Annotated in this window: 35 protein-coding genes (1 of these 35 running past the window's edge); 24 read left to right on the top strand and 11 right to left on the bottom strand. The window is 69.2% G+C overall.

Annotated features, from left to right (window positions below; translation table 11 throughout):
* The 7 genes from FVP77_RS16485 to tsaE all read left to right on the top strand — a co-directional run.
* On the top strand, positions 1-2,428 hold the end of the coding sequence (locus tag FVP77_RS16485; RefSeq protein WP_147895595.1) for a choice-of-anchor G family protein. 2,819 nt of this gene lie to the left of the window's left edge; only the last 2,428 of its 5,247 coding nucleotides appear in the window; the start codon falls outside the window, past its left edge; its stop codon occupies positions 2,426-2,428.
* Between the two features lie 106 nt (positions 2,429-2,534).
* On the top strand, positions 2,535-3,341 hold the full coding sequence (locus tag FVP77_RS16490; RefSeq protein ID WP_147895596.1) for a DUF5819 family protein: 807 nt from the start codon (positions 2,535-2,537) through the stop codon (positions 3,339-3,341).
* Positions 3,338-4,495 carry an HTTM domain-containing protein gene (locus tag FVP77_RS16495; protein WP_147895597.1) on the top strand — a complete coding sequence of 386 codons (1,158 nt, stop codon included), beginning with the start codon at positions 3,338-3,340 and terminating at the stop codon, positions 4,493-4,495. Before FVP77_RS16490 ends, FVP77_RS16495 begins: the two co-directional genes overlap by 4 nt.
* A 157-nt stretch (positions 4,496-4,652) precedes the next feature.
* A complete protein-coding gene (gene glmS / locus FVP77_RS16500; RefSeq protein WP_147895598.1) occupies positions 4,653-6,503 on the top strand; it encodes a glutamine--fructose-6-phosphate transaminase (isomerizing) in 1,851 nt (616 codons plus the stop codon).
* Between the two features lie 32 nt (positions 6,504-6,535).
* Complete coding sequence (locus tag FVP77_RS16505; RefSeq protein WP_147895599.1) at positions 6,536-6,901, top strand: holo-ACP synthase; 366 nt, start codon at positions 6,536-6,538, stop codon at positions 6,899-6,901.
* Positions 6,898-8,022 carry an alanine racemase gene (gene alr / locus FVP77_RS16510; protein ID WP_147895600.1) on the top strand — a complete coding sequence of 375 codons (1,125 nt, stop codon included), beginning with the start codon at positions 6,898-6,900 and terminating at the stop codon, positions 8,020-8,022. Before FVP77_RS16505 ends, alr begins: the two co-directional genes overlap by 4 nt.
* Positions 8,019-8,522 carry a tRNA (adenosine(37)-N6)-threonylcarbamoyltransferase complex ATPase subunit type 1 TsaE gene (gene tsaE / locus FVP77_RS16515; RefSeq protein WP_246134145.1) on the top strand — a complete coding sequence of 168 codons (504 nt, stop codon included), beginning with the start codon at positions 8,019-8,021 and terminating at the stop codon, positions 8,520-8,522. The genes alr and tsaE overlap by 4 nt, the downstream gene beginning before the upstream one ends.
* Here tsaE and FVP77_RS16520 read toward each other — a convergent pair.
* Positions 8,500-9,438 carry an alpha/beta fold hydrolase gene (locus FVP77_RS16520; protein ID WP_246134146.1) on the bottom strand — a complete coding sequence of 313 codons (939 nt, stop codon included), beginning with the start codon at positions 9,436-9,438 and terminating at the stop codon, positions 8,500-8,502. The two genes, tsaE and FVP77_RS16520, sit on opposite strands and share 23 nt — an antisense overlap.
* 63 nt (positions 9,439-9,501) lie before the next feature.
* Between FVP77_RS16520 and tsaB the strand changes: the two genes are divergently transcribed.
* Genes tsaB through FVP77_RS16540 form a run of 4 tightly spaced genes read left to right on the top strand, consistent with a single transcriptional unit; the run spans position 9,502 to position 12,171 of the window.
* Positions 9,502-10,149, top strand: coding sequence for a tRNA (adenosine(37)-N6)-threonylcarbamoyltransferase complex dimerization subunit type 1 TsaB (gene tsaB / locus FVP77_RS16525; protein WP_147895601.1), 648 nt, complete (start codon positions 9,502-9,504; stop codon positions 10,147-10,149).
* Complete coding sequence (gene rimI / locus FVP77_RS16530; protein ID WP_147895602.1) at positions 10,146-10,643, top strand: ribosomal protein S18-alanine N-acetyltransferase; 498 nt, start codon at positions 10,146-10,148, stop codon at positions 10,641-10,643. The genes tsaB and rimI overlap by 4 nt, the downstream gene beginning before the upstream one ends.
* Positions 10,634-11,689 (top strand): tRNA (adenosine(37)-N6)-threonylcarbamoyltransferase complex transferase subunit TsaD, encoded by a 1,056-nt coding sequence (gene tsaD / locus FVP77_RS16535; RefSeq protein ID WP_147895730.1) that lies wholly within the window; start codon positions 10,634-10,636, stop codon positions 11,687-11,689. The genes rimI and tsaD overlap by 10 nt, the downstream gene beginning before the upstream one ends.
* Entirely contained in the window at positions 11,686-12,171 is a 486-nt protein-coding gene (locus FVP77_RS16540) for a hypothetical protein (RefSeq protein ID WP_147895603.1), read from the top strand. Before tsaD ends, FVP77_RS16540 begins: the two co-directional genes overlap by 4 nt.
* Before the next feature lie 26 nt (positions 12,172-12,197).
* On the opposite strand, the gene FVP77_RS16545 is transcribed toward FVP77_RS16540, so the two are convergent.
* Positions 12,198-13,382, bottom strand: a complete 1,185-nt coding sequence (locus FVP77_RS16545; RefSeq protein WP_147895604.1) for a class I SAM-dependent methyltransferase — start codon at positions 13,380-13,382, stop codon at positions 12,198-12,200.
* 192 nt (positions 13,383-13,574) lie between these two features.
* Here FVP77_RS16545 and FVP77_RS16550 point away from each other — a divergent pair, with 192 nt between their 5' ends.
* The 4 genes from FVP77_RS16550 to FVP77_RS16565 all read left to right on the top strand — a co-directional run bounded on the left by FVP77_RS16550 (position 13,575) and on the right by FVP77_RS16565 (position 19,027).
* Positions 13,575-14,471 (top strand): hypothetical protein, encoded by an 897-nt coding sequence (locus tag FVP77_RS16550; RefSeq protein ID WP_147895605.1) that lies wholly within the window; start codon positions 13,575-13,577, stop codon positions 14,469-14,471.
* A gap of 82 nt (positions 14,472-14,553) precedes the next feature.
* Positions 14,554-15,450, top strand: coding sequence for a hypothetical protein (locus FVP77_RS16555; protein ID WP_147895606.1), 897 nt, complete (start codon positions 14,554-14,556; stop codon positions 15,448-15,450).
* 152 nt (positions 15,451-15,602) lie between these two features.
* The gene (locus FVP77_RS16560; RefSeq protein ID WP_147895607.1) at positions 15,603-17,504 is read left to right on the top strand and encodes a dynamin family protein; all 1,902 of its coding nucleotides are present in this window, start codon (positions 15,603-15,605) and stop codon (positions 17,502-17,504) included.
* Positions 17,501-19,027, top strand: a complete 1,527-nt coding sequence (locus FVP77_RS16565; protein ID WP_147895608.1) for a dynamin family protein — start codon at positions 17,501-17,503, stop codon at positions 19,025-19,027. The genes FVP77_RS16560 and FVP77_RS16565 overlap by 4 nt, the downstream gene beginning before the upstream one ends.
* On the opposite strand, the gene FVP77_RS16570 is transcribed toward FVP77_RS16565, so the two are convergent.
* The 4 genes from FVP77_RS16570 to FVP77_RS16585 form a co-directional block, all read right to left on the bottom strand.
* Complete coding sequence (locus FVP77_RS16570) at positions 18,953-19,648, bottom strand: hypothetical protein (RefSeq protein ID WP_147895609.1); 696 nt, start codon at positions 19,646-19,648, stop codon at positions 18,953-18,955. The two genes, FVP77_RS16565 and FVP77_RS16570, sit on opposite strands and share 75 nt — an antisense overlap.
* A 3-nt stretch (positions 19,649-19,651) precedes the next feature.
* Entirely contained in the window at positions 19,652-20,395 is a 744-nt protein-coding gene (locus FVP77_RS16575; protein ID WP_147895610.1) for an IniB N-terminal domain-containing protein, read from the bottom strand.
* 154 nt (positions 20,396-20,549) lie between these two features.
* Positions 20,550-23,066, bottom strand: a complete 2,517-nt coding sequence (locus FVP77_RS16580; protein ID WP_147895611.1) for a helix-turn-helix transcriptional regulator — start codon at positions 23,064-23,066, stop codon at positions 20,550-20,552.
* 23 nt (positions 23,067-23,089) lie between these two features.
* Positions 23,090-24,925, bottom strand: coding sequence for an Hsp70 family protein (locus FVP77_RS16585; protein WP_187267002.1), 1,836 nt, complete (start codon positions 24,923-24,925; stop codon positions 23,090-23,092).
* A gap of 399 nt (positions 24,926-25,324) precedes the next feature.
* On the opposite strand from FVP77_RS16585, the gene groES reads away from it, so the two are divergent.
* From groES to FVP77_RS16600, 3 genes are all read left to right on the top strand, one after another.
* Positions 25,325-25,621 carry a co-chaperone GroES gene (gene groES / locus FVP77_RS16590; protein WP_116648660.1) on the top strand — a complete coding sequence of 99 codons (297 nt, stop codon included), beginning with the start codon at positions 25,325-25,327 and terminating at the stop codon, positions 25,619-25,621.
* A gap of 213 nt (positions 25,622-25,834) precedes the next feature.
* Positions 25,835-26,773, top strand: a complete 939-nt coding sequence (gene rarD, locus FVP77_RS16595) for an EamA family transporter RarD (RefSeq protein ID WP_147895731.1) — start codon at positions 25,835-25,837, stop codon at positions 26,771-26,773.
* Positions 26,774-27,020: 247 nt separating this feature from the next.
* A complete protein-coding gene (locus FVP77_RS16600) occupies positions 27,021-28,298 on the top strand; it encodes an ABC transporter substrate-binding protein (RefSeq protein ID WP_147895613.1) in 1,278 nt (425 codons plus the stop codon).
* A 235-nt stretch (positions 28,299-28,533) separates the two neighbouring features.
* On the opposite strand, the gene FVP77_RS16605 is transcribed toward FVP77_RS16600, so the two are convergent.
* The 4 genes from FVP77_RS16605 to FVP77_RS16620 form a co-directional block, all read right to left on the bottom strand.
* Positions 28,534-29,271, bottom strand: a complete 738-nt coding sequence (locus tag FVP77_RS16605; protein WP_147895614.1) for an ABC transporter ATP-binding protein — start codon at positions 29,269-29,271, stop codon at positions 28,534-28,536.
* Positions 29,268-30,203, bottom strand: coding sequence for an ABC transporter ATP-binding protein (locus tag FVP77_RS16610; RefSeq protein WP_246134159.1), 936 nt, complete (start codon positions 30,201-30,203; stop codon positions 29,268-29,270). Before FVP77_RS16610 ends, FVP77_RS16605 begins: the two co-directional genes overlap by 4 nt.
* 73 nt (positions 30,204-30,276) lie before the next feature.
* Positions 30,277-31,257, bottom strand: coding sequence for a branched-chain amino acid ABC transporter permease (locus FVP77_RS16615; protein ID WP_147895616.1), 981 nt, complete (start codon positions 31,255-31,257; stop codon positions 30,277-30,279).
* Positions 31,258-31,266: 9 nt separating this feature from the next.
* Positions 31,267-32,523 (bottom strand): branched-chain amino acid ABC transporter permease, encoded by a 1,257-nt coding sequence (locus FVP77_RS16620; RefSeq protein WP_147895617.1) that lies wholly within the window; start codon positions 32,521-32,523, stop codon positions 31,267-31,269.
* A 333-nt stretch (positions 32,524-32,856) separates the two neighbouring features.
* Between FVP77_RS16620 and guaB the strand changes: the two genes are divergently transcribed.
* The 4 genes from guaB (at position 32,857) to FVP77_RS16640 (ending at position 37,129) form a co-directional block, all read left to right on the top strand.
* Positions 32,857-34,359 carry an IMP dehydrogenase gene (guaB, locus tag FVP77_RS16625; protein WP_147895618.1) on the top strand — a complete coding sequence of 501 codons (1,503 nt, stop codon included), beginning with the start codon at positions 32,857-32,859 and terminating at the stop codon, positions 34,357-34,359.
* Between the two features lie 18 nt (positions 34,360-34,377).
* On the top strand, positions 34,378-35,019 hold the full coding sequence (locus FVP77_RS16630) for a TMEM175 family protein (protein WP_147895619.1): 642 nt from the start codon (positions 34,378-34,380) through the stop codon (positions 35,017-35,019).
* Between the two features lie 122 nt (positions 35,020-35,141).
* Positions 35,142-36,257 (top strand): GuaB3 family IMP dehydrogenase-related protein, encoded by a 1,116-nt coding sequence (locus tag FVP77_RS16635; protein WP_116648668.1) that lies wholly within the window; start codon positions 35,142-35,144, stop codon positions 36,255-36,257.
* A gap of 98 nt (positions 36,258-36,355) precedes the next feature.
* Positions 36,356-37,129, top strand: a complete 774-nt coding sequence (locus FVP77_RS16640) for an SURF1 family protein (RefSeq protein WP_147895732.1) — start codon at positions 36,356-36,358, stop codon at positions 37,127-37,129.
* A gap of 10 nt (positions 37,130-37,139) precedes the next feature.
* On the opposite strand, the gene FVP77_RS16645 is transcribed toward FVP77_RS16640, so the two are convergent.
* The gene (locus FVP77_RS16645) at positions 37,140-37,412 is read right to left on the bottom strand and encodes a hypothetical protein (protein ID WP_147895620.1); all 273 of its coding nucleotides are present in this window, start codon (positions 37,410-37,412) and stop codon (positions 37,140-37,142) included.
* A gap of 435 nt (positions 37,413-37,847) precedes the next feature.
* Here FVP77_RS16645 and FVP77_RS16650 point away from each other — a divergent pair, with 435 nt between their 5' ends.
* Together FVP77_RS16650 and FVP77_RS16655 are read left to right on the top strand one after the other, a co-directional pair.
* The gene (locus FVP77_RS16650) at positions 37,848-39,926 is read left to right on the top strand and encodes a purple acid phosphatase family protein (RefSeq protein ID WP_147895621.1); all 2,079 of its coding nucleotides are present in this window, start codon (positions 37,848-37,850) and stop codon (positions 39,924-39,926) included.
* A 2-nt stretch (positions 39,927-39,928) separates the two neighbouring features.
* The coding region (locus FVP77_RS16655) for a metallophosphoesterase (protein WP_147895622.1) at positions 39,929-42,756 on the top strand (2,828 nt) is incomplete at its 3' end.

The following is a 42,756-nucleotide window of genomic DNA, read 5'->3' on the forward strand; positions in this document are numbered from 1 at the left end:
CGACAGCGTGGACTTCTCGATCGAGGCCGCCGATGACGTGGTCATCGAGGAGCCCGCGGACGGCGACGTGATCCTCGTCGACGGGCCGGCCGATACCGCGGTCGTCGAGGTCTCTGGTATCGGTCAGCCGGGAGCTGTCATCACTCTTACGGGCGATGACTTCCCGACGCAGACCGCGACCGTGACCGAGCAGGGCACGTGGACGTCGACGCTCCCGGCCCTGGGGCTCGGGGAGTACACGGTCACCGCGACGCAGGACATCGACGGGTCGACCGACACGGTGACCTTCACGATCGATGACCGTGCCGACGTGACGATCACCGACCCGGACGACGGCGACGTCATCCTGGTGCCGGATGAGGGAGACACCACCACGATCACCGTGACAGGAACGGGCAACCCCGGCTCCACCGTCACGGTCACGATCCCGGGCCTGGACCCGGTGCCGACCGAGGTCGAGGACGACGGCACCTGGACGGTGGACGTTCCGAACGTCCCCGAAGGGGAGCACGTCATCACGGCCACGCAGGACGACGGATCGTCGACCTCGGTGACCGTCTCGGTCGAAGCCGCGGACGACGTCACCATCACGTCGCCCGATCCCGGCGAGGAGTTCACCGTCGACGGTGTCGACGACACGACGGACGTCGTCGTCACCGGAACCGGCCAGCCCGGCGCGACGGTCACCGTCGTGCTCGAGGGCACCGATCTCGAAGAGGACGCGCTCGTGCTCGAGAACGGCACCTGGACGGTCACGTTCGAGGACGTCGAGGTCGGCGACTACACCGCCGTCGCGACCCAGGACGTGGACGGCTCGGAGGCCGAGGTCGACTTCTCGGTCGTCGCCGAGATCACGCCGGTCGCGATCGTCTCACCGGATGACGGCGAGGAGATCACCGTCGAGGCCACGGGCGACACCACCACGGTGACCGTGTCCGGAACCGGCGAGCCCGGCGCCGAGGTGGAGGTCGAGCTCGACGGAGTTGTAGGAGTCGAGACGGCCACCGTCCTCGAGGACGGCACCTGGGAGGTCACCTTCCAGGACGTCGAGGTCGGCGACTACACCGCCACCGCGACCCAGGACGCCGACGGGTCGACCGACTCGGTCGACTTCTCGGTGGCCGTCGAGGGAGCGGTCGACGCGATCGACGCTGACGGTGTGGATGCCGATGGTGTGGATGCTGACGGTGTGGATGCCGATGGTGTGGATGCTGACGGTGTGGATGCCGATGGTGTGGATGCTGACGGTGTGGATGCCGATGGTGTGGATGCTGACGGTGTGGATGCTGACGGTGTGGATGCTGACGGTGTGGATGCTGACGGTGTGGATGCCGATGGTGTGGATGCTGACGGTGTGGATGCCGATGCGGACACGGATGCTGATGCTGACGGTGTGGATGCTGACGTCGACACGGATGCTGACGGTGTGGACGCCGATGCGGACACGGATGCTGATGCTGACGGTGTGGATGCTGACGCCGACACGGATGCTGACGCTGATACGGATGCTGACGCTGACACGGATGCTGACGCTGACACGGATGCTGACGCTGACACGGATGCTGACGCTGACACGGATGCTGACGCTGACGGCATGGACGCTGACGCTGACACGGATGTCGACGGCACGGATGCCGATGCCGACGCCGACGCCGACGCCGACGCCGACGGCATGGACGCAGATGCTGACGGCATCGACGCGGACGCCGCTGACGCTGACACGGATGCTGCCGACGCTGACACGGATGCTGCGGACGCTGACACGGATGCTGCCGACGCTGACACGGACGCCGACGCCGACGCCGACGCTGATACGGATGCCGATGCTGACGCTGACACGGATGCTGCCGACGCCGACACGGATGCTGCCGACGCCGACACGGATGCTGCCGACGCTGACACGGATGCTGCGGACGCCGACACGGATGCTGACGCCGACGGTGCTGATGCTGATGCTGATGCTGACGGGAGCGACGCGGACGCAACGGACGGTGGGCAGACCACCGCTCCCGAAGCGGCCGTGACCCAGACGCGGATCGTGCGGGGTACCGGAGTGACTCAGGTCGTCGTCGGAACCGGGTTCGAGCCGGGTGAGACCGTTTCGGCCACCGTCCTGTCGACACCGTTCGAGCTGGCGCCCGTGGTCGCCGACGCCGCCGGAAACGTGCGGTTCACCTTCCCGGTCGGGCCCACCTTCGAACTCGGTGCACACCGCGTCGAGGTCCGGGGCTCGGTATCTGGAGAGCTGCCGACCGACCGCGAGCGCACCGCGTTCACGGTGGTGGCTGCCCCGGCCGGGCCCGGGACGCTCCCGGCGACGGGTGGAGATCTGAACGGTCTGGCACTCGGAGGGCTCGGTATGGCGATGCTGATCGCCGGTGCTGCGGCACTGACGATCCGCCGTCGGAACACCGCTGAAGAGAGGTAGGGCGGTGGGTAAGCCTCGGGCGGGCTTCCCCACCGTCACAACCAACGCCGCCGGTGACGGAACCACTCCGTCGCCGGCGGCGGCCCCTCCTCGCGGAGGGCCGGTCATGGCGGTCGCGACGGCCCTGACGCTGGTGATCGTCGCCGGCTACGTGTTCATCAGTGCCGCGTTCACTTTTCCGCCGAGCGCGGCGCAGGCCACCGTGCGCCAGACCTTCGCTCCATACTTCTCGCAGCAGTGGAACGTGTTCGCCCCGAACATCATGCGGTCGAACCGCGAGCTCCAGGTGCAGGTGCAGTGGCGCGAGGACGGCGAGCTCGTCCACAGCGACTGGATCGACGTGACGAACATCGAATTCGCGGCGGCCCGCGGCATCCCGCTTCCCTCTCGCATCTCGAAGAGCTCGTTCAACGCGGCCCAGGCCTACATGTCGCGCTACAACTCCCTGTCGAGCCCCCAGAAGACCCGGGTGCGCGACACCTTCATCGAAGCGTTGGGGGGCGGAGAGTTCGCGCCGATACAGGACTCCACACTGCTCGACGAGATCGACGCCGCGGGATCCGATGGCGGTGACGAGGAGTTCGAACCGGTCACCGATTCCGATGTCGTCGACGAGAGCGCCGCGACCGAGGCGAGCGGCAACCGCTCGGCCGTCGTGCGGTTCCTGCGGTACGACTACATGCTGGTGCGCTTCGCGGCCGCGTTCGGCTCCGCATACTTCGACCAGGACGTAGAGCGCGTCCGCTGGCGTGTCGAGACACAGCGCACCAACGACTTCCTGCACCGGTTCGACGATGAACCGCAGTCGGAGGCTTCGGTCGTCACCTTCGGATGGCGCCAGCCCGGTCGTGAGGTCGACCCCGAAGTGCTCGCCATCTTCGACGACGTCGTGGAGAGGTACACCGGACGATGACCGACACGCGCACTCCGGAACAGCCGCCTCGTACACCACGTCTGGGTCGTATCCCGAGTCCGGCGCGGCTGTGGACCGGTCTTTCCGGATGGCTCACCGAGCGCAAGCACTCCACGATCAGCTTCTCCGTGATGCGCGTGCTGCTCTCGGCGGCGATGCTCGCGGTTCTCGTGCCCAGCCTCCCCGACCGTCACTACCTGTGGGGCGCGGGGTCGTGGTGGGTCGAGCCCGAGGCGAGCCGGCGCGGATGGTGGGAGCCGCTGCGTCTTCTCTTCTCCAAAGACAGCATCCTTCTGTTCGACATCGCCTACGGGGCCTTGCTGGTGCTGGTGCTCGTCTTCCTCGCCGGCTGGAAGACGCGCTGGGTCACCCCGGTGCTGCTCCTGTTCTGGGTGGGGCTGTCCACCAACAGCACGCTGCTCACGAACGGTGGCGACACGCTCATGCGGATCGTGCTGCTGTTCGCGGTCTTCGCCGACCTCAGCTCCCACTTCTCGGTGGACGCGTGGCTGCGACGTCGACGAGGAGGGGTCTCCGGGCCTCGCCCGCGGTGGCTGCGGAGCGTGCCGGCATGGGTGTCGAACTGGGCGCACAACACCGTGCTGATCCTGTGCGTCTACCAGATCCTGCTGGTGTATCTCGTCTCGTCGGTGCTGAAGCTGGCCGGTGAGGAATGGCTGCAGGGAACGGCCATCTACTACGCGCTCAGCATCGACCAGTTCCGTGTGCTCCCGGGCCTCAGCGACCTGGTCTGGCAGTTCACGCCCGGCGTGATGGTGGCGACCTGGACGGCACTGTGGGTGCAGCTGCTCTTCCCCGTGCTGATCCTCTGGCGACCGACCCGTTACGTCGCTGTCGTACTGATCACGGGTATGCACCTCGGCATCGCGGTCCTGCTCGGGCTCTGGCCCTTCTCGCTGACGATGATCGCGCTCGATCTCCTGCTCGTGCGCGATCGGTCGTGGACACGCGCGTGGGGAGGCGCGAGAAGGGTCGGTCGGGCCGCGAGACGCGTGATCGACGACGCGTGGGCGGTCGACGGCGGAGCCGGCCGGGGGAGCGGTGGCACCCCGCGGGGGCGTACTCGCCCGGTCCGAGGGCCTCGACGTCCGACCCGCGAGCCCCAGCCCACGCCCGACAGCCGGGCGCTCTGACCTGTCGCGGGCCGGTTCGGGGCGCGTTCCTCGCCTCGGGGCGGGGTATTGCGCGCCTCAACCGGAGGAACGCGCCCCGATCCCGCGCCGCCGTGTCGGCGGGGCGGGCGCGCGTTCGAAGCCGACGGACAGGTCGCCGCGCCTAGGATGAATCCCTATGTGCGGAATCATCGGATACGTCGGCCCCCGGCAGAGTCAGAGCATCCTTCTCGCGGGCCTCGCCCGACTCGAATACCGCGGATACGACTCGGCCGGTGTCGCCGTGATCGACGCCGATGGCGGCCTCGGCATGCGCAAGCGCGCGGGCAAGCTCGCGGTGCTGCGCGACGATCTCGTCGAGCACCCGCTGAGCGACGGCACCACCGGCATCGGGCACACCCGGTGGGCGACCCACGGCGGACCGACCGACTCCAACGCGCACCCGCACCTGGCCGACGACGACAAGCTCGCCGTCATCCACAACGGCATCATCGAGAACTTCTCCGAGCTGAAGGCTGAACTGGTCAGCGACGGCTACACGTTCCTCAGCCAGACCGACACCGAGGTCGCAGCCGTGCTCATCGGTCGCGAGTACCGCAGGACCGGCGACCTCGTCGCCGCGTTCCGTGCCGTCGTCTCCCGTCTGGAGGGCGCCTACACGCTCCTCGCGATGCACCAGGACCACCCGGGACTCGTCGTCGGCGCGCGCCGCAACTCGCCGCTGGTGATCGGTCTGGGCGACGGCGAGAACTTCCTCGGCTCCGATGTCGCCGCCTTCGTCGAGCACACGCGCCACGCGCTGGCCATCGGACAGGACGAGATCGTGGCGATCACCCCGTCGGGCGTCGAGGTCACCGACTTCGCCGGCGCACCGGTCGAGGTCGAACCGTTCGAGGTGACCTGGGACGCCTCGGCGGCGGAGAAGGGCGGATGGTCGTCGTTCATGGCCAAGGAGGTCTCGGAAGAGCCCGACGCCGTCTCCAACACGCTCCGCGGCCGCCTCCACGACGGTGCTGTCGTCATCCCCGAGCTCGAAGGACTCGACGACCTGTTCCGCGACGTATCGCGGGTCATCGTCATCGCCTGCGGAACCGCCGCCTACGCCGGCCAGGTCGGCAAGTACGCCCTCGAGCAGTGGACCCGCGTGCCGGTCGACGTCGAACTCGCCCACGAGTTCCGCTACCGCGATCCGGTGCTCGGCCCCGACACTCTCGTCGTCTCCATCAGCCAGTCGGGCGAGACCATGGACACCCTGATGGCGGTGAAGTACGCGCGTGAGCGCGGTGCGAAGACCCTGTCGATCTGCAACACGCAGGGCGCGACGATCCCGCGCGAGTCCGACGCGGTCGTCTACACCCACGCCGGCCCGGAGGTCGCCGTCGCCTCGACCAAGGCATTCGTCGCGCAGATCACCGCGCTCTACCTCTTCGGCCTCCACGTCGCGCGCCTGCGCGGGTCGCTCTCGCCCGTCGAGATCGCCGACCACGTGGTCGAGCTCGAGGCGGTGCCGGGCAAGATCGCGCAGATCCTCGAGCGCGAGCAGCCCCGCATCGAGCAGTTCGCGCACTGGATGGCCGACACGCGCTCCGTGCTCTTCCTCGGTCGGCACGTCGGTTTCCCGATCGCGATGGAGGGCGCGCTCAAGCTGAAGGAGCTCGCGTACATCCACGCCGAGGGGTTCGCCGCCGGTGAGCTGAAGCACGGCCCCATCGCACTCATCGAAGCCGGACAGCCGGTGTTCGTGATCGTCCCCTCGCCGCGCGGCTCGGGCGAGCTGCACCGCAAGGTGATCTCGAGCATCGAGGAGATCAGCGCCCGCGGCGCCCGGGTCATCGCGATCGCCGAGGAAGGCGACGCGGCCGTGCTCCCGCAGGCCGACGAGGTGCTCCGCATCCCGCTCGCGGGGCCCCTGTTCGAGCCGCTGCTCGCCGTCGTGCCGCTGCACATCTTCGCGATGGGGCTCGCGACGGCGAAGGGTCTCGACGTCGACCAGCCGCGCAACCTCGCGAAGTCCGTCACGGTCGAATAGGCACCGCCCGCAGGGCGCAGAAGGAGCACTCGGTGATCGTCGGCATCGGCGTCGACCTGGTCGACATCGCACGGTTCGAGCGGTCGATCGTGCGTACCCCTCGGCTGCTCACGCGGTTGTTCTCGCCGGACGAGCGGATGCTGAAGCCGCGGTCGCTCGCTGCACGCTACGCCGCGAAGGAAGCCCTCATCAAGGCTCTCGGCGGCTCCGACGGCGTGCACTGGAGCGAGATCGAGATCGCGTCCGAAGCATCCGGGAGGCCTCTGTTCCGTCTGTCCGGATCGACGGCGGCCGTGCTCACCGAGCGCGGCATCACCGCCGTGCACCTCTCGATGAGCCACGACGCGGGAATCGCGACGGCCTACGTGGTCGCCGAAGCAGAGAAGGGTGCGGCATGAACCGACTCCCCACCGGACGCCTGCGCGAAGCGCGCATCGACGTCGAGGCGATCGCTGACAACGTACGACACCTCCGACGGCTCACCGACTCCGAGGTCATCGCCGTGGTCAAGGCCGACGGGTACGGGCACGGAGCTTTCCGCTCGGCCGTCGCCGCGCTGCAGGGCGGGGCCACCCGCATCGGTGTCGCCGACGTCGCGGAAGCGCTCGCGCTGCGCCGCGCGGGGATCCGCGCACCGATCCTGGCCTGGTTGCACGCGCCGGGGGAGACGTTCGACGACGCGGTCGCCGCCGACATCGAGCTCGGCATCTCCGGACTCGATCAGCTGCTGCAGGTCGCTGCCGCCGCATCCACGTCGCGCCCCGTCTCGGTGCATCTCAAGATCGAGACCGGCCTGTCGCGCAACGGGATCGCCCCCGCCGATTACCGAGTGGTCTTCGCGGAGGCCGCGCGCCTCGAGCGCATCGGCAAGCTCACGGTCGTCGGACTCTTCTCGCACCTGTCGAACACCTCTCCCGAAGACGACCGCGCCGCGCTCGCCGCGTTCCAGGAGGGCGTCGTGCTGGCGGCGTCGGCGGGGCTCCACCCGCCGCTGCGCCACATCGCCGCGACCCACGCCGCCATCGCCCTGCCGGAGTCGCGGATGGGATGCGTGCGTATCGGCATCGGCATCTACGGACTCTCGCCGTTCGCCGATCGCTCGTCGGCCGACCTCGGTCTTCGGCCGGCGATGACGCTGCGCTCGGTGGTGGCCGCGGTGCGCCGGGTGCCAGCGGGTACGGGCGTGTCGTACGGGTACGACTACCGCACCGAGCGCGACACCACCCTCGCTCTCGTGCCGTTGGGCTACGCCGACGGCGTGCCGCGGCAGGCCTCGGGATCGGGGCCCGTCCGCATCGGCGGCGCCGAGTACCGCGTCGCCGGACGTATCGCGATGGATCAGTTCGTCGTCGACGTCGGCGACGCCCCCGTCGCGGTCGGCGACGAGGTCGTCCTGTTCGGCGACCCGACCCTCGGATTCCCCGCCGCATCGGACTGGGCGGATGCCGCCGGCACGATCGACTACGAGATCGTCACCCGCATCGGCCCGCGCGTGCCGCGCGTGCAGGTGTCGTCGTGACCGTCCCCGCCGAGCTGCTCGGCACGCGCGAGGTCACGACCGCGGCCGACATGGACGGGCTCGGCCGCGCGATCGGTGCCGCCCTCGAGCCGGGCGACGTCGTCGTGCTGAACGGTCCGCTGGGGGCCGGGAAGACCACGCTGACGCGGGGGATCGGTGCCGGTCTCGGGATCCGCGGGCCGGTGCAGAGCCCCACCTTCGTGCTCGCCCGGACGCATCCGTCCCTGGTCGGCGGCCCACCCCTCGTGCACGTCGATGCCTACCGGCTCGGGTCGGCGGTGGAGCTCGACGACCTCGACATCGACGTCGACCGTTCCGTCGTCGTGGTGGAGTGGGGCGGCGGCATGGCCGAGCACCTCGCCGACGCGTGGTGGGAGATCGATCTGGTCCGTCAGACGGGCGGACGCGGCATCGATACGGCCTGCGGCGACCTCTCGCGCGCGAGCGCCGACCTCGACGCCGACGCGCCGCGGACGGTCACGATCTCGCGGCGGCCCTGAGGGCGGGCGCCGCTGTGGGGGCGATCACGTCCGCGAGGGCCGTCAGCACTTCGTCGGCACGCTCGACGCCCGCGTAGTGGCCGGCGTCAGGCAGGCGCACCGCCGAGAAGTCCCTGATCCTGCGGGCGAACCACGCGTCGTCGGACGGAGGGGAGAACACGTCGCGCTCTCCGGCGACAGACCGCACGGCACAGCGGATGCGTCGCCAGCGGCGATCGTCGTAGGTGCGCGCCGCTCGGGCTGCGCGCAAGAACGCGACCGGCCGGATCTCGTCGGCAAGGGCGTCCGACACCGAACGATCGACCTCGTTCGGATGGCGGAACAGCGGGGCCGCGAAGGCGCGGAGGAGTCCGACGTTCCGCAGGAAGCGAAGGAGCGGATCCGACGCGCGGCCGAGTCCGTGCAGGACGCGCATGGCGAGCAGCATGCCCGCGAACCCGGGAAGCCGGAGCCCGCCATGGAAGGGGCGGCGGAGGACGTCGAGCACCCCGCCGCCGCTCGCGGAGACGAGGCCGACCGCGAGCGTCTCCTCCGGATGCCTGGCGGCGATGTCGAGGGCGACGAAGCCGCCGAGGGAATGCCCGACCAGTCGCCACCGGTCGTATCCCAGAGCGCGGACGACATCGACGATGGCCGCGGACAGATGCTCGAGCGACGGGGCGCGCACGCCGCTGTCGCCCCAGCCCGGGAGATCGATCAGCACGACGTCGGTCAGCGGGTGCGTGGAGCGGTCGGCTGCCGCGAGCAGCGGCGTCCAGGTCGTCCACCGTGCCGCAGCGCCATGGAGCATCACCACGGCCGGACCGCCGGCGCGCCGTCCTGCATACGAGGTGACCGCACCGACGGCCGTCGGCACGACGACCCGGCTCAGCCCCAGGGGGGCCTCGTTCACTTCGAGGGCGGTCGGCGCGGTCACGTGCTCTATTCGTGGCCGCAGCCCCTTCGGATGGCCGGCGGCGGAGGCGATTATCCTGGACGAGTGTTCCTCGGCATCGATACCTCCCTCGGCACGTCCGCCGCCGTCGTCGAGGACGACGGGGTCATCGTCGCCGAAGCCTCGAGCGAGAACCCGCTCGGGCACGCCGAGGTGATCGGCGACCTGCTCGCGCGGGTCGTGGCGGAGGCGTCCGCGCCCCTGACGCATGTCGCGGCGGGCATGGGACCCGGCCCGTTCACGGGTCTCCGGGTCGGCATCGCGGCCGCTCGCGCCTTCGCCCTCGGGCGGGGACTGCCGGTCGTCCCCGTGGCGAGCCACGACGCCGTCGCCCTCGGCATCCTCCTGCGCAGAGCGCTCGTCGACGGCCTCGACGCCGAGTCCGCGCGCTTCGCCGTCGTCACCGATGCGCGCAGACGCGAATTCGCCTACTCGGTGTACGACGGGCTCGACGACGACGGCCTGCCGGTGCGATCGGTCGGCCCCACGCTCGTCCCGCGCGACGACCTCGATCGCGTCCTCGCGGAACTCGACGTCGCGCGAGTGGACGCCGCATCCGTTCCGGCGGCCATGGTCGCGCTGGTGGGTGCGCGCTCGCTCGCCGCCGGCCGGGAGGTGGCCGGTGCCGAGCCGCTCTACCTCCGCGCGCCCGACGTGACCGTCGGCGGCGCGCGAAAGCGGGTGGGCTCATGAACCTCCGCCCCGCCACCGTCGACGATCTCGACGCGATCATGGAGCTCGAACGCGCGTCCTTCCAGGGCGACGCCTGGTCGACGGCGGTCATGCGCGCCGAGCTCGCGTCGGAGCACAACTGGTACGTGGTCGCCGAGGCGCCCGGTCGTCTCGACGGCTACGCCGGACTGCGCGCACCCGCGGGGGGAACGGACGCCGACGTGCAGACCATCGCACTCGCGGAGTCCGCCCGTGGGCGCGGGCAGGGGAGGGCGCTTCTGCGCGAACTGCTGCGCGAGGCCGACCGCCGCCGCATCCGCGAGGTGTTCCTCGACGTCCGCGACGACAATGTCACGGCGCAGAACCTCTACCGCTCGGAGGGATTCGTGGAGATCGGCCGCCGACCCAACTACTACCCCGACGGCAATGTCGACGCCGTGGTCATGCGGCTCGACGTCGCGGGGTGGCGCGCCGCGACGAACCCGTCGCCCACCGACGCGGGGGCGTGCACGTGAGCGGGCCGCTGGTCCTGGGCATCGAGACCAGCTGCGACGAGACGGGCATCGGGATCGTCCGGGGCCGCGAGCTGCTGTCGAACACCATCGCTTCGAGCATGGACGAGCAGGCCCGCTACGGGGGCGTCGTGCCCGAAATCGCGGCCCGTGCGCACCTCGAGGCGCTGCAGCCGTCGATCGAAGCGGCGCTCGCCGAAGCATCCGTGTCCCTCGCCGAGCTCGACGCGGTCGCCGTCACGAGCGGCCCGGGTCTCGCCGGCGCGCTCATGGTGGGAGTGGGCGCGGCGAAGGCGCTCGCCGTGTCGCTCGGCAAGCCGCTCTACGCGGTCAACCACCTCGTGGGACACATCGCGGCCGACATCCTCACCGAAGACGCCGATCGTCTCGAATACCCCACGGTCGCGATCCTCGTCAGCGGTGGACACACCTCCCTCCTGCTGGTGCGCGACCTCACGAGCGACGTCGAACTGCTCGGCGAGACCGTCGACGATGCGGCGGGCGAGGCATTCGACAAGGTCGCCCGCGTGCTGGGGCTGCCCTACCCCGGCGGCCCCGAGATCGACCGGGCCGCGGCGCAGGGCGACCCGCTGGCGATCCGGTTCCCCCGGGGACTGTCGCGGGCGTCGGATATGGCCGAGCACCGCTACGACTTCTCCTTCTCCGGACTGAAGACCGCCGTCGCGCGCTGGGTGGAGCAGCGCGAGGACGCCGGTGAGCCCGTGCCCGTGGCCGACGTCGCTGCGTCGTTCCGGGAGGCCGTCGTCGACGTGCTGGTGACCAAAGCCCTCGACGCCTGCGCCCGTCACGGCGTGCCTCGCCTGCTGCTCGGCGGCGGCGTCATCGCCAACCGGCGGTTGCGTGACGTCGCCCTCGAGCGGGCCGAGGCGGCGGGCGTCACCGTCCGCATCCCGCCGTTGAGCCTGTGCACCGACAACGGCGCCATGATCGCCGCGCTCGCAGCGGAGCTCATCTCCGCAGGCCGGCAACCCTCTACCCTCGCGTTCGGTGCCGACTCGACCCTCCCCGTGACGGAGATCCAGGTATGAGCGATCACGAGCGTCTCGACGACGGCGTCCCCGTTCTGCCCGGGCCGCCGCCTCCGGTGCCCGATCTCGACGCGATATCGGCGTCTGTCGAACGGCGTCGCCGCGCTACAGTCCCCCCGCCGGAAGAGGTCGACCCCCGCGTCGAGAACGACGCGGTCTCACGGGCGCTCGTCGTCGATGACGCGGCCGTCGCCGACGCGGTGCCCGTCGCTGCCACGCAGGAGGCGCCGCTGCGCGCGCCGCGTCCTGTCGTGGGCGCGTGGGCCCTCGGGCTCGCCATTGTGTCGCTGGCGGCGTCGTTCGTCGGGGGATGGATGCTGCCGCTCGGGCTCGTTGCGATCGTGACGGCGATCGTCGCATCGCGTCGGCCGGTCGAGCGCCGGGGCGTCGTCGTCTGGGCGATCGTGCTCGGCGCGCTCTCGGTGCTCTACAGCGCCGGCTGGCTGCTCTGGGCCGCCTCGCGCGCGGGCCTCCTCGGCTGACCCGCGCCCGTCGATGGGGGAGCGGGTCAGGACACCCGGTCGGCGAGCAGCGCGAGACGGCGCGAGCCGATGCGCGTGAGCAGGAGGGTCGCGGAGTCGTCACCCCGCAGTCCGAGCTTCCCCCGTAGCGTCGCGGGATCGACGTCGACCCCGCGCTTCTTGATCTCGAGGGTGCCGATGCCGCGTGCGCGCAGCACTCTGGCCAGCGCGCGGGTGTCGGACGGCACTTCTTCTCGCACGCGGAACGACGAGACGAACGGGCTCGTCAGCGCCGCATCCGAGGTGAGGTACGCCATGCCGGGCGCGAGCATGCCGGCCTCGAGCGCGCGCGCGACATCGCCGATCAGCCGCGCGCGGATCACGGCCCCGTCGGGTTCGTGCACGAACGCACCCAGGTCGCGAACGGCTACGTCTTCGGCGTCGGCGGGGCTCGTGATCTCCCACGACTGCTCGCCCCTCGTGACGAGCGCGGCTCGTCGAACGCCCTGGCGGGCCAGCGCCCCCGACCACAGCACGAGCTCGACGGTCGAGCCGTCGGCGCTGACCCACTGCGCCTCGAGGTCGTCGGGGATCGCGTCGCGGTCGAAGGCAGGACCGAGCTTCATCCCACCCGGCAGACGCCGCAGCTGTGCGAAGGCCCAGTCGAGCGGCGGGGAGTAGTCGGAGGCCGCCACGCGACGGGTCTCCGTGTGCCCGGCCGTGCGGCGAGCGGGGTCGAGCCACACGGCGTCGACACCCGTCAGGTCGGTGGTCTCGGCCGTTCCATGCCGCACCTCGACGGCGTCGCCGAAGGGAGCCAGGTTGTACGCCGCGATCGCCGAGGTCACCTCGTCCGCGTCCACCGCCCGCACCCGCAGCCCCAGCGCTGCGAACCCCATCGCGTCGCCGCCGATCCCGCAGCCCAGGTCGGCGACCTGCGAGATGCCCGCGTCGCGGAACCGCGCCGCGTGCCGTCCGGCGATCGACAGGCGGGTGGCTTGTTCGAGGCCCGCCCTGGTGAACAGCATCCGCTCGGCGAACTCGCCGAACTTCGCCGACGCCCGGGTGCGCAGCCGAGCTTGGCCCACGACCGCCGAGACGAGGGCGGGGGAGTGGCCCGCGGCGCGAAGCCTCGACACCGTCTGCGCGACATCGCCGGGAGCGGCCGCCGTCTCGTCGAGAAGGCGGAGTCCGTCGGGGCTCAACAGGGCGGTCAGCTCGGCGATGTCCATCGGATCCACCCTAGGTCGGCGCCGCGGTGCCCACCCGCAAACCCCCTACCCGGGGATCCCCCGATCCCCGAAACCCCCTCGGGGCCCCCGGGAGGTCCCGGAGGCATCCCCGATGTGCGTGCGCGGGGCTGCTCCTACTTTGAGATGACACAGACCACTGTCGGGCTCCGGCCCTGAGCAAAGGGAATAGAAATGCCAGATGAGATCAACGTCGGCGCCATCACCGACTCGGGCAACTCGGAAGAGACCACCAACTCGCTGTCGGCGACCATCGCCGGTTCCTTCAACGAGGACAACTCGGTCAACGACTCCGGCAACCTGGGTGTCGACGTGAACGACTCGTTCAACGAGACCACCAACACCGAGGTCACCAACGAAGACTGGGACATCGACAACTCGGGCAACACCGAGACCGTCACCGAAGACAACTCGGTCAACGACTCGTTCAACGACGAGTCCGACAACTCGGTCAACGACTCCTTCAACGACGAGTCGGTCAACGACTCGAACAACACCCTCACCTACACCTCGTGGGACGACCACTCCATCAACGCCGGCAACCGCGAGTACAACACGGGCTTCGGCGACCTGCACTTCGGCGGCGCAGCCGGTGCGGCAGCAGCCGGTGGCGGAGAGACCCACATCTGGAGCCAGAGCACGATCGTCGACCAGTCGGTCAACAGCAACATCGTCTCCGGCGGCAGCGTGACCGGCCTCAGCGCCAACACCGCCAACGTCGCTTCGGGCGAAGGCGCGATCGCGGCCGGCGGCGACATCTCGCTGTCGACCACGATCGACACGTCGACGAACATCGACGCGGGCGGCGACGTCAACATCGGCAACGAGACGACGGTCAGCAACGTCATCGGCTCGGGCAACTCGTACCTCGACGAGTCGGTCACCACCGACGAGTCGGTCGTCATCGACGTGGACGGCTCGTTCAACGACTACTCCGACAACTACGACCTGTCGGACTCGTTCAACGACTTCACCGACATCGACAGCGACCTCACGGTCAACGCCGACGTCGACCTCGTCGCCGACAGCGACGGCTCCGCGATCATCGACGGATCCGACTTCACCTTCTGATCGATCGACCCGGTCGCCGCGACCACGCGGCGACCGGGTCATCCACCCCCCCACTTCGGAACACTCCTAGAAAGACACGGATATGCCTGACTTCTTCGCTGAAGACATCGACAACTCGTTCAACCAGTCCGAGACCAACAACACCGTCGGAATCGACCTCGACACCGTCGGCAACGTCGACAACTCCACGAACGACAGCGACAACGTCGACGTCGCGCTCGACAACGTCGGCAACGTCGACGAGACCAACACCGAGACCAACACCACCATCGGTGTGACCGACTCGTTCAACGAGTTCCTCGAAGAGACCGACAACTCGATCAACAACTCGGGCAACGACCTCTCCGACAACTCGATCAACGACTCGGGCAACGACAGCTCGATGAACAACTCGGGCAACTCGTACAGCTTCGACATCACCGACGACCACTCGATCAACGCCGGCAACCGCGAGTACAACACCGGCTTCGGCGACCTGCACCTCGGCGGCGGCGCCGGCGGCGGCGGCGACCTGTGGATCAACAACTCCGCGACGATCGTCGACCAGTCGGTCAACGGCAACATCGCCGCAGAGGGCGACGTCGCTTACGGCTCCGCCAGCACCGCGAACGTGGCGTCGGGCGAGGGCTCGTGGGCTGCCGGCGGCGACATCACGGTCGACCAGTTCCGCGACGACTCGACGAACATCTCCGCCGACGGCGATGTCAACATCGGTAACACCACGACGATCTCGAACGAGCTGTTCTCGAACAACTCGTACACCGACTCGTCCGAGTACACGGATGCTTCGCAGGACTGGGACATCACCGACTCGTTCAACGACGACTCGACCAACGTCGCCGTCGACAACTCGTTCAACGACGAGCTGACCGAGACGAACACCAGCACGTGGGACATCGACGCCGACGTGATCTGGGGCAGTGACGACTCCGTCATCGCCGACGACGTGAGCGTGGACGTCGACTTCGACGCTCTGTGAGCACTCCCGTGACGGTCTCCGCGACCTGATCCAACCGATGACCCCGGTGGCTGCCCCTGCCACCGGGGTCATTGCTCCGTTCACGGCCCTGTGAACAGCAAAACAGGCGACAATGGCATCACCCCGATGTGATGCGACGAAGGAGATCTCGGATGAGCCAGACCGTTCCTGCGACGACCGATCAGAGCACCACCGCGGGGGATGACACCTCTCCCACCGCGGTCGAGCTGGCCAATAAGGATCTCGTGGTCCTCGTCGAGCGCACGAAGGGCTTCACGTCGGTCGCGGGGCGCGAAGACCTGGCCGAACGCCTCGACCAGACCCGCGCCCGTCTCCTCGACCCCCAGGTGCGCGTCGTCATCGTGGGTCAGTTCAAGCAGGGCAAGAGCAAGCTCGTCAACGCGCTCGTCAACGCGCCGGCCTGCCCCGTCGACGACGACGTCGCCACCAGCGTGCCGACGTTCGTCTCCTACGCGGACGAGGCGTCGGCCGTCGTCCTCACCCGCGACGACAGCGGGGTCGAGCCCCGCGTGGAACGCACGACCATTCCCCTCGCCGATCTCGCCGAGTACGTCTCGGAGCGCGGCAACCCGAACAACGCCCGCGACATCCTCGCCGCCGAGGTGATGCTTCCTCGGGAGATCCTCCGCGGCGGTCTCAAGCTCATCGACTCGCCCGGGGTCGGCGGGATCGAATCGACCCGTTCGGTGAGCACCCTGGCCGCTCTGTCGACCGCGCACGCCGTGCTGCTGGTGTCCGACGCGTCGCAGGAGTACACCGAGCCCGAGGTGCAGTTCCTCAAGCACGCGCTGCGGGTCTCCCCGAACGTCGCCGCCGTGCTCTCCAAGACCGACGTCTACCCCGAGTGGCGACAGATCGAGCGCATCGACCGGTCGCACCTCGGCGCGGTCGGCGAGATCCCGATCTTCGCCGTCTCGAGCGACCTGCGCCTGACCGCGGCCGACGAGCAGGACCGAGAGCTCAACGAGGAGTCCGGCTTCCCGGCTCTCGTGTCGCACCTCCGTCGCGATGTTCTCGGCAAGGCCGAGGCGCTGCACCAGCGTGCCGCGATGCACGACCTCATGTCGGTCACCGACCAGCTCTCGCTCAGCGTCAAGACCGAGCTGAACGCCCTGCTGCACCCCGAAGACACCCCGCAGATGATCGCCCGTCTCGACGAGGCCAAAGCGCGGGCCGACGAGTTCCGCGGGCGCTCCTCACGGTGGCAGGTCGCATTGGGCGACGGGATCGCCGACCTCATCTCCGACACCGAGCACGACCTCCGCGACCGACTCCGCAAGGTGCAGCGCGAGGCCGAGGCGGCCATCGACGAGGGCGACCCCGGTCCGATCTGGGACCAGATCACCGAGTGGCTGGATCAGCGGGTCTCCGCCGCGGTGTCCGAGACGTTCGTCTGGACCAACGAGCGGTCGCAGTGGCTCGCGGAGCGGGTCGCCGAGGAGTTCATCACCGAGGAGGCGGGCATCCCCCTCATCCGCGTCGGCGAGACGGACGGCCTGCTCGACCCCGTCGAGGAGATGCAGGGCATCGCCTCGGGGCGCATGGGCGCTGCCGAGAAGATCTACATCGGTGTCCGCGGCTCCTACGGCGGCGTGCTGATGGCGGGTCTCGCGACCAGCCTGGTCGGACTCTCGCTCCTCAACCCGATCTCGTTGCTGGTGGGTGTCGTCGTCGGCCGCCGTGCGTATAAAGAGGACATGTCGAACCGCCTCAACCGCCGGCAGGCCGAGGCGAAGAACCTCGTGCGCCGTCACATCGAGGACGTCGTGTTCCAGGTGGGCAAGCAGCTCCGAGACCGTCTGAGGTCGGTGCAGCGCGCCGCACGCGACCACTTCGGCGGCATCGCCGACGAGCTGCACCGTTCGCTCTCCGACTCCGTGCTCGTCGCCAAGCAGGCGGCGGTGACCTACCAGAGCGATCGTGACTCGCGCGTGAAGCAGCTGGAGTTGCATCTCAACCGCATCGACGCGCTTCGCAAGGAGATCCCGGCGCTCGTCGTCGGCGAGAGCTCTCCGAAGAAGTCCATCCGATGAGTCGGGCGGGCCTCGCCGACGCGGCGACCCTCGTTCAGGAGGCTCTCGAGCTCTACGCCGACGACCGTGTCGCGGTCGCGGCACTCGAGAGGCACGCACGCCGGCTGCGCGAGCCGCTGCGGCTCGCCGTGGCCGGCATGGTCAAGGCGGGCAAGTCGACCGTGTTGAACGCTCTCATCGGCGAGCAGATCGCTCCGACCGACGCCGGCGAGTGCACGAAGATCGTCACGTGGTACCGGTATTCGGTCTCTGCGCGCATCACCGCCCACCTCAAGAGCGGTGGAGAGACGCGCCTGCCGGTCAAGCGCACGGACGGTGCGCTGGTGATCGAGCTGGGCGCGTTGACGGCCGACCAGGTGGAGTGGATCGAGGTGGCGTGGCCCTCCGAGAGCCTGCGGTCCCTCGTCATCATCGACACCCCGGGTATCGCCTCCCTCTCGCAGGATGTCTCCGCTCGATCGCACGCCTTCCTCGCCCCCGACGACGCTCCCTCCGACGCCGACGCCATCCTCTACCTGCTCCGGCACATCCACGCGTCCGACATCGGTTTCCTCGAGGCCTTCCGCGACAACGCGGCCGGTTCGTCGCAGACCGTGAACGCCGTCGCCCTGCTCTCTCGGGCCGACGAGATCGGCTCCGGTCGCATCGACTCGCTGCTCTCGGCCGCTCGCGTGGCGGACAGGTACCGACGCGACGGCGAGCTGAGGGCCCTCGCCCTCGGCTGCATCCCTGTGGCCGGTCTCCTCGCCGAGGGCGCGCGAGCGCTCCGCGAGAGCGAGTTCGCCGCGTTCCGTGAACTCGCGGGCCTCGACAGGGCGACGCGAGACCGGATGCTGGTATCGGTCGATCGATTCACCCGACCCTCCACGGCGACGACCCTGTCGGTGGAGGAGCGCAAGCGCCTCCTCGCTCGCTTCGGCATCTTCGGCGTGCGTCTGGGGTCCGCGCTGGTCCGCGCGGGAGCATCCAGTTCGACCGACCTCGCCCAGCGCCTCGTGCAGCAGAGCGGGTTGCTCGAGGTGCAGCAGTTCATCGTCGAGCAGTTCCGGGCCCGAGCGTCCGTGCTCAAGACACGCGCCGTGCTGGCGGGTCTGGAAGACCTGCTGCGCGACAAGCCCCGCGACGGCTCCGACGACGTGCGTGCCGGCCTGGAGCGCCTCGTGGCGACGAATCACGAGCTGCGCGAACTGGTGCTGCTGTCGGAGTTCCGAACGACGATCCCGCGGCTGGCGTCCGCGGACGCCGCCGAGGCCGAGCGCATCATCGGCGGGTCGGGCACGGCGGTCGCCGCGCGCCTCGGGCTGACCGATTCGGCGCGCACCGACGAGGTGCGCGAGGCGCTGGCCTCGTCGCTCGCCAAGTGGCGGACGCTCAGCGAGTCGCCGCTGAGCGACCGCGCGACCGTCGAGATCTGCCGGGTGGTGATCCGCAGCCTCGAGGGGATCGCCTCACAGGTCGGAGCTGCTGCTCCCGGAGCCGATCGGTCCACGGCGGACGTCGTGGCCGCGGGCAGTCCAGCGTAGGGCCGGCGGGAAGAGCCCGATCAGCAGGCCCAGGAGGGCCAATCCGAGCTGGATGAGCATGATCCGCTCCAGCGGGATGCCGCGATCGCCGACCGCCAGCAGCTCGCGCGCGATGAGCACGACGCCCGCTTGCGTCAGAAGGACGCCGAACTGCCACCAGCGCACGTTCGGGCGGCGGTTGGAGAACGACACCTGCAGCATGATCTGGATGAACAGCAGCAGTACCTGCATGCCGAAGATGACCCAGAAGATGATGTCGGCTGCGGCGGTATAGGTCTCATCGGCCCGCGTCGCGTCGACGGCCTTCACGATGTCGATGATCGCGGGCAGCTGCGCCTCGCGGATAACGAACATGTAGACGACCACCACGGCACCGACGGCCATGCTGAGGATCCAGGCGACCTGACTCAGGCCGACGGTGAAGGGGAGGGGCAGCTTCACGATGACGGGTGCGCCGGGTTTGTCGGCCACCGACGGCCGCGCGGGCGGCTTGCGCTCCTCGAAGTCGTCGTCGTCATCGGGCTCGTTGCCGCGGCTCGCGGGGGTATACGCCCGGGAACGGGCGAGGGCCCGGCCCGCAGAATCATCGGATCTGCGGGCCAGGCCGTCGGACTGTGCCATCGACTAGAAGGTGTCGTCTGCCGACGAGTCGTCCACGATGACGGTGTCGGTCGAGTCGAACACCGCGTCGCTGTTGACGGTCGTGTCGACGTCGGTCGTCTCGGTGGACGTGTCGTTGAGCGAGTCGTTCACATCGACGTTGGTCGAGCTGTCGTTCGCCGAACCATCGAGCGAGACGTCGGTGGAGTTGTCGGTCGTGGTCGACGCATCGGTGTCCTCGTTGTACGAGTCGTCGATGTCGGTGACGTCGGTGTCGTTGCCGACATTCGCGTCGCCGCCGGCGTTGATGTTCGTCGAGTTGTCCTGCGTCTTGTCGATGGCGATGTCGTCACCGGCAGCCATCGAGCCGTCGCCCGAGGCGACGTTGGCCTCGTTGTCGAAGACCTGGTTGACGTCGCCCTCGGCCCAGATGTTCTGGTTGACCGACTGGTCGATGATCGTGTCGCGGTCATCGATCGACGTGAACTGGTTCGTGATGTTCTTGATCTCACGCACCACCGGGTTGTCGGGGGTGTGGTGGTCGGGGGTCGGCGCCGGAGTGGGCTTCGGCGAGGGGATGACGTCGTGACGCTCCACCAGCACGGGGGCGACCGAGCACACATCTGCATGGCTGACGGAACTGAGCCCACGCGAGGCCAGCATCCCATCGGGATCCTCCTCGAACTCTGCGGCGGCCTCGGGGTCGCGCAGAAGGCTCAGGATGAATTCGATCAGCGCGTCGGCGACACTGGCCAGGGTTACGCTCATGCTCGGCTCCTTATGAAGATCTTTGTATTCGAACAGTACGACCGGCGCGCGATTCGCGCGTCGGGGTTACCCCCGAAGAGGTGAGAACCCCAGTAGGGGTTCCGGGGGGAAGCTAGGGGAACGGTGCTCTCGGCCCGCCCGGTAGCGACGCCGTTCATGCGGAGACCCGTGCCCGCGCGGAGGAATCCTCCGCGGTCAGGGCGGCGCGCAGCTTGGCGATCAGGTCGGAACGAGTGGTCGCCCCCAGGCGCCGGCGGATGCGGGCGATGTGGTGCTCGGCCGTTCGCGGCGAGATGAAGATCGATTCGCCGATCTCCACGTAGGTCTTGCCCTGCAGCACGAGCTCGGCGACCTCGCGCTCGCGGGGGCTCAGCGAGGCGCCGGGAGTCGCGGGGGGAGTGGACACGGTCTGCTCCTCCGACTCTGCCGGTGCCGAGGCCGCGCGCGGATCCTCGCGGGGATGCAGCTGTCGCGCGCACGCCAGCAGGCGCGAGATCGCGCGCTTGTCGTCCGTACGGCCGGCGGCGTGTCCGGCGAGCCGTGCGCCGTCCCACGCGAGTCCGACCGATGCGAGGCCGAGCGCCGCGGCCTCGACCACGTCAGGGTCGACCTTGCCGGCGAGCACAGCCGTCCAGACTCTGCCGGCCTGCGCCATCTGCGCGGCGAGCGGGTTCGTGCCGGCCGCCTCGACGAGCGCCCGAGCGTGGGGGCGAAGATCATCGGGCTGCCCGCGGAGGATGCCGCGTTGGATGCCGGTCCAGTGCAGGGGAACGCCCCATACGCTGCCCTTGCTCAAACGGGCGACGTTCTCGAGCGCACGCTCGAAGTGGGGGTCCATGCGGGCCTCGTCTCCCACGCGGACCGCCGCCAGCACGAATTCGCCGAGGGGGAGGATGCTGAGAACGTCGAACTGCGATCGCATGACGTTCGACCGTGCGCGTCGCCACTGCGCGGTCAATTCGCCGAGATCGCCGTACCGACGTGCGATGGCCACGGAGAGGGCGCTCGCGAGCGTCGCGTCGCGGGGTGAGAGCGGCCGGGGGGTCGCCAACGCCTGCGCCAGTGCGGCCTCGGCATCGGCGCGGTGCTCGCACTGCAGCGACACCCACGAGCTCCACAGGAGCAGACGCGGGCGGGCCCAGGGCCCACCGTGACCGCGGGCGACCGCGTCGGCGATGACCGAGTGAGCGACGTCGAGCTCGCCGATGTTCAGCGCCATCAGCGTCGCGATGACGGCAGGCAGCTCTCCGATCGGCGCCGCGGTTCCGGATGCGGTGTACACCTCTGCGGCGCGCACCAGATCGACCAGTGCGTACTGCGCCGAACCGGTCGTGCTCTCCTGGACTCCTCGCGCCACCAGGCCCAGGGAGACGGAGAGGGTGGACGGCATCGCCGGCGCTCCGTCATGGACCTTCTTCGCGTCGTCGAGGGCGACGGGGTCTCCCGCAGCCAGTGCCACGGTGGCAGCCCGGGCTGCCGAGTCGCTTCCGAGACGACCCGAGGCGCGGTAGACCGCTGCCGCCGATTCGAAGTCGCCGCGGGCGGCCCATATCGACGCCGACAGGTCGATGGCGCGGTCGCGGTCGGGGTGAGCGGTGCCGAGGTCGATCCCCTCCAGGAGAGCCGCGGCCGTATCGATGTCGCCGGCCACCCAGGCGGCCGATGCCTCGCGGATGCGCACCGACAGCGGATCGGCTCCGGCCCGGCCGGCCCGGCGGAAGAGCTCCGCCGCCGCGGCGGCGTCCCGAGACAGACTCGCGTCGCCCTGTCGCAAGAGCATGGCCGCGATCCGGTCGTCGCTGATGCCGTCGACGATCCCGTCCTCGAGATCGGACGCGGTGGGCGTCGATGCCACGTACAGGTCGACGATGCGGGCGATGGGGAGTGTCGCACGTACCGCGTCGATCACCAGGGGGACGGGTCTGCCGTTGCGCTGCAGCATCCCTTCGCTGAATCCTGCGAAGAGCAGTTCTTCCGACGCCGTGGCCGCAGAGGAGGGCGAGAGGCTGACGGCGACGACGGCCTCGGCCACCGCCTCGTCGATGCCCGCGAGCCGGTGGGCGATGACGTCCTGCAGATCGCCCGTGATGTGACGGTGGTCTCCCGAGCCGTCGCAGCCCGCGTCGTGCACGCGGATCGCCTCGGCGACGAGCCACGGCGTTCCCGCCGTCAGAGCGAGGATCGCTTCGACGCACGCGTCTCCGAGGCCGGGCAGCTCGGCCAGGTCGTGGTGGCTCAGATGACCGAGCACGACAGCGGGGTGCGCGCGCTCGATGGTGTCGGCGAGCTGACGCATCACGGCGGTGCGAGGCCAGGGCCGGGAGGCCACGACGATCTGCGCAGACGGATCGGCGAGCCAGTCGATCAGCGAGCCGAGCCTGCGTTCGTCGAGCCGGTGCGCATCGTCGACGAAGAGAACATCGGCGCCATCGAGTTCGGCGGGATCGGAGTTCGCCCGAAGGAGGGCCGACGTCACCCCGCGGTCGGTCAGTCGCCGGCGGGCGTGGCGCAGCAGGAGCGTCTTGCCGGAGCCGGCCGGACCGGTGATGATCGCCCGGCGCGGTTCGTCCCCGGAGTCGATCAGCGCATCGAGCTGCGCGCGCGCGGCACCGCCCCACACGGGGGCGACGGATCCGAGCGTTGCGAGGTCGAAAGGGCGTGACGGTGTCATGACGTTTCCCCCAGTCATCCGCGTCAGACGGCCGAGGCGGTCTCGGTGGGGGTGCTCTCCGGTGCCGGAGCCGGAGCCTCGGTAGCCGGCGGTGTCTCCACCGTGGGCTCGGGGTCGGGTGTGACGGGCGGGGTCGACGGCTCCTGCGTGGGTTCGGTCGTCGGCGGCGTGGTGACCGGCGGTGTGCTCGGTTCCTGGGTCGGCGTCGTGGTCGGGGTCGTCGTCGGCGTGCTCGGCGTCGTCGTCGGGGTGGTCGAGCCGCCACCGGTCGAACCGCTCGGCGTGCTCGGTTGTCCGGTCGACGGGCTGCCGCCCGAGCCCGTGGCGGGGTTCGAGTTCGAACCCGCCTGGTTCGACGTCGAGGGGTTCGTCGCTGCGTTCGGCTTGCCGGAGGCGCGCGTCGGCGTCTTGGAGGTGTTCGACTTCGAGGTGTTCGTCTTGGGCTTCTGCGCAGAGTTGTTGGGTGAGGACGGCGCGGCGATCTCGAGAACCGGGACGTCGCTGATCGGTGCGTTGACGCCGAAGGGCGTCTCGACGATCTCATCGTCGGAACCCATCGCGGAGAGGCTGCCGGCGGCGAGGGCGTCGTTGAAGAACGCGGCGCCCGAGCCGGAGGCCAGTACCGGCTGATCGGCATTGCCCGCCAGGGCGGCGACGCCCGAGAGCGTCACACCCGCCGCAAGGACGACGACGCCCACCGTGACGGCCGCGGCGGCGGGTCCGCGTCCGAACCAGCGGACGCGAGACTTCTGCTGAGGCCGGGGTGCGGGTACGTGCCGGGCATCGTCGAGCAGCGTCGACAGCTCTTCGGCGGGGTCGGCCTGCGCGCGGGCGAGTGCCGGGGGGAGCTCCTCGCCCTCGAACTCGGCGGCCGCGGCGCGAGCGGCACCGAACGCGACGACGGCTTTCGGGTCTGCGTCGACGGCGATCGCGACGTCGACGCGCTCGGAGAGCAGCTGGGCGACGCGGGGGATGCGCGACGAACCGCCCACGAGGAGGATCGCGTCGAGGCGATCCGCGCGGACGGACGCCGATTCGATCGACTGCTCGAGAGCGTCGGTCGTGCGCTCGATCTGCGCCTCGATCATCGCCTCGAACTCAGCGCGGGTCACGCGCACCGAGGTCGAGCGCCCCCCGAGCAGCACGGGGATTACGGTCTCCGAGTCGAACGAGAGCGACTCCTTCGCATCGACGCACTCCCGGCGGAGGGCGGCGAGGGCGACCCGTGCTCCCGGGTCGGTGGCCAGGACGTCCGCGGAGATCCCCGCGGCCGTCATCACGTGCCGCAGGAGCAGGTCGTCGAAGTCTGCGCCGCCGACGTCGGACAGACCCGACGCGGGGGAGACGATCCGCAGCGCGCCCTTCTTGTCCTTGCGCACGACGACGGCGTCGAACGTGCCGCCGCCGAGGTCGTAGACCGCGAGCGCCCGACCGGTCTCGAGCGGATTGACGTGGTCGTAGTGACGCGCCGCAGCCTCCGGCTCGGGAATGAGGTTCACATCTCGCCAGCCCTCGTGGGCGATGGCGGCGCCGACGCGCTCGGAGCGGTACTCGCCCCAGGCGGCGGGAACGGTCACGCTGATCGCCGACGGTGAACGGCCTTCGCGCTCGATCACCGTCTCGGTGACCCAGGTCACCACGTGCGCGTAGAGCTGCTCGGCGGTGAAGCTCTGATCGCCCGCGACGACGGGCACGTCGTCGCCGACGCGCCTCTTGAACTCGCGGATGAGTCTGTCGGGCTGTGTCAGCCCACGGCGCTCCGCGGCATCGCCGAAGAGCAGGCCGCTCTCGCCGACGAACACCGCCGTCGACGCATGGTCGGAGTGCCTTCCCAAGGGCACCGAAGTGACTGTCGTCATTCCCCCGGAATGCTGCGAGACAGCCGCAGCCGTCCGAGTCATTCCCACATCGATCGCAAGAAAATATGGAGCACGCATGTAACCGAATTCCCCCTCGACGAGCGCGCGCTAACGCCTCGCCAAGAAACCGAAGCACCATAGCTTCGGGTTCTCTTCCAGTGCCGGATCGTGCCCCTTACGACTCCGACGTCGTTTGGACATGATTACACACGCCCGCGGAGGAGAAAAGGGGGGTAGCGCTCGGGGCGCACGATATGCAATACGCGGTCACATCAGGACGCGCACTGGCACTCGCGTTGCGAGAGTGCCAGCACTTCCCTAGACTCGGGTTTAGCACTCTCCCCGTGTGGGTGCTAATGAGTCTTCCGTACCGAAGCGTCAAGAAAGAAGAGGTAGACCGTGTCGGTTTCCATCAAGCCGCTCGAAGACCGCATCGTCATCCAGCAGGTCGAGGCTGAGCAGACCACGGCGAGTGGTCTCGTCATCCCCGACACCGCCAAGGAGAAGCCCCAGGAGGGCGAGGTCGTGGCTGTCGGCCCCGGCCGCATCGACGACAACGGCAACCGTGTTCCGATCGACGTCGCCGTCGGCGACCGCGTCATCTACAGCAAGTACGGCGGCACCGAAGTGAAGTTCGGCGCCGACGACTACCTCGTGCTCTCGGCGCGCGACGTCCTGGCGGTCGTCGTCCGCTGATCGTCTCCTCGTGAGTCGGGAAAGGCCCGGATGCTTCGGCATCCGGGCCTTTCTGCGCGCGACGAACACACGCACGTGCCGTGTGGGGCGGTTCCTCCGTTGCAAGGGGCGCGTACGAAGGAACCGTCGTGATTGTTTCGGCGCCGACGGTCGATCGGATTGACCCCGCCGCGGGCCTAGGCTGGCAGCGTGAACGACCGTGCCGGTGCTTCCCTGACCGCGACGCGGACCCCCTCCCGTGAGATCGCGATCGGCGGCGTCTACGCCTTCGTCGCCTACCTCCTCTGGGGATTCCTGCCTCTCTACTTCCTGACCCTCGCGCCCACCGGCGCCTGGGAGGTCGTCGCCTGGCGGATCGTGCTCTCCCTGGCGTTCTGCGCCATCCTGCTCTTCGTCGTCCGCGGCTGGTCTGCGCTCTGGCGGATCGTCCGGCAGCCCCGACTCCTCGGGCTGACCGCCCTCGCCGGAGCACTCATCTACGTCAACTGGCAGGTGTTCCTCCTCGGCACGCTGAGCGGTCACGTCATCGAGACGAGCCTCGGATACTTCATCAATCCGATCGTCACGGTGCTGCTCGGGGTCCTCGTTCTGCGGGAGCGACTGCGCATCACGCAGTGGATCGCCATCGGCATCGCCGTGGTGGCGGTGCTCGTCATCGTCGTGGGCTACGGCACGTTCCCCTGGATCGCGCTGTCGCTGGCCTGCTCCTTCGGGCTCTACGGCCTCGTGAAGAAGAAGATCGGACCGGCCGTCGACGCCGTCAGCGGCCTCACGCTCGAATCCTTCTGGCTGTTCCCCATCGCGATCATCCAGCTGTGCGTCGTCGCGGCCACGAGCGGGCTCACCCTCTTCACCGCCGGTGCCGGCCATGCGGCGCTTCTGCTCATGGCGGGCGTGTTCACCGCGACCCCTCTCCTCTTCTTCGCGGCGGGCACCCGGCGCGCGCCCCTCACCCTGGTCGGGCTCCTGCAGTTCGTCGCGCCCGTGCTGCAGTTCGTCACCGGGGCCTGGCTGCTCGGCGAGCCCATGCCGTTCGAGCGGTGGGTCGGGTTCGCGCTGGTGTGGGTGGCGCTGGCCGTCCTGACCGTGGACTCGCTCATCGCCGCGCGGCGCGGCCGGGCCGCCGTCTCGGATGTCGCCGAGCTGACCTGATCTCCGCCGCGGCGCCGCGCGCAGCGTCCGTCGAATGTGCCCGATTCCGCCCGGAGAGCCCGAAATCGGGGTCTCGCCCGGCCGAAACGGGCACTTTCGACGTTTCGCGAGGGTCGGCGCATAACGATTAGGTCGCGTTACACATCGTTAACGAACGGCAACACTGCCGAGACGAACGGCCGAATAGGTTTAGGGCACTGGGCCGGTCCCCGAATCGCGCCCGCAATCATTCACAGCAAGGAGCAACATGAGCGTCATTTCACGTTCGCGTGCCGGCAAGGTCCTGGGCGGCATCGCCCTGGTCGGTGTCAGTGCGCTCGTCCTGGCCGGCTGTGCCGGTGGCGGCGGAACCGCGGAGTCGTCGTCGCCCAACGCAGAGGTTGGTGGAGACCTGACGCTGAAGATCGGCACCGCGCTTCCGCAGACCGGCAACCTGGCCTTCCTCGGCCCGCCCGAAGAGGCTGGCGTCGCCTACGCGGAGTCCCTCATCAACGCCGAGACCGCTACGACGGGTCTCACGCTGGAGACCGTCTACGGCGACTCCGGTGACACCGACAACAAGGCCTACGAGACCACGATCCCGCGCCTCCTGGGCGAGGACGTCTCGGCGATCATCGGAGCGGCGTCCTCGGGAACGTCGCTGCAGTTCATCGACCAGGTCGTCGGTGCAGGCGTCATCCAGTTCTCCCCGGCTAACACCTCGGACGCGTTCACGACCTACGACGACAAGGGGCTGTACTTCCGCACCGCCCCGTCGGACGTCCTGCAGGGCGAGGTGCTGGGTAACCTCATCGCCGAGGGCGGCGCTCAGACGCTCGGCCTCATCGTTCTGAACGACTCGTACGGCACCGGTCTCGCCAAGTACGTCTCCGAGGCCTTCGAGGCCGCCGGCGGCGAGGTCGTCGCGGAGTCGACCTACAACACGGGTGACACCACGTTCGACTCGCAGATCAGCGAGGTCCTCGCGGCCGCGCCCGATGCGATCGCTCTGATCACCTTCGACGAGGTCTCGACGATCCTGCCGAGCCTGTTCGGTCAGTTCCCCTCCGACGGTCTCTACTTCGTCGACGGCAACCTGAAGAACTTCGGCGAGGCGTTCCCCGCCGGCTCCCTCACGGGTGCCAAGGGCACGCTGCCGGGTCTGTCGATCGACTCGATCGGCGACTTCACGTCGGCGCTCGACGAGTTCCAGGCCGCCGAGGGGCGCCCCGCGCTCGAGGACTACAGCTACGCGGCGGAGTCGTTCGACGCCACCGTGCTGCTCGCTCTCGCATCCCTCGCGGCCGGTTCGACCGACTCCGAGGCCATCGCGGCGAAGCTGCAGGAGGTCTCCGGCGGTTCGGGTGACGGCACGAAGTGCGAGTCGTACGCCGACTGCGCCGCGATCATCCTCGACGGTGGCACGGCCGACTACGACGGCATCTCGGGTCCGATCACGTTCGACGAGGTCGGCGACCCGACCGAGGCGTCGATCGGCATCTACGAGTTCGGCGAAGACAACAACTACGTCGCATACGAGGGCTGATCCTCAGCATCCGCTCGAAAGGAAGGGCCCCGGTCTTCGGACCGGGGCCCTTCCCCGTGCGTGCGGCTCTACCCGGCGAGTACGCCGCGCTCTGCCCTGACCGCGCTGCCTGCACCCGCACGAACTCAGGCTCAGAGGGCAGCGGACAGGCGACACGCACCTCCCCGGGGCGCGGCGGCACGCGCATGAAACTGCCATCCGAACCCTGTCGGGCCGGATGGCAGGTTCGTGACGGCTAGACGCCGAGCGTGCCGAGGTAGAGCTCGGTGACCTTCGGGTCGTTCAGCAGCTCGCGACCCGTGCCGGTGTAGGCATCACGGCCCTGGTCGAGCACGTAGCCGCGGTCGCAGATCTGCAGGCATCGGCGGGCGTTCTGCTCGACCATGATGCAGGTCACGCCGGCCTTGTTGATCTCGGAGACGCGGATGAACGCCTCGTCCTGGCGGACGGGGGAGAGACCCGCCGACGGCTCGTCGAGGAGCAGTACCTTCGGGTCCATCATCAGCGCGCGGCTCATGGCCACCATCTGGCGCTCGCCGCCCGAGAGCGACCCCGCGCGCTGCTTCAGACGCTTGCCCAGCTCGGCGAAGATGCCGGTGACGAACTCGAGCCGCTCCTTGTAGATCTTGGGGTTCTGGTAGAGCCCCATCTGCAGGTTCTCTTCGATCGTGAGGCTGGGGAAGACGTTGTTGGTCTGGGGGATGAATCCCACGCCGCGACGCACCAGCTTGTCGGCCTTCAGCCCCGTGATGTCGTCGCCCTGGAGCGAGATGGTGCCGCCGCGGACGTTCACCTGTCCGAAGATGGCCTTCAGCAGCGTCGACTTGCCCGCGCCGTTCGGCCCGATGATGCCGATGAGCTCGCCCTGCTCGGCGACGAGCGAGCAGCCGTTGAGGATGTTCACCCCGGGCAGGTATCCGGCGTGGACGTTGTCGACGGCCACGACGGGCGTGGCGGTGGCGGTGGCGCTCATGCGCGGTTCCCTTCGTCTTCGGCCACGCCTTCTTCGACGAGGACCGTCGCGTCGGCGTCGACGGATGCTTCGGCGTCGGTGGTCGGGTCGGCATCGACGACCGCGACACGGCCCGTGACGACACCCAGGTCGAGGTCCTGGTGGGCGCCGAGGTAGGCGTCGATCACGGCGGGGTTCTTCATCACCGAGAGCGGATCTCCCTCGGCGACGATGCGACCCTCCGCCATCACGACGACCCAGTCCGCGATGTGGCGGACCATGTGCATGTCGTGCTCGACGAAGAGCACGGTCATGCCGAGGTCTTTCAGGTCGAGGATGTGGTCGAGGAGCGACTGCGTCAGGGCGGGGTTCACGCCGGCCATCGGCTCGTCGAGCATGACCAGGGTCGGATCGGTCATGAGCGACCGCGCCATCTCGAGGAGCTTGCGCTGCCCGCCCGAGAGGGATGCGGCGAAGTCGTCGGCCTTGGCGTCGAGCTTGAACTTCGCGAGGAGCTTCATGGCCCGCTCTTCGATCTCGTCGTCCTGCTTGCGCCAGATCGCGGGGATGAGCCCCTGCCAGAAGTTCTCGCCGCGCTGCTTGCGTGCGCCGAGCTTCATGTTGTCGATCACGGTGAGCAGCCCGAGCGCTTTGGTGAGCTGGAAGGTGCGTACGAGGCCCATCCGCGACACCCGGTAGGCGGGGATCCCCGAGAGCGACTTGCCCTCGAACGTCCACGACCCGCTGTTGGGCTTGTCGAAGCCGGTCAGGAGGTTGAAGAGGGTGGTCTTCCCCGCACCGTTCGGGCCGATGAGGGCGGTGATGGCGCCGCGGGGGACCTCGAGGTGCTCGACGTCGACCGCGGTCACACCCCCGAACGACCGGGTGATCCCGTCGGCCACGATGATCGGGTCGACCTTCTTGACGCCCGGGACGGCCTCTCCGACGTGCAGGCCGGTGGCCTTCGCGCGCGGAGTGGGCGCGGTGAGGGGGGCGGGCTCGAGCGGAGCGTCGCTGGGGGAGGCGCTATTTGACAAAGGTCAGCTCCTTCTTGTTGCCGAGGATTCCCTGCGGCATGAAGATCACGAGCAGCATGAGCGCCACACCCACGAGGATGAAGCGCACCGTTCCCGCCTGGATCTCCGACATGAACGGGAGGATGCCCGCGCCCACGAGAGCGGGGAGGACGTTCGAGAGGAAGGTCTGCAGCACCCAGAAGATCAGCGATCCCAGGAGTGGTCCGAAGACCGTCGCCGCGCCGCCGAGGAGGAGCGCGGTCCAGACGAAGAAGGTCAGCGACGTGACGTAGACACCGGGGCTCACGGCCGAGGGCAGCGCGTAGACGATGCCGCCCGCCGCGGCGAGGACCCCGCCGAGCACGAGCGCCTGCAGCTTGTAGGAGAAGACGTTCTTGCCGAGCGAGCGCACGGCGTCCTCATCCTCGCGGATGCCCTTGAGCACGCGACCCCAGGGGCTCCGGGTGACCATCCACACGACGAGGGCTGCGATGGCGAGGGTGACGAGGCCCGTGATGCGCACCCACCAGTCGGTCTCGTTGTAGGTGAACGGACCGAAGCCGTAGGTGCCGGCCGGGATCGGGTTCGACGACCGGAAGCTCTGGTGGTAGCCGCTCAGGCCGTCCGCCGAACCGGTGACGTCTTCGAAAGCCGTCGTGAGGAACAGCAGACGCACGACCTCCGCGGCGGCGATGGTGACGATCGCGAGATAGTCGCCGCGCAATCTCAGCGTGGGTATGCCGAGGATGAGGGCGAACACGGCGGAGGCGACGAGTCCGATGAGGGCTGCGAGCCACCACGGGAGTCCGAAGCTCAGGACGGAGATGGCGTACCCGTAGGCGCCGATCGCCATGAAGCCGGCGATACCCATGTTGATGAGGCCGCCGTAGCCGAAGTGCACGGCCAGGCCGAGAGCTGCGAGCGCATAGCCGAGCGTGGCCGGGCTGAGGATCGAGGATGCGGTGTTCGAGAGGATCTGGAGCCAGTCCATGATTCGCGCCTAACCTATTCTTTCGCGGCGGCCGAGGATGCCCTGCGGGCGGAACAGCAGGATCACGATGAGGACGACCAGCGCCGTGGCGTACTTCAGATCCGAGGGGACGCCGAACAGGGTCGAGACCTCGACGAGGAGGCCGACGATGATCGAGCCGACGAGCGCGCCGAGCGCGGTACCGAGCCCGCCGAGGGTGACGGCCGCGAACATGAGCAGCAGCACCTGCGCACCCATGTCCCACTTGATGCCCGGGCGGTAATAGGCGTAGAGCACACCGGAGAGGGCCGCGAGGCCCCCCGCGACGACCCAGACGACCCGCACGACGTAGTCCACGTCGATGCCCGATGCCGAGGCGAGCGACGGGTTGTCGGAGATGGCACGAGTGGCCTTCCCGAGTCGCGAGAACGTGAGCCAGAGGGCGAACGCGACGATGACGACGATCGAGATGGCGATGGAGACCATGTCGATCACGCTCAGCTGCACGACCCCGAACAGCGGGATCTTCGGCTCGGACGCGTACGGCAGCTGGCTCGTGCCGCCGCCGATGAAGTACTGGAAGACGTACCGCATGGCCAACGAGAGGCCGATGCTGACGATCATCAGCTGGACGGCTCCGACCCGCTTTCGCCGGAGTGGTCGCCACAGGATCATGTCGAGGATGAGTCCCAACGCGCCGCCGAGGATGACGGCGAGGGGGAAGCCCAGCCATACGGGGAGCGCGAGTGTCGCGGGCCCCACGAGGAACAGGGCGATGACGGCGCCGAAGGTGACCATCTCGCCGTGGGCGAAGTTCGAGATGCCCGTCGTGCCGAACACCAGGGAGAGCCCGACCGCCGCGAGGGCCAGCATGAGGCCGAAGCTGAGGCCCTGGACGACGCGCTGCACGAGCTGATCCGCGAAGCCGGTGACGCTGCGCTCTCCCTCGCCGATGAAGAAGTTGACGCTGACGCGACCGCCGGCCCCCATCTCCGCTTCCTTGACGTTCGGGCTGTCGTCCTCGGGATCGACCACCGCGATGCCGTCGGGGAGGGTCGTCTCGTCGAGCGTGACGACGTACTCCTCGCCCCGCTCGGGTACGCCGACGCGCCATTGGCCTTCCGCGTCGGTCTCGACCTCCTGCTCGCCGCCGGGGCCCGTCACGACGAGCACGACGCCCTCCAGGGGCGCCCCGTCGAGCTGAACGTTGCCGCTGATGCGGTAGGGGTCGTCCTCGGCCGCGTGCGCCGGCGTCACACCGGCGAAAAGCCCGAGCAGAGTCAGCATCAGTGCGATGACTGCTGGGATGACTCCCGCGCGAACTCGTGGTGGCGCGGTGGTGGTGGGTCTCACGGATCCTCCAGTCGGGGGCGCCGACATCGAGTCGCATCGGCAATGATGAAGACGTTACGAGCGTAATGTGTCGTCGGTGTTTCACAGCGAAACCCGAAGATCGCACGAACGCTGAGGGGAATACTAGGTCGGTCACGGTCGTGCCGGGGTATTTCCGGGAATGAACACGTAGGCCGCGCGTTTAGAATCGATACCGGCGCGTGTGAAGCGCACCGGCCGTCGTCGTCCTTTCGAGCAACGCGCCGCGCGCGCAGGAGAACGAGAACCATGGAGCACAACGACCCCTTCGGATTCGTAGGTCTCACCTACGACGACGTCCTCCTCCTTCCGGGACACACGGACGTGATCCCCAGCGAGGCCGACACCTCTTCGCGGGTGTCGCGGCGCATCACGGTGGCGACACCGCTGCTCTCGAGCGCGATGGACACCGTAACCGAGGCGCGTCTCGCCATCGCGATCGCGCGCGAGGGCGGTTTGGGCATCATCCACCGCAACCTCTCGATCGAAGACCAGGCGGCGCACGTCGACCGCGTCAAGCGCAGCGAGTCGGGCATGATCTCCGACCCGATCACCACGACCGCCGACGCCACGATCGAGGAGGTCAACGACCTCTGCGCGAAGTACCGCATCTCCGGTCTGCCCGTCGTCGACGACGACGGCCGCCTCGTCGGGATCGTCACCAACCGCGACATGCGCTTCGTCTCGGGCTTCGAGCGCCAGACCACGCTCGTCAAGGACGTCATGACGACCGAGGGCCTCATCACCGGCCCCGTCGGCATCAGTGCGAACGAGGTCATCGCGACGTTCGCGAAGCACCGCGTCGAGAAGCTCCCGCTCGTCGACGACGACGGCAAGCTCGCCGGACTCATCACGATCAAAGACTTCGACAAGAGCGAGAAGTACCCCCTCGCCACCAAGGACGAGCACGGCCGTCTCCGCGTCGGCGCGGCGATCGGCTTCTTCGGCGACGCGTGGGAGCGCGCCGAGGCCCTCCGCGACGCGGGCGTCGATGCGCTCGTCGTCGACACCGCCAACGGCCAGTCGGCCGGCGTGATCGATCTGGTCCGCCGGCTCAAAGCCGACCCGACGTTCGACCACATCGACGTCATCGGCGGCAACGTCGCCACCCGGGAGGGTGCGCAGGCGCTCGTCGACGCGGGCGTGGACGCGGTGAAGGTGGGCGTCGGACCGGGCTCCATCTGCACCACCCGCGTGGTCGCCGGTGTCGGCGTTCCGCAGGTCACCGCCGTCTACGAAGCATCCCTCGCTGCCCGTGAGGCGGGCGTGCCGGTGATCGCCGACGGTGGTCTGCAGTACTCGGGCGACATCGCCAAGGCCCTCGTCGCCGGTGCCGACACCGTGATGCTGGGCTCGCTCCTCGCCGGAACCGACGAGTCGCCCGGCGAGATCGTCTTCCAGGGCGGGAAGCAGTTCAAGCAGTACCGCGGGATGGGCTCCCTCGGAGCCATGCAGACGCGCGGCAAGAAGACGTCGTACTCGAAGGACCGGTACTTCCAGGCCGACGTCCCCAGCGACGACAAGCTCATCCCCGAAGGCATCGAGGGGCAGGTCGCGTACCGCGGCCCCGTCGCCGCGGTCGCCTATCAGCTCGTCGGAGGCCTGCGGCAGTCGATGTTCTACGTCGGCGCCCGCACGATCGACGAGCTGAAGGCCAAGGGGAAGTTCGTCCGCATCACCGCGGCAGGTCTGAAGGAGTCGCACCCGCATGACGTGCAGATCGTCGTCGAGGCGCCCAACTACAAGAAGTAGCGGCGCTACGCTGTGCGGATGTTCGCGCGGCGTACGCATCCGGATGCCACCCAATCGACGGGTCGGCTCGAGGCTTTCACCGACGGGGTGTTCGCCATCGCGGCGACCCTGCTCGTGCTCGATCTGACGTCGCACTCGATCGGGACGGTGGCGTCGGACGGCGACCTGCTCGCCGGCCTGCGCGACATGAGCGGGCTGTTCCTCAACTTCGTGCTGAGCTTCGTGCTGCTGTGCCTGCTGTGGATGACACACACGCAGCAGTTCGAGAACGTCGCCCGCGTCGACGGCGTGATCGTCTGGCTCAACAACGCCCGGCTGCTGTTCATCGTGCTCATCCCGTTCGTGACGGGGCTCACCACGGAGTACTCGGCGTTCCTCATCGGCCGGGTCGTGATGCCCGTGACGTTCTTCTTCGCCGTCGTGATCAGCTGGCTGCAGTGGATGTGGGCCTGTCGCCACAGGGAACGAATGCTGCCGGACCTCACCGACGTCCAGGCCGCCGCGATCGGGCGGGCCGGGCTGAGCGCCGCGATCATCTCCGTCGCCGTCATCGCACTGTCCACCGTCGCGGGGTCGATCGCGTTCGTGCTCTTCTTCCTCGATCCGGTCGTCACCCGGCTGCTGCAGCGCGGTCTCCCGCGCGACTCCGCCGCATCCTGACTCCGCGCGAGACACCCGAATCGGCCCCGACGCGCCGCCTGGCGGTGGGTCTCGGCCGATTGCGGTGTTTCGGCGGGGCCCGGGGGGATGCCAGGCGGCGCGGGTAGGCTGGGAGGGTGAGTATGGAGATCGATCTCGGCCGCGCCAAGCGCGCTCGCCGCGCCTACACGTTCGACGACATCGCGGTCGTGCCGTCGCGGCGCACGCGCAACCCCGAAGACGTCTCGACGGCGTGGACGATCGACGCGTTCCAGTTCTCGATCCCCGTGCTCGGCGCGCCGATGGACTCCGTCGTCAGCCCGCGCACCGCGATCATGCTCGGTCAGCTCGGCGGCCTCGGCGTGCTCGACCTCGAGGGGCTGTGGACGCGGTACGACGACCCCGAGCCGCTGCTGGCCGAGATCGCGTCGCTCGGCGACGGCGAGGCCACCCGCCGCATGCAGGAGCTCTACGCCGAGCCCATCAAGCCGGAGCTCGTGCGCGATCGCCTCGCCGAGATCCGCGCCGCCGGCGTCACCGTCGCGGGTTCGCTCACCCCGCAGCGCACGCAGGACCTCTACGAGACCGTCGTCGCCGCCGGCGTCGATCTCTTCGTCATCCGCGGCACCACGGTCTCGGCCGAGCACGTGTCATCGGTCGACCAGCCGCTGAACCTCAAGAAGTTCATCTACGACCTCGACGTTCCCGTCATCGTCGGCGGTGCGGCGACCTACACGGCCGCCCTGCACCTCATGCGCACGGGCGCCGCGGGCGTGCTGGTGGGCTTCGGCGGAGGCGCGGCATCGACGACGCGCGCCACCCTGGGGCTGCACGCGCCGATGGCGACTGCCGTCGCCGACGTCGCCGGCGCTCGCCGCGACTACCTCGACGAGTCGGGCGGACGCTACGTGCACGTCATCGCCGACGGGGGAGTCGGCACCTCGGGCGACATCGTCAAGGCGCTCGCGATGGGTGCCGACGCCGTCATGCTCGGCGTCGCGCTCGCGCGAGCGACCGACGCTCCGGGACACGGCTACCACTGGGGCCCCGAGGCGCATCACCCCCAGCTCCCGCGCGGGCGCCGTGTGCGCGTGTCGCAGGTCGGTCCTCTGGAGGAAGTGCTCTACGGACCGGCGCCGGTGGCCGACGGCACGGCGAACCTCATCGGAGCGCTTCGCAAGTCCATGGCGACCACGGGGTACTCCGACCTCAAGGAGTTCCAGCGCGTGGAGGTCGTCGTCGCGCCCTACGGCCACTGATGACCGACACGACTCCGAGCGCACCGCGTGACGACGCATCCATCACCGCGTCGCTGATCGACTCCGTCAAGGCCTACGCCCCGACGCTGCGCGAGGTCATGCTCCGGCCGCGGTGGATCGGCGTGCTCGCCGTCTGCCTCGTCGTGGCCGGCGTCTTCGCCTGGCTGGGCCAGTGGCAGCTCAGCCGAGCCATCGACACGTCGCCGCCCCCGCCGGGGTCGACCGAGGTCGTGCGGCCGCTCGATGATGTCGTCGCGCCGGGCGACTACCTCGAAGAGCCCCTCGTGGGGCAGCGGGTCGACGTCTCGGGCACGTGGGTTCCCGACGACTTCATCGTCGTCTCGTCCCGCTTCAACGACGGAGTCGAGGGGTACTGGGTCACCGGTCAGCTGCGCGTCACCGACTCGCCGTCGCCGGTGTCCCTGGCCGTCGCGGTCGGATGGACGAGCGACAAGGCCCAGGCCGAGGCCGCCGCATCCGACCTGTCGGCGCAGGCCGCGGCATCCCCGGCACTCGTGGATCTGACGGGGCGCATCATCTCGGACGAGGGTGCGGCCGTTCCCGCCAAGACCGACCCGCAGGAGATCCCGAGGATGTCGCCCGCCGCCCTGCTGTCGCGGTGGCACGACACGGCCGACCTCGAGGTCTACCGCCCCTACCTGACGGCGGCCGAGCCGATGGGCGGGCTCGAGGCGATCTCGTCGCCCGCGCCCGCCGAGGGCTCCAACGTCAACTGGCTCAACATCTTCTACGCGGCCGAGTGGGCCGTGTTCGCGGGCTTCGCGTTCTACCTCTGGTACCGCCTGGCGCGTGACGCGTGGGAGAAGGAGATCGAAGACCTCGAGGATGCTGCGGGGGAGACCGCGGCGTAGGGGAACCGCCTCAGGGCGTGTCGAGTCCTAGTCGGTGCAGGTCGGCCGTCGTGATCCTCGAGGGGTCCCCGCCGAGGCGGTCGACCTCGTCCCGGAGGTCGCGAACCTCATCGGTGAGAGCGCTGATGGCCGTCTGAGCGTGGTGGAGGGCGACGGCGAGCATCCGCACGGGATTCTCGTCGTCCTCGACGTGGCCGACGACCGGCATGGCCACGGACTCACCGTCCAGGGCGGTCGCGATGAGCGCCGAATTCTGCTCGGCGAGATGCAGGTTGTCGGTCACGGTTTCTCCCAGGGGAAGGCTGCAGCGAGAATCCCACGTCGTGCCGAGCATGGGGCTCGGGGCGAGCAGTCTGCGGGGTTCAGCCGGGGGCTGGGGCTTGGGGTGAGGCTACTCGCCTTCCGCCTCCTCCGAGGGCGATCGTCGTGATCCCATAGAAGAGTCCCAGCAGATGCCTCGACGAGTCAGCCCCGGATGAACGGCGGGTGTCGCACCGGCGAACGACGGGGGCTTCACGCGGGGCGGCGAGACTGCCCCGAGACCAACGATCTTCGATGCAGATGAATGTTGTCGGAACGGGTGCCGGATCTCCCCGATCCGCCGCGGGCGGGCTCTCGCTCCCCGCCACAATCGGGGTGAACCCGCTACCCGAGCGGGCCGGCGCCTCCGTGCGCTCTCCTGCCGGTCTTGATCCGGCCCATTCGAGAGGTGTTCCGCGTGCCTCGATTCGCGCGTCCCGCAATGATCACGGCCGGCTGCCTGGCCGTCGTGATCGGACTGACAAGTTTCGGAGGCGGCGTCGCCGTCGCCGCCGGGGGAGGCCTCGCGCCACCCGCCGTCGACCCCAAGACCGTCCACGCGCCCACCGCGGTGCCCGACCGCGTGATCCTCACCCCGACGGCGACGCCGACGACGAGCCAGTCGGTGACCTGGCGCACCTCCGACGCGGTCACCACGCCTCGCGTCGAATGGGCCCTGAGCGGACCCAGCACACCCACGGACGTGCAGTCGATCGACGCGGCGTCGACCGTCCGGTACGACGCCGACCTCGGTTACCAGGTCGCGCACCACACCGCGACGATCGCGGGACTCGCGGCCGAGACCACGTACATCTATCGCGTCGGCGACGGGGAGACATGGGGGGAGTGGCTCGAGTTCACCACCGCGAGCGAGACCCCCGGCGACTTCAGCTTCCTCGTGCAGGGCGACGCGCAGAACGACAACAAGGCCTACACCTCGCGCACCTTCCGAGCAGCCTTCGAGGCCCGGCCGTACGCGCGGGCCGTCGTCCACGCCGGCGACCTCATCGACACCGACAACAGCGACGCCGAGTGGGGCGAGTGGCACGAGGCCGCGGCCTTCTCGAACCAGTACCTCAACGTGCTGGCCGCGACCGGCAACCACGAGTACTGGCCGTCCGACGTGCTCTCGCGCAACTGGCGCGCACAGTTCGAGTACCCGTTGAACGGGCCCGCGTCGCAGCCGACCCTGAGCGAGACCGTCTACTACGTCGACTACCAGGGCGTGCGGTTCATCACCCTCGACTCGACGCAGGCCGGTGCCACCGCCGCGCGCGACGCGCAGACAGCGTGGCTCGACGCGGTGCTGGCCGACAACCCGAACCGGTGGACGGTCGTGACGTTCCACCACCCGATCTACTCGGTCACGAGCGGCCGTGACAACGCGGTGCTCCGCAACGCCTGGCAGCCGCTCTTCGAGAAGTACGACGTCGACCTGGTCGTGCAGGGTCATGACCACGCCTACGGCCGAGGCAACCTCGTCGCGAACGAGCAGAATCTGCCCGAGGGTGCCGACCCCGCCAAGAGCCACACGGGTCCCGTCTATCTCGTGAGCGTGGCCGGGCCGAAGATGTACGTCCCCGACCCGGCGGGCGCGAACAACTGGACCGCGAACGGCGCGAACCTCCGTGTCGTCGGCCGTGATGTGCAGTTGTTCCAGACGGTCGATGTGACCTCGGACGGCCGCATGCACGTCGAGGCGCGCACGGTCGACGGTGCTCTGTTCGACGCTTTCACGATCAAGAAGGATGCTGCGGGCACCAAGCTCGTGACCACCGATGACACCGCCTGGACGGGTGGGCCGGGGTCGACCCGCGACGGCGTCGCTGCTCCCGGCACCCCTGACCCGGAGCCGACCCCCGAGCCGACCCCCGAGCCGACCCCGGAGCCGACCTCGACGCCGGAGCCGACCTCCACGCCGCAACCGACCTCCACGCCGCAACCGACCTCGACCCCGGAGCCCACCTCGACGCCGGAGCCGACCGCGACGCCGGAGCCGACTAGCACCCCCGAGCCGACCACGGTTCCGACGCCGTCGACTCAGCCCACCACGACGCCGACCCCCGCACCCACCCCGGGTGGCGGCGGCACCGCGACGGCGATGATGGTCGGCGACAGCGTGGTGGCGCCGGGCGGTTCGCTCTCCGTCTCGGGCACCGGCTTCACCCCGGGCGAGCGCGTGGCGATCGAGCTGCACTCGACGCCGGTCACGCTCGCGCTGAGCACCGCCGACGCGACCGGGGCGATCGCCGCAGAGGTGACGATCCCGGCGGGCACCGAGCCCGGCGAGCACACGATCGTGCTGACCGGTCTCGACTCCGGCCGCACCGCGAGCGCGGCGATCACCGTCACGCAGGCGGCGACCGGGGCCGCGGCGGCCCTCCCCGCCACGGGGGCAGCGCTCCCCGTCGGCTTGATGGTCCTCGGCGGCGCGCTCGCCATCGGCGGCGGCATCGTCGTCGGCCGTTCCGTCCTCCGCAACCGAAAGGCCTCCTGATCATGGCTCGCTTCCGCACAGCCGGCCGCGTCCTGGCCGCCGGCGTCGCCTTCGGCGTCATCGCTGCGAGCGGCGTTCTCGTCGCCACGGCGCCCGCGTCCGCAGCATCCGTCCCCGCTGCGGAGCGCTACGCCCCGCACATCGTGCCCGACCGCATCACCCTGCTCCCCGGCGCCGATCCCACGACGCAGCAGGTCGTGTCGTGGCGATCGTCGACCGGGGTGCGGCAGGGCGTCGTCGAGTACCGCACGATGACGGCCGAGCCCTACCCGGGCGGGATCGTGGCGCTCGACGCGCAGCAGCGCGTCGAGCAGGTCACGAAGTTCGGCTACACGAACGTCGTGCACACCGCCACCCTTTCTGGCCTGCGCCCGGGCACCACCTACATGTACCGCGTCGGTGACGGCACGAACTTCAGCGAGTGGCAGGACTTCGACACCTCGGCCGCCGACGACGCCGACACGTTCTCGTTCCTGTACTTCGGCGACGTGCAGAACGGCATCCTCAGCGACGCCTCCCGGGTCGTCCGCAACGCCTTCCGCGACCGGCCGAACGCCGACCTCGTGCTGCAGGTCGGCGACCTGGTGAACGATGCCGAGGCCGACGATCAGTGGGGCGAACTGTACGAGGCGTTCTCCTACGGGCTCGGCACACAGGATCTCCTCACGACGCCGGGCAACCACGAGTACGAGGGTCGGCTGTCGCCGCAATGGGACAGCATGTACGCCTACCCCGACAACGGTCCGCAGGGCGAAGGAACGGTCTACGACGAACTCGACGGAACGGTGTACTACACCGACCACGAGGGCGTGCGATTCATCTCCTTGAACAGCAATGTCGTCTCCACCGAGGGGCTGAAGATCCAGGGCGACTGGCTGCAGAAGGTGCTCGATGAGAGCACCCAGCAGTGGACCGTCGTCTACTTCCACCACCCCGTGTACTCGCTCGACGAGGGGCGCAACAACCTCGGCATCCGTCAGGAGTGGGGCCCGATCTTCGAGCGCAACAACGTCGACCTGGTGCTCACGGGCCACGACCACGCCTACGGTCGCGGCAACCTGCTCGCGAACGAGCAGAACCTCCCCGCGGGGGCAGACCCCGAGTTGAGCTCGACAGGCCCCGTCTACGTCACGTCGAGCGTGGGATCGAAGTTCTACAACGCCGGTCCTCGTCACTGGAACGAGAACGAAGGACACCTGCGGCGCCTGGAGACCGGCCTGCAGACCTACCAGATGATCGACGTCAGCGGCGGAACGATGCGCTTCGAGTCGCGCACGGCCGACGGGAAGTTCTTCGACGGGTTCACGATCACCAAGAGCGGAGACTCGAAGCTCGTCGTCGACGGCGTCGAGCCGCAGGTCATCGACCCCGGTACGCCTTCCCCGTGCCTCGGCTGCGAGAACCCGAACCCGACCGATCCGACGGATCCGACCGACCCCGAGGTGCCCGCGGGCGAGTTCGACTACGAGCAGACCGCCCAGCTTGACGCGGTCATGCCCAACGGCACGGCGGATGCTGCGCACACGGCCGCGCTGCCCGCGGGTGCCGCCTACGACCAGAAGCGCGACGTGCTCTACCTCGGCGACCAGAACGGGCGGAAGATCTTCGAGATCGACCCCGACACCGACGCGGTGCTCCGCGAGATGACCCTGCCGGAGAACATCCGTGATCTCGGTATCGACGAGGAGAACAAGCTCCTCTACGTCGGACAGCAGAACAAGAACTGGGTCGTCGTCTCCATCGCCGATGAGTCGTTCGGGCAGGTCGTGCGGGGCCCGTACCCGATCATCGAGTCGCAGCGCTCGATCGACGTCGACCCGGCGAACGACTACGTCTACGTGGCCGTTCCCGCGCGCGGCGTGGAGGTCTTCCGGGCCTCGACCGGCGAGTCGCTCGGCGTGATCAACGGTACGAAGGACGCGTACTACGTCGCCGCCGACCCGAAGACGGGCACGATCGTCACCACGAAGTTCCAGGGGGTCGCGGGTACGCCCGACCTCCAGGCGTTCGCGGCGAACGACGGCTTCGCTCTCCTCTGGGAGAAGGAGGTGCGCGCGGGAGCCCGTCAGGTCGACATCGACAGCGAGCACGGGCTGCTCTACGTCGGGTACACGGGCACGTCGGCCGATCGCGGCGGCTTCTCGGTGCACGCGCTCAACAGCGGTGCGTCGCTGGTCGACAAGGTCGGTCCGGAGTTCGGCAAGGACGGCTACGGCATCGTCGTGGACGAGGAGGGCCAGCGGGTCTTCGTCGCCAACCGCGACTTCCGCCTCAACCCTCCGGGCGAGGAATTGGTGCCGTTCGCGGTCACCGAGAGCACGCGGATCGCAGAGCCCGAGGCCGAGACCTTCGCGTACGAGAGACTCACCGACCTCGACTCCGTGATGCCGAACAGCTCGACGGATGCGGCGCACAAAGCCGCTCTGCCGGCGGGCGTGGCGTACGACCAGACGCGCGACGTGCTCTACCTGGGCGACCAGAACTCGCGCCAGATCTTCGAGATCGACCCCGACAGCGATCAGGTGCGGCGATCGATGACCCTGCCGGAGAACATCCGAGATCTCGGCATCGATGAGGAGAAGCAGCTGCTGTACGTGGGTCAGCAGAACAAGAACTGGGTCGTGGTGTCGATCGCGGATGCCACGTTCGGCCAGGTCGTGCGGGGTCCGTACCCGATCATCGAGTCGCAGCGCTCGATCGACGTCGACCCGGCGAACGACTACGTCTACGTGGCCGTTCCCGCGCGCGGCGTGGAGGTCTTCCGGGCCTCGACCGGCGAGTCGCTCGGCGTGATCAACGGTACGAAGGACGCGTACTACGTCGCCGCCGA

This window comes from Microbacterium hatanonis (assembly GCF_008017415.1).
Lineage (GTDB): Bacteria > Actinomycetota > Actinomycetes > Actinomycetales > Microbacteriaceae > Microbacterium > Microbacterium hatanonis.

What these genes read in the sequence shown, in the direction of transcription:
- FVP77_RS16580 (WP_147895611.1), bottom strand. Translation starts at nt 23,066, where the DNA reads ATGACACCGTCACGCCCTTTCGACCTCGCAACGCTCGGATCCGTCGCC.
- FVP77_RS16600 (WP_147895613.1), top strand. Translation starts at nt 27,021, where the DNA reads ATGAGCGTCATTTCACGTTCGCGTGCCGGCAAGGTCCTGGGCGGCATC.
- FVP77_RS16545 (WP_147895604.1), bottom strand. Translation starts at nt 13,382, where the DNA reads ATGGACATCGCCGAGCTGACCGCCCTGTTGAGCCCCGACGGACTCCGC.
- FVP77_RS16570 (WP_147895609.1), bottom strand. Translation starts at nt 19,648, where the DNA reads ATGGCACAGTCCGACGGCCTGGCCCGCAGATCCGATGATTCTGCGGGC.
- FVP77_RS16575 (WP_147895610.1), bottom strand. Translation starts at nt 20,395, where the DNA reads ATGAGCGTAACCCTGGCCAGTGTCGCCGACGCGCTGATCGAATTCATC.
- FVP77_RS16495 (WP_147895597.1), top strand. Translation starts at nt 3,338, where the DNA reads ATGACCGACACGCGCACTCCGGAACAGCCGCCTCGTACACCACGTCTG.
- FVP77_RS16550 (WP_147895605.1), top strand. Translation starts at nt 13,575, where the DNA reads ATGCCAGATGAGATCAACGTCGGCGCCATCACCGACTCGGGCAACTCG.
- FVP77_RS16615 (WP_147895616.1), bottom strand. Translation starts at nt 31,257, where the DNA reads ATGGACTGGCTCCAGATCCTCTCGAACACCGCATCCTCGATCCTCAGC.
- alr (WP_147895600.1), top strand. Translation starts at nt 6,898, where the DNA reads ATGAACCGACTCCCCACCGGACGCCTGCGCGAAGCGCGCATCGACGTC.
- rimI (WP_147895602.1), top strand. Translation starts at nt 10,146, where the DNA reads ATGAACCTCCGCCCCGCCACCGTCGACGATCTCGACGCGATCATGGAG.
- FVP77_RS16490 (WP_147895596.1), top strand. Translation starts at nt 2,535, where the DNA reads ATGGCGGTCGCGACGGCCCTGACGCTGGTGATCGTCGCCGGCTACGTG.
- FVP77_RS16605 (WP_147895614.1), bottom strand. Translation starts at nt 29,271, where the DNA reads ATGAGCGCCACCGCCACCGCCACGCCCGTCGTGGCCGTCGACAACGTC.
- FVP77_RS16620 (WP_147895617.1), bottom strand. Translation starts at nt 32,523, where the DNA reads ATGCTGACTCTGCTCGGGCTTTTCGCCGGTGTGACGCCGGCGCACGCG.
- FVP77_RS16630 (WP_147895619.1), top strand. Translation starts at nt 34,378, where the DNA reads ATGTTCGCGCGGCGTACGCATCCGGATGCCACCCAATCGACGGGTCGG.
- FVP77_RS16565 (WP_147895608.1), top strand. Translation starts at nt 17,501, where the DNA reads ATGAGTCGGGCGGGCCTCGCCGACGCGGCGACCCTCGTTCAGGAGGCT.
- FVP77_RS16555 (WP_147895606.1), top strand. Translation starts at nt 14,554, where the DNA reads ATGCCTGACTTCTTCGCTGAAGACATCGACAACTCGTTCAACCAGTCC.
- guaB (WP_147895618.1), top strand. Translation starts at nt 32,857, where the DNA reads ATGGAGCACAACGACCCCTTCGGATTCGTAGGTCTCACCTACGACGAC.
- FVP77_RS16540 (WP_147895603.1), top strand. Translation starts at nt 11,686, where the DNA reads ATGAGCGATCACGAGCGTCTCGACGACGGCGTCCCCGTTCTGCCCGGG.
- glmS (WP_147895598.1), top strand. Translation starts at nt 4,653, where the DNA reads ATGTGCGGAATCATCGGATACGTCGGCCCCCGGCAGAGTCAGAGCATC.
- FVP77_RS16640 (WP_147895732.1), top strand. Translation starts at nt 36,356, where the DNA reads ATGCTCCGGCCGCGGTGGATCGGCGTGCTCGCCGTCTGCCTCGTCGTG.
- FVP77_RS16585 (WP_187267002.1), bottom strand. Translation starts at nt 24,925, where the DNA reads ATGACGACAGTCACTTCGGTGCCCTTGGGAAGGCACTCCGACCATGCG.
- FVP77_RS16635 (WP_116648668.1), top strand. Translation starts at nt 35,142, where the DNA reads ATGGAGATCGATCTCGGCCGCGCCAAGCGCGCTCGCCGCGCCTACACG.
- FVP77_RS16560 (WP_147895607.1), top strand. Translation starts at nt 15,603, where the DNA reads ATGAGCCAGACCGTTCCTGCGACGACCGATCAGAGCACCACCGCGGGG.